This window comes from Legionella steelei (genome assembly GCF_001468005.1).
Taxonomy (GTDB): domain Bacteria; phylum Pseudomonadota; class Gammaproteobacteria; order Legionellales; family Legionellaceae; genus Legionella; species Legionella steelei.
Window position 1 is genome coordinate 839,688 of record NZ_LNYY01000019.1, and the last position, 57,671, is coordinate 897,358.

Here is a 57,671-nt window from a genome sequence, read left to right on the forward strand (position 1 = left end):
CTGCTTGGCCTTGGGCACATCCAGCTGTTTTAATGTTGCCCAATCCGCAGCGGTTAATGCATCCCCAGCAATGAACTTATCCCATACGATTTTAATCGGCTGACGATTGTGCTCCTGAATCGCTGCTTTAAAATAATCACGGATAAAGCCATTGGCCTCTTGGGTTAACAGTTCTTTGGTTAAAAAACCAATAAAGGATGTCCTTGTACCGCTTGAAATAAACGACGCTTAACAAATAGCGAAGTACTTCGAGATGCCCATTTGCTGCAACCAATCTGAAAGCCAAAAAATCATAAGCAGCAACCATTTCTTGTACTTTATCAAGTGACACTTTTGATGCCAAATAACGAAGTACTTCTAGATGACCATTTTCTGCTGCCAATCTAAAATTTCCAAAATTATAAGCAGTAATCATCTCGTGTAATTTCTCAGGCGACGCTTTTGATGCCAAATAAGTGAGCATGCCAAGACAGCCATAACCAGCCGCCAAACCAAAGAAAGCTCTTACCTGCTGCTCAATGACTTCTGCATAACCTGGCAGGTCTATCACATACGCTAAATTATCCTGGCGGTTAAGCATGATGCTCACCTCAAGATACGCCTTGGGCGATAAGTCTATCTGCTTCGCAAGTGCCACCAATTGTTCTTTACTAAGATTGGGATGACTGTACACCACAGCGAGCCATAAACATTGTCGTTCTCTCATTCCTTGGGGCATAACAAAATCACGTAAACAAGCAAATAATTGCTCTGGCGTCTGGGTCTGCATCACTGGAATGAAACCATCCAACAATTCATTCCTAAAGACGCTGAAATCGTTCATGAGCGACTTAGGAATTAATTGGGCTTGAGGATGGGTGAGACGTTGTGCCTCAGTCATAATACGCACAGTTAAGCCTTGCGAAGTTACACTTAGTTCAAATTATGCTCAGAACAACATCCTAGAGCAATAAGGCTCGGCTTATGACAAAAACTAAACAAGATTGATTTTTCTCGTAACCAGTTGATTTAAATAATAATTTATTAAAAAGTAATGACGAAAAATGCAAATACGGCCGTATTTACAAGAGAGGCTACGCTTGCTGGTAGTCAAAAAGTAGCCTGGGTGCAGGCACCGATCCCCGGGTTCCGCCTCGCTGCACCCAGGCTACAATTTAGCAGGTGTAGGTTTGGATATTGGCCAAACTTGTGAAATGCAAACAGGTCCTAGTCAATTTATGGATTATTAGGTTAAAGTAATACGTCCGATTATTTTTCAACTAAGGGAATGGTAATGAATATTTTAGCAAAATCACTTTTTTGTACTCTCTTTCTTTCTAATCTTGCTTTTGCTGATGATCAAGTCTCGCAATTTAATACACAAATCCAAGGTCAGTTAAAACAATTGCAAACCCAACAGCAAGAACAAACGCAACAAATGCAGAACCAAATTAAAAAAATACAAACTGATTTACAAGAACAAATACAATCAGTAAATACGCAACTGCAAAATCAGATAAAAACGGTACAAAGCCAACTACAAACGCAAATACAAACTGTAAATTCACAAGTGCAACAATTAGCAAGCAAACAAGCCGCGCAACCAATACCCGCACCAGCGGCTCCCCCTGCACCAAAATAATTGATGTCATTTCCCGCAGAAGCGGGAAATCCCTATATCTCAAAAACCCTCTTAGTAGGGGCTAAGCAAAAAATACATTAACAGTATATACTTTAAAAGGAACTGACTAAGAGCAGCAAATTGATACATCTGTACGAAGTTGAGGGGAATAGTGAGGGATCATGACCAGACGCCAAATAGATTACCAAAAAGTGGCTAAAGCTGCGGAAAAGGTTAAGAAACAAGGCCGAGAACCATCGCTTACTAATGTATGTGACGAATTAGGAATGATTACGCCAACATCTAATTTATCGACCCTTCTTGAAAAATGGTATCACACACAACCTGAATTTCAGCGCTCGATTAAAGCCCCTTTGTCCGAAAATATTAATGTTAAACCCCATAATATTCTCGAAAAAAATATAGAACTGGAAAAATCCTTATCTCTATTGCGCGCGACACTTGAATCCACTGCTGATGGCATCATGATGGTAAATGGCAAGGGACAAGTGGTGGATTGGAATCAAAAGTTCGTAGAAATGTGGCGAATCCCTTCTCATATGTTGGAGTCGGGGACCGAAAGCATCGGTTTTGAATACATTTTACAACAGCTAAGTAACCCAGAAGCGGTCATTGCTGATGTGAAATATCTTTACGAAAATCCCAAATGGCAGGGAGAGCTACCTGTTTTGCATTTTAAAGATGGACGCATTTTTGAGCGCTTTACGCAGCCACAGCGCATAGGCTCCGAGATTGTTGGCAGGGTATACAGTTTTAGGGATATAACCCAGAAACTCATGGAGGAAGACGAACTGCGCATTCGCGAGCGTGCGATTGAAGCAGGTACTCATGGTGTAGTCATTCTTGATATTTCCAAGCCCAATCTACCTATTATTTATGTAAATAAAGCATTCGAGCGCATCACTGGATTCAGCGAACGACAAATATTAGGACAAAATCTTTCTTTTTTGCATGGCAGCCAAGTGGAGCATGTGAATCAGAAACGCATTAATCTGGCGATTAAGGAATTACGTGAAGAAACCGTAGAATTAGAAAGTTATCGACGCAACGGCGAAGTGTTTTGGGTCGAGTTGAGTGTCGCCCCAGTTAGAGATTCATTTGATAACGTGAAGCATTATGTCTGTATTCTTAACGATGTCAGTCAACGTCGTGAGATGGAACAACAATTAATTCAACAAGCAACTCATGATTCACTCACTGAATTACCTAACCGAGTTTTATTAATTGACCGTGTGGATCAAGCCATTTTACAAGCAAAGAAAAAAGGTTCTCTGTTAGGCTTTTTATTCCTTGATCTGGATCACTTCAAAATGACCAATGACACTTTGGGACATAGCATTGGCGACCGATTATTACAGGCGGTGTCCAACCGCTTGCTTATTGCTACGGATGATTTTGATACCGTTTGTCGCTTAGGCGGCGATGAATTTGTGATTTTACTACAAGATGTTGCAACTGAAATGCAAGCCCAACAAAAGGCAGAAGAAATTCTCACCTCAATCTCCAAACCCATTCAGATTGATCAGCACAATTTAAAAGTGACTGGCAGCATAGGCATCAGCTATTTCCCTAAGGATGGCGATAATTATGAGTCCTTAATGAAGAGTGCCGACTTGTCGATGTATCATGCCAAAGACAGTGGTCGTAATACGTTCCGCACCTATGATAAAGAAATGAACATGCGCATCATTAATCGCATGCAACTTGATAATGCGCTACGTGATTCCCTCAGGAAAAATGAATTTCATCTGGTGTACCAACCCTTTATTAATTTAACGACGAATAAAATTATTGGATTTGAAGCTTTATTACGTTGGCACAGCCATATTTTAGGCAATGTCCCACCCAATGATTTTATAAGCATGGCTGAAGAAAATGGCTTAATTCTTGATATTGGTATGTGGGTTTTACGAGAAGCATGCAGCCAACTCGTGCGCTGGCATGCTCAAGGCTATGACCAGTTAACTGTTGCAGTCAATATTTCTGGCAGACAATTCCGTCAAGTTCATTTATCTGAAGTTATTGAAAAAATCCTTCTTGAAACAGGCTTGCCCGCCAAGTTCCTCGAATTGGAGCTTACTGAAAGTTTGCTTGTTGATAATGTAAAACATGCGGTTGAAACCATGTATGAGTTAAAAGACATGGGCACCAAATTAGTCATTGATGATTTTGGTACTGGCTATTCCAGTCTATCGTATCTCAAGCAATTTCCAGTTGATAAATTAAAGATTGATCGTTCATTTATTAGTGAGCTAGTCAATCGAGAAAATGATGCCGCCATTACACGTGCAATCATCAACTTGGGCCATAGTTTAAATTTGGAAGTGCTCGCTGAAGGAGTAGAAACAGATTTACAACGTGAATTTATTGTGCAACATGGTTGTGATTACGCCCAAGGCTATTATTTTGCAATGCCACAAAAACCTGAAGAATTAAGTAATTTTATTATAGCTCACATTTAAAGTCTCTTTCTTTGAGGTATCCTCACCTTTTTGAATTACAAGAGTTTTTAAAATCACTATTAAAAACAAGAATTAATTCTGCAAGCGCCGACTTAACAGTCTAGCTTATGTTTGCTTGATTCAAACTATCCTAACTTCAGTGCACAGTACCTCTGTCATCCGTTTAAATTAAATTTCCGGCTCTTTCTCAAACCGGTATGATTTTTGCTGGTAAAAATTATGTTGTGATATATTAAGAGTTTTTATGTTGAATTAATTGATTTAAATAAAAAAAACAGTCGTAGCAATTGTGTCTAAGGTGATTTAGGTACCGGTTGCGCTATTGGAAAGCTCAACGCCCACACAAGTGGGAGAGAGGCAGAGGTGAACGAATCCCTCATCCGCCCTCTTCACCCTTATAGGGAGAAGGGATATTTTCCTAAATAGCCATATCATGCGGGTATATCCGGTTGTTTTATACAATCTGGATTTTATCCCTAACCTCACCTATGGCTGCGATCGTTCTAAGGAGATTGGAATGAAAGAAGTAACCATTATTGGTTCGGGTTTGGCAGGGACCTTACTCGCACTCTATTTGGCAAAAAGAGATTACAAACTAGAAGTATTTGATGCACGACCCGATCTAAGGCTCTTGCTTGCAGATGATGGGCGCTCAATTAACCTAGCATTGTCATGCCGTGGTATTACTGGCATGGAGGGTGTGGGCATCATGCCGCAGGTGAAAAAACTCATGGTGCCTATGCGTGCACGTGCGATACATGAGCTTGAAGGAGCTGTTAAATTTCAATCGTTCGGACGACATCATAATGAATACATTAATGCAATTCAACGCAATGAACTCAACATGTTATTGCTTAACGAATTAGAACAATATCCTAAGGTAAAACTCAATTTCAACACGAAACTTATTGATTTGGATGTGGATAAAAAAATTGCCACTTTTGAGCTACAAAATAGCAGCTTCTTAAAACACAGCTATGAGCTATTAATTGGTGCTGATGGTGCGGGTTCATGCGTTCGGGAACAATTACAGGCAAAGCATTTGGTGCATGCATCACGTACGTTTCTACCTTATGGGTATAAAGAGCTTTCCATTGGCGCGCCGTCGCAAAATCGCCTCATTCACGAGCATTTACATCTTTGGCCTAGAGATGCCTTTTTATTATTAGGCAATCCCAATTTGAACCAGTCAATTACAGGTTCCTTATTCTTGCCCTCTGAAGGAAAAAACAGTTTTGCTGAACTGGAAAATGAATTGCAAATCAATACTTTTTTCAAAGAGTCCTTCCCAGATGCTTATGCGCAAATGCCCAACTTACTTACAGAATTTACGCAACATCCTACCGGAAATATGAGTACTATAAAATGTGATCCTTGGTATTACCAAGATCAATGCCTATTAATAGGTGATGCGGCGCATGGCGTAGTTCCATTTTTTGGTCAGGGAATGAATAGTGCGTTTGAAGACTGTCGTATTTTGAATGAGCTGCTGAATCAATATCATGATGACTGGATGCAAGTATTGCCGGCATTTTATCAATCAAGGAAAGTTAATACTGATGCGGTAGCACAAATGTCTATGGATAACTTCCATGAAATTCAAACCGACATCAGAGACAAACAATTTAACTTAAAGAAACAACTGGAACATGAATTAATGCATCGATATCCAGAGGATTATGTTTCAAAACACGTTTTGGTAATGTTTACCAATACCCCATATGCTGAAGCACAAGCGCATGGGGAGTTACAGGCAAAATTTTTAAACAAAATATGCGACAAAGTGGAGCGAATTGACGAGATTGATTGGAATAAAGTAGAGAAAGAACTTAAACAGTATGACAAAAAATTGGCATAATTAAGCTGGATTTTAAAGTAAGCTAAAAAATTCAAGGGATTGCTTTGTCAAAAATTTGACTAACAGGTGATTTTTTTATTCATTTTTATTGACGGACATGCACTTTATTGCTGAAAAAGAAAGTCTAAATACTCATTTTTCAGGTTATTTGCACAAAAAAGAGAAAAAAAGTTGGTATGCGGCATGCATTGTTAAATCTGTCCAACAAATTATTCTCATGGAGATGGCTATGAAAATCATACAAGATTATATTGATTCCAAACAACAAGAATTCATGAATCATCCTTTTTTTGAAATACTTGAACAATTAAACAGTTTACAAGAATTGAGCTACTTTGTTCCTGAACTGACCTTTTGGGCTATGACCTTTCAAGATATATTAAGAATAAACGAAGAACGAGTAAACGACCCTTATTTAAGAAAAGTTGCTCGTCATCACAGACTCGAAGACGCTGGCCATGAAAAATGGTTCCTGCATGATAAAAAATATATGGAAGCAGTGAATATTGATCCAACAAACGATACAAATGATGTAAGTTGGCTTTATAGCAAAGAAACTCAATTAACTCGTGATGCCGCCTATGCTATTTTAGCTGAGGTGTATAAATCAAATGATGAAATTCTCAATATTGTTCTCCTTTTAACAATTGAATCATCAGGACATGTTTTCTTTGAAAAAGTTTCCAAACAAGTAAAACAAACAGGCGAAGATAAAAACCTCAAATATTTCTCTTCATCACACTTGGAAGTAGAAATGGCTCATGCCTTGTTTGAAGAAGAAATGGAACGCTCTTTGTTTGCAAGAACAATACCAATCCAAACTCGACGCGAAGCATTAAAAATGATAGACCGCTGCTATGATGCGTTTAACAAGATGTTTGATGGATTGATTATTGCTTGTAATCGAAGACTCGAATTGGCAAAACAAAGGAATCATCAAGATGCCGCAAATAAAGAACCAGTGGAGCTCATTTCACATAAAGCAGTGTAAAAAAGCGTTTGGACAAGCGGTGCTCAGCGATGAGCACTCGCTTTTTTTATTTCAAGAAGATTTTGGCAAACTAATACACTCTAATCCTGTTGCAGTCTTCGAACCTAAAACCATTGTAGAAGCCCAAGCATTGATACGCTATGCCCATGAGCATCAATTGCCGATTACTGTTCGTGGCAATGGCTTGAGCCAAAGCGGACAAGCGCTTGCAGTTCCTGGTGGACTAATCTTAAGTATGAAACACTTTAACAAGGCCTCAGAAGCTGATGCCGATTCGATCTGGGTCGAAGCCAATACCACCTGGTCTTCTTTATTAGAGCACTCGTTAAAACAGTCCATGGTTCCTTATGTGCTCCCTCATAATTGTAATTTATCCGTTGGTGGGGTGCTTTCTGCTGGGGGGATAGGTGCTGCATCATTCAAATATGGCAGCGTTGTTGCACATGTAAAAGCCTTAGACGTGATGCAAGCCAATGGAGAAATACTACAAACAGAAAACAAATCGCCGCTCACGCAAGCGTGTTTGGGGGGCCAAGGACGTTTTGGCCTTATCACTAAAGCGTGCATTGCATTAAGACCTTGTTTAAAAAATGTTAGAACCTTCTTTTTACTTTATTTAGATAAGCAACAATGGCTTGATGACTTGCTTTTGTGTCAAACAAACGCTGATTATGTGGAATCCTTTTGCACACCCGCAATACAAGGGGCAAAACTATCAGAAAAAGGCCGTTTACCTTTTGCGCAGTGGTTTTATGCACTGCATGTCTCTGTAGAATATGATAGCGAGCTTCCTGATTTTACTCACTGGGGATTAAAGCCTTGGCAACTCCTACATATCCAGGATGAATCTATTCAGTCTTATTTACATCGTCATGATTCACGCTTTAATGCAATGAAAATGACGGGCCAATGGGAGCTGCAACACCCATGGTATGAGTGTTTTATATCCGCTGCACAATTGGAAAATCTGGAAGAGTTATTAGCAACTTTACCATTACACTATGCTACCGTAGTCCATATTGCACGCGTTGCTCCGCTTGGCCCTAATGGATTTTTCCAACTCCCCAAAGACAAAGAGATTTTTGCACTGATGATCCTGAATCCAGGTTTGCCAACAGCATTAATTCCAAGTTGTTTGGAAACTATTAAACGCTTGGATGCACTCTTGCTCTCCCAAGGTGGCAAACGTTATCTGTCTGGATACTTAGGTGATACCCCGGATAAAACATTTTGGCAAAATCATTTCGAGGAACGGTATGATGCGTGGATGCAATTAAAAGAACAGTATGATCCACAACATATTTTTTGTTCGGTGCTACATCCTGAATAATGAATCGGATGCTTTGTAGCCTGGGTGAAGGCAAAGCCGTAACCCGGGATCGCAAGATTCATTCATGTTCGCAAACCCGGACTCCGTTGCACTGCACCCAGACTACATTGACGTCTTAGGTTTAAACTCCATCAAAGTAAATAAGCTATTTGTTGGATAACTGTTTTTAAAGGTAAATCCTGTGGGCTCAATTGATTTTTGCCATTCAGATAAGGTCCGTTGTCTGCCACCTAATAAAACCATCATCACCAGATCCATCGTTTTATTGGGATGAGGTTTATTGTCATCGGGCATGACTTGTTCCACAATAAACAAAGTAGCATGTTGAGGCATTTGTTGTGCGCAATTCTTTAATATTTTATGCATCATTTCATCATTAAAATCATGCAAAACGCCTTTAAATATATAGGCATCTACTTGCGGTATTGTCGCAAAAAAATCCCCCTCTTGTAGGCTAACTTTGTTGGAAAAAGCATGGGGATCCAATTGGCCAATCACTGCCGGGGTGTCAAAAAGAATTGCGGTTAACTCAGGATGTTGGGCAGTGATGGCTTTTAAAAGTCCACCGCGTCCACCACCCATATCGACTATGCTGGAAAAAGTAGAGAAATTGAATGCACTACTGATTGCCTTTTCATCATAAGAAGATAGCTTTGCCATCCCTCTATCAAAATTTTGTTGTTTCTCTGGGTGTTCGCTAAGAAAACTAAAAAAATCATCGCCATGTTGTATTTCAAACGCAGGCGTTCCAGTCTTAAGACTGGTATCTAATTGCGAAAAGGCTTGCCACCAAATATCATCAACCATACATAACACATCACGCATGGAATGAGGATCATCATCCCGAAGCGGATTGGATAATTCAGTCAACGAGTAAAAACCATTATCGAAATTAAATAGATTATAACTCGTTAGAAATTTTAATACTCTATCCAATAATTCGGGCTTGCTTTCGGTGAGTTTGGCCAACTCATCAATTCGTTTAGGTCCAGAGGCAAGATGATTTGCAATACCTAATTTGGCTACAGCTTGTAACGCTCGTGAAACCACATACCAGCGTGACATGATTGCTAATTGAATATGAGGTGTGTCCATTTGAGATTGCATTTTATAATTCCTTTTAACTCAGTTTAAATTCTGTTTATTCGTCATCCCGAACGTCGCGAAGGATGGCATAGGATAGCAAATCGTGAACAGAACTTATTTATTATTTGTTAATTAGATCAGAAAGTTAAGTGTTTTTTTATTTAAATTTATCCCCAAAATAAAACGTACGCATTGATATAGAACTGTTCTCAATTCCTTCATAAATAAACACCAGTTCATCGTCATTGTGTGTTGCGCCTAAGATATAGAACAAAGGATAATAATGATCCGTTGTTGGCACACTCAGTTGTCCTGCAATTGTATCACGATAATGAGTACGCAACGCGACAAAATCCCTGGATATGAGCTTTTCTTTGATCCATTCGTCAAACTCAACTGCCCAATCATAGGGTTTTGATTTACATTCCCAACTAATTTTAGAAAGGTTATGTACTAAATTGCCACTACTGATAATAAGAATGTCTTGTTCTCGTAGCAATTGTAATTGCTGGCCAATTTGATAATGAAACTCTTCGGGTTGTTTTAAGTCGATACTCAGTTGAATAATAGGAATATTCGCACGCGGATACATATGCCGCAGCACAGACCAAGTTCCGTGATCCAATCCCCATTGCGTATCATCAAAATAAATTGGGGTTTTGCTGACAATCCTTTGAATCAATTCCGCCGTTTCAGGAGAACCAGGAGCTGGGTATGAAATATCAACAAGCTTTTTGGGAAATCCATAAAAATCGTGAATCGTTTTGGGATGAGACATATGAGTGACCCACGTACCTGTACCTGTAGTTAGCCAGTGTGCTGAAATGCAGACGATTGCCTTGGGTTGCGGTATTTTGTTACCTACTGCATGTAAACTCAATGTAAATTTATTGGTTTGCACGGCATGCATAGGGCAACCATGGCCGATAAAAACCAATGGCATTCGCGTTTTTCTGTCTAAATTATCCATAACTTCCATGATAAGCACCGCTAATCAGTACTCGCCTAGTATCAATATTAGTTCAAAAAAATTGCAGCGGTTTAATTTTCAACCCTAGATATTGCAAAAAGTGTCAATTCGATTTGGTTGTCTATTGGGAGTTAAAGGACTATCCATCGCAATTTTACTATGTTCAACTAATAATCACTTAATCCGGTTTTCATATAGTTCGCCATGTATTAATTAAAATGATGGTGATCAATTATGTGGTATGTGGAAATAATGAGTAAATTATTACAGGTCCTTCCTACAGAGAACAGAGAGGATGGAAAAATTTTTTTAAATAACCTTTTTTTCCATGCAGGCATGGTAACAGGACCTCAAACGGAAATAGAATTTGTTCTAGGTCTTATTGAGAAATCATTTTTAAAGTTTGAGGAGAACGCACCTGGCTCAGTCGCTTTAAGCGAATTCTGCAAACATATTTTTGGACTCATGCTACTCTACAGTAAATCCAGTACCGATAATGCTATTTGGAATGAGGATTTTATTCCAGCATTAGAACAAGGCCAAATGACGCGCTTTTTAATTGAGGATGCGAAAGAGCGAGCCAAAACACCATTGCTTAGACTTCTTCGTGATATTGAAATGGATGCCATCGCCAGTCTAAATCACAAGGTTGATATTAACTTCGCTCATTTAAGGCTCATTTTCAATAAATATGGCACCGAAAAAACAGCTCAATTTTTCTTTAAAATTTACGCGACAGAATTAGATAATGAAGACTGTAACGAAGGTTTTAAACAACTCGTCCAAGATGCAAAAACATTTGTTGAAAAGCAACCGCCGATTGTCCCCCAACCGTCTCTGGCTAAATCACGACGATTAAGCATATTTCAGTCGATTACAGAGCATCGTGATAAAACAGTTGCTAAGCACGAAGACTTAAAAATACAGCATCAATAAATTCAGGGACATATGAGGTGTTAGGTAATCGTTGACAAAAAAGGTACTTGTAGGCTGGGCTGTTAAGTCCAGCATGTAACAATGCCAATAATAATTCTTTCTTAAGACCAATGGATAAGCACTTGTTCATTGGGGTTCCCGTGAGGTTTCATAATGGAACTTTGGAGAATACGAATTAACTCAGTAGATGCTGGGCTTAACAGCCCAGCCTACAGCTATTGAGCTTTGTCAACGAATTACCTAACACATCCTGGGATGACAACACCCTTCTTTCTTGTAAAAAGTGTGTCTCATACAAAACATGTTATTATGGGGCTCAGCTCAGATAAAGAATAATCATGAATAAAGCTCAATATAAAATTGTGACCCTTACTGCGCTTGGCGGTGCTTTAGAGTTTTATGATTTTACGATTTATGCGCTCTTTGCCTCCTACATTAGTCAGAATTTTTTCACAAACAACAATGCGCTTATTGGATTAATAAATACTTTTGCCGTCTTTGCACTGGGTTATTTGGCTCGGCCTATAGGTGGGGTGGTATTTGGGCACTTAGGTGATAAATTTGGTCGAAAATCTGCTTTTTCGTTAGCTGTTTTTATGATGGCAACAGCAACCCTGCTTATGGGGTGTTTGCCTAATTATCAATCCATTGGCATTGCCGCCCCCATCATCCTCATTGTTTTACGTCTGCTTCAAGGCTTCTCTGTGGGCGGTGAAATTCCGGGAGCTGCAGTGTTTACGATAGAGCACATTCCTCAAAAAAAACATGGATTTGCTATCGGCCTGGTATTCATGTGCATCACCCTTGGCAATAGTCTGGGCGCCTTAGTAGGATTTATTCTTACCTCCGTATTAAACCAAGAGCAAATGATGTCGTGGGGCTGGCGCATTCCGTTTGTGATTGGATTTGGTTTAGGAATTATTAGCTATATTATTCGTAGACAATCGATTGAAACCCCTGTTTTTCTTACTATGGCAAAAGAAAAAAAACTACATCATCAACCATTTCGGGGACTGTGGACTTTATCTTGGGAAAAATTATTGCGTGCATTTTTATTCACCGCGGTCTCTTCTAGTATTATCTCACTGTTTTTGTATTTACCCGCGTATCTTACCTCTATAGTCAAACTCACAATCACACATACCTATTTGATTAATTTAGTAAGCTTTTTAAGTTTTGCGATACTCACTGTCGTCTTTGGTAGCTTATCTGATCACTACAATCGTAAAAAATTACTGATGGCTGGGGCCTTACTTTTGATTTTATCCTGTTATCCACTTTTTTATGGACTCAATCATTTGGGTGAATCCTTTGTTTGGGTTTTCACATTATGTTTTGCTTTGTTTGGAGCCATGATCAATGGCAGCTACGTAGTCCTTATTAGTGAATCATTCCCCGCACATTTACGTTACTCAGGGGTTGGATTCAGTTACAGCCTTGGCATCGCATTATTTGGGGGTATTGCCCCACTTGCCTTTACGCAACTCATCCATATCTTGGGAGCACCTGAAGCGCCGGCACTATACATCTTGGCATGTTCTTGCTTCACCCTCATCGCTATTTTGCGTTCGGGTCATTCAGAGCAAAAACCTGCTCCCCTGCAAGGCAATGAACAGGCCAATCTTTTTTAGTATGCGCATTCACTTCGGTATAGTTCTTTAATTACTACGTTCCGTGGACAAGCCACAGGACATAGTAATTGGGTGGGAAGCATTCTATAGATGTAATGCTGTTGCCAAGGCGTTTTGTTCTTCTACTACAATTTGTTCTTGCTGTGGGCGTTTAAAACCTCGTTGTTCAAGACCAGATGAGTCTACAGGAATGATTTTACCCCAATGACTGATATGAATATTTTGTGCCGGATGGGATTTAGCAAGTAATAGATTCACGACATCATTTTCAAATCCTACTGGACCACAAACAAAGATGGAGGTTTCAGGCTCAATTGCTTTTGTTTTTAAATGTTCTGAAACACGGCCTGATTTAAACCGATGGTCTCGTTCTTCTGTAAATGTAATATAGTGTTGCTCATCCTGATTCAGCTTCAAAACTAACTTTGGAAATGGGAGATCTGCAAGCTGTTTTGCAGAATAAATAACCGCGACCTCTTTTCCTTCGCATATTAAATTTTTATACATGTTTCTCATAACCGATTCTGCAGAGCCTGCACAAATCAATAATACTTTTTGCCCTGTGGGTTTAAATTCATTACCACAGGGAGCATCAATATCAAGATGCGAATCGATTAGGCTTTCAGAAAGACAATTTTTAGCTCCTTTTTTCATCAATTGACTGATCTTAATGTACGAATCACTTTTAGCAGATGCAATCGCTAAATAAATGGGTTTGTTACCCCCATGAACAACCACGTATTGGCCATTTCCACAATCTTTTGGACTAACACCTTGCACTTCTAAACTATAGACTTCGCTTTCTCCGTGCGTTCTCTTTTCTTTGATTGTCGCTTGATGATGTAAGCCCATGGATAACCTCTAATTAAATTGAATTGCAATAAATAACGATATGTCGTAAACGATTTCGCGACCTCCAAGTCATCGAAATGTCCACTGTTTGAGATGTTTAGACCGCAACCGCCTTGTATCCGGCAACACGCCTTTCACAAGGACTCCAGGCTAAAGAAAGATTTTTTATCATCACTTTTTGGGGACTGATCAAAAAATCGCAACCTCAGAGCTCTGTATTTAATCCTCCCTGAGAGCGCATTTATTATACAAATAGTTTCTTAACAAATTATTATGTAACTGAAAAAAAGCCTTGAGGTGCACAAAGATGGATGTGTATCTGAAGTGATAAGTATGGGCATAGAAGCCCATACCATGAAACAGTGATCAAACTACTCGGCTAATGCTACAGGCAGCATAGCCGCATGACTCAAGCTTGCTATTCTTACGCCAAAAGCAACGAGTAATCCGCCCATAATTTTAACAATATAATACTGCAAACGATTCAAGTTGGTTTTGACATACTGATGCGTCAGCATATATGAAAGGCCGGAAAACCAAATCATGTGAATTAACGCGATTTCTACCCCATAACCTAACTCAGTAAAAATAGAATGGCCTGGTTTTACAACTAAAGTGAAGAAAGCCAGTAAAAACATAATCGCTTTGGGATTTAAAAGATTACACAACAAACCTTGGTTAAAAGCCTGCAAGCCAGTAATCGAATGCGTTGCATGATGTGCATCCAGTTTCATCATTTCCCGTTTGGCCAATAAGCTTTTGATACCAATATAAATCAAGTACGCCGCCCCCAAATATTTGATAATACTAAACGCAAGCAATGATTGCGAAATAACAATCGCCAACCCTAAAATACAATAACTTGCATGAATTAAAAGACTTACTGAAACCCCAAGGGCCGTATAGATTCCTACTCGTCTTGAATAAAGTAAGGAATTTTTAGTAACTAGGGCAAAATCAGGACCAGGAGAAATTGCCGCTAACAGAATCAACACGCTTATCGATAAAAACTCTTGCACAATATTCTTCCATAGAATCATAAAAATATAATTATAACATGAAACTCATGACGCGAACGTGAGCGTCAATGAAAGTAATCGTATCAAGATTCTCTTTTCTTTTTTTCAGCAGCAACTAAAGACTCATACCACTGCTGATCCTTATTATCTCGATAATATGTGGTGAAATTTTTATCCGCGCTCAAGGATTGCTGTGCGTAGGCTTCTTGAGTTAAGGAACACTGAGAATCAAAAATGGAGCCAATATGCTCTGCAGTATACCGTGACGCATCTTTCCCACCATGGCCATCATAAATCCCTATCAAAAAGGGAGCAGATGGAGAAAGTGTTTGTACGGCAATTGAAATATTATCTTGTGAACCCGATGCCAGCGCCTCATTAGCGAGCGCTTTTGCTAATAGATGTTCCTGTTGTGTGCTGACAAATGATATTTTATTGAAACAATGAAGAAGCCATTGTTCATGTTCTTTCTGGGTCTGCGAAGCTAAAGGTTCGGTAAAACCATCACACGTAACAATAATTTGCACTTTCGCTACATGTTCTGCAGCAATATCGAGATATGCATAAATTTTATCGAAAGGATTGATGTCGATACTCGCATCAGCACAAACGACTTGGGCATTAAAGTCAAAATCGCCGATTGCACGCGATACTGCCAACTGACCGTTGATGCGATCAAAAAAGACGACACCACCAGCACTTTGTATACGATCTAACTCAAATCGAGGATTATGAATCATACTATTTAAACGCAACACCCCGACCAACTGCTCCTGCGTATCATAAACCACCGCAAAAGAAACTGAATCGGCTAAAGTTGCGGTAATTAACGTGCCTTGCCCATCATATACCGTAGTTGATGCTGTAGTACCTCCATGTATAAAGTGATGACCTGAACGATTAACCAAGTGATAACTGGTCCACAAACGACGACCAATTTCTGGAGGGGCAAGCAAATTAAAATGATCTGGCGTATACCAAGAGGCAAAGGCAGCATCTTCTTGGCTTGGACGCGCGCCCATAGTCTCATATAAACCGAAACCATGCTCTTGCACCCATTCACAAACATCAATCCCATCATGCGGCAGTGATGTAATTTGCTCAATGCGAGTCATACGCTGTCCTTATCTATAACCCCCTGTAGAACTATAGCATAAAGAATCCATGCACCAGGATGCTATCCCAAGCGTAAGCTGAGCTTAACAGCCTACACTTACTTTATCCATCACTATGTTCTGCTTCTGTTATTTGCGTTAAGTACCCGCACTGCAACAAATAATTAAGGTATCTATTGAATAAAACATCATCTATTTTTTCACAATAAATTCCATGTGCAGCTAACTGAGTTTGAGTATAAGTACAATCAATTTTCGCTTTATTATTATGAAGATATAACTCAAATAATGACCGATCTTTTTGTCCTACTTTTTCCGTAAAAAAGGGGCGTAATGGAGAAAATGAATGATCCAGATGGCGACTATTTTGTTGAATCATTTTTTCCCAATCAGGGTAAGCAACCTCTTTTATCTTAAAACCTTTCGCCTGCACATAGCCAAATAATTGCGCTACACTAACCTCTTGGGGATTGATTAAATGATAAGTGTCCACCTGATAGGGTTTTTCCTTGGCAAGATGAGTAATCGCCTTAGCAACGTAATCGACAGGGACAAAATTGAACCCCACATCCAGTGTGGGCCTAGCTCCCAAATCGATACAGCCCTTGAGGATACGACATACTACATCATCATGGTTCCAGTGCCCCGTTTGACTTTCTCCTGTAATCAAGCTGGGCCTGTACACGACCGTTGGAATATTGTAACTGCGTGCATGCAGTACCAGTCGTTCTGCCAACCACTTTGTTTGATTATAGCCACCATAAATTCCGTCCTCAGGTACCAGCTCATTATGTTCATGAATCACTGCCTCATCTGCCAAATCAGCGGACATAAAATAGCCCACTGTTGAAATATAATGCAGCGCTTTCAGACGCTTATATCCGGCCAATTTAATGAGTTGTTGTGTGCCGAGCACATTGCAGACCATCAGTTTTTGATAAGGATAGATAAAGTTAAGTACTGCTGCACCATGGAAAATAAGATCAATAGTGTCGGCCAAATATTCCCAATCTTGTCGGAAAAGACCTAAATTGTTTTTTTCCAAATTACCTAATACGACCTTAACGCGCTCATGAAAAACCACATCCCATAAACCATAATGCTCCATGTTTTTAATCACGCGGCTCATACCTGCAGTGAGTGAACTGGCCTGCACAAGGCAGGTAATGCGCCAATTGGTATGGGTTAGAAGTTCATGCAGTAAATAAGCGCCCAAAAAGCCTGTGGCTCCAGTGAGTAACACGTGTTGTGGTATCGGTTTAGGCTCACACGTGATATGAGGTCTTATATTCTTATATTGATTAAACTCAGCAAGCAAATCGATTGCAGAATGTAGTTCCTCCTGCTTTGTGGTGCCTGTAGCGAATAAATCCATCATGTCGCTCAAGCTGGGATCCCCTAATAAAAACTCAATGGATATGTCTTTATCCACGTGGGTTACAAGAACATCATGTAACTGTCCTAGCTTCACTGAGCTTAAGCCTAATTCACTTAATTTTTTTTCTTTAGCTACTGCGGTAATATCGCAATTGAAGATCGGTTTGAACAACTGGATAATATCTGCAGTATCAGCCTCCTGCTCCCCTATTTCATCCCCAGAGTTCTTATCGATACAGATAATATCTAAACCACCCTCTAAATATTTTTTCTTACATAACAGGCGTTGTGTTTTGCCACTAGTGGTTTTGGGAACCGAATTACGGCCGACAAGCGCTATAACATCGGCATCAATTCCATGTGTTTGCAATAACTTGTTGCGTAAGGTTCTGATAATTTCTTCGAAATTCAGTACCTGAACGTTCTTTTTAATTTCGTGGACAACCACCAATAAGTCACAATCATTTTCTTCTATCGAGAAAATGACACAACAATGCGCACGTAAATGAGGATGGCATGTATGAATGGCATCTTCCAAATCATGTGGGTAATAATTACATCCACGAATAATAATTAAATCTTTTAGGCGCCCTGTTACATAAAGTGCCCCCCGATCAAGATAACCCAAATCTCCCGTGCGTAAAAAAGAATGTTCTTTATTCCCAATGCGCGCATTAAAAGAATGCTTGCTTTCTTTAGGTAATTGCCAATAACCTTGGGCAACACTCTTGCCCGCAACCCATATCTCACCAACCACTTTCTCCGGACACTCCTGTAGCGTGTCGGGATTAACAATCGCAAGATGACAACTATCAATGGGCTGACCACAATTAATCACACTGCGGGCATCAGGATGTGTTTCATCACAAAAAAGTACTTTGCCCTGATTGAGCATGTTTTTATCTACACATTGGCTGCTGACTCCATGCTTACGACACCCTCCAGTAACCATCAATGTTGATTCAGCAAGCCCATAACACGGATAAAAAATCTCAGGCGAAAATCCACAACGAGCAAAGCGTTGAGTAAAGCGCTCGATAGTTGCTTTACGAATAGGCTCAGCACCACTCATTACGAATTGCAAACTGCTTAAATCCAATCGACTGAGTTCTTCTTCAGTGGTTTGACTCGTACATAAGTCATAAGCAAAATTGGGGGCTACCGTTGCCGTAGCGTGATAGTGTGATATGGTTTCCAGCCAAATTGACGGGCGGTGCAAAAAAGCCAATGGTGACAGGAGTTTTGCGGGAATTGTGCTGAAGACAGGTTGTAATATCCCGCCAATAAGTCCCATATCATGAAAATGAGGCAACCAAGACACACTAATATCCTCTGGAGTGATATCAGTTGCTTTTCCGATTACGAATAAATTATGCAGCAAATTGCCATGACTGATCATGACTCCTTTAGGTGTTCCAGTGGAGCCTGACGTATATTGTAACAAGGCGAGGTGATTCTCAGTCAGCTTAGGATAATGCCATGTATTCGTTGCATTAAGCCAATCTTCCGTAGTGATGAAGTGTAGTGCGTCATCATGCGAGAGTTGCTCATTTAATTTTTTGCTTTGCTGCATTAACTCTTTTGTAGTTAAAACAACATGGGCCCCTGAGTTTTTAATAATCTGTTGGAGTTTTTCAGCCCAATCTTTGGTTGTGGGAGAATAAGTAGGCACCGCAATGGTTCCTGCATACAAACAACCAAAAAAGGCCGCAATAAATTCAAGGCCAGCAGGATAAAGAATTAATACACGAGCGCCAGGATGTGTTACTTCATACAGAATACTTGCTATTTTTTTTGCTTGTTCCGCCAATTCACTATAAGTCAGACTGTTGTTTTCCTTTATTTTTCTGTCTATGAACGTATAGAGCGGGAAATCTGGATTGTCCTCTGTTTTTTTTTCCAGTAAATCGACCAAACTTGTGTAATAACTTTCCAATGCCAAACCCCTAGTCACATTTTTTGCAATGGCCTCGAAGTACATAATACTCTTGGACGCAATTTATTATGGAATATCTATTTGAAAAGTACAGCAATCTCAGACAAACTAAAAAGGTTTTAAATGACGTGGTAGGATTAATTGCATGTTTCAGTTCATAGTTAAAGCCATTTTAAAAATAAAAGAAGCCAGTCTTTATTCTTTTGCAGGGTTAAAAGCCGCCTTTCAAGACGAGTTTGCATTCCGTCTTGAATTGTTAGTCAGCATTGTTGCCTTACCTGCTGCGTTTTTTATCGGGAAAACATCCGTTGAACGCGCTTTATTAATTAGCACATTACTCATCGTAATGGTCGCTGAATTATTAAATTCCGCTGTAGAAACCACGCTAAACCGCATTGACCGCGCCTGGAACCCATTAACTAAAAAAGCAAAAGATCTAGGTTCTGCGGCAGTGTTCATCACCATTGTTAATGCACTTGTGGTATGGATCTTGGTGATTATCTCTCGGTTTTAGAATAAGGTCGGGCCTTGGCCCGATAATATATTGCCCTGTACCCAGGCTACGAACTATATTTAAATTAATGCGTAAAAGAATTCGTACCCTGAATAAATTGTGCGATTTCATCCAATTGTTTTTTTGCAAAATACTCTTTTTGATCTTTTTGCGGATCAATTTGCGCCAGTTTTTTATAAAGTTCCTCTATATTTTGATGTCGGCCTTTACCCACAACTTTGGAATGGCTAAAAAAGTAAAATAATCCGGGAGCAATCTTAACTTGACCAATTTTGTGTAATTGTTCAATTTGTTGTAAAGGTGATAAATTAGAACATAAAATACTGGCAATCTTCCTCATCCCGGTGCTGTTTGTATTTGTAAATTTCTTAGCTAACTGTTTGTTGTCCATAAGGCCTTTAACACAATCCTGAAAACTAGTCATTGCTTCTTTAAATTTCAAATTTTCCTTTTGCAACTTGCGAATTACTTTTTCCACGTTGGGATAAGGATTATCTTGATCCTCAAAATCTGCCCTTCGATTTTCCTTGATTAATCTTTTTGCCAAGGCGTAATGAGATTGGGGTAACGCGAATGTGGCAATTTTTTTATAAATTTTTGCTCGTTTATGGAGCATAGTCTGATTAAATGCATGGCTCAGTGGACTCTTTTCATCCAATAGGTTCGCTCTAAATGGAACTAAATCATGTTTTGATTGTAACAAATTCATTTGTTGATGATAGGCTTCAAACTCTTTAAAGAGGCGGACCATTTCCTTCCAATTATCATTAAAATTTTTATAGACATCCATTCTCGTAGGTAGGGTAATTAGAAATTTATTCAGTTCATCAATTGTTGGGCGCTCTTTTGGTTGTTGACTTTGTAGATGCTTGAGTAAAGTTTTTATATCGTCTAAAAGATAAGGGTCGATTTCAGATACATTATAACCTGTAAATAGGCCATCAAAACAATAAGACGCTGCGGCTAAGTCGGGTAAAGTTGCCGCTAATTCTTTATATTTTAAAACATTTGTGGCCCCGAAAATTTCACCCAATATTGCAGCCAAAGCATACATATCAGACTGATAAGTACTGCCTTTGCCAAGAATCACTTCCGGAGACATATAGGCAGGTGTTCCCGAAAAAATTAGATTATTTTTTGAATGAACATCTTCGGCCAAGCCAAAATCAATGAAAATGATAAGAAATTGACCATTTTCCAGCTTTTTATAACATATGTTTGCAGGCTTAAGATCGCGATGTACCACACCTTTTTGTTGTAATAACAGCATTTCACTGGCTATGTGCGCAGCGACTGCCAAGCGAAACTGAAACGAATATTTGTGACTGGGCTGAAAAGGCAACAGCTTATCCAGACTGATCCCACAATCCTCAAGGATTGTAATGACTCTATCTCCGGCCCCAACAACAGCAACAACGTTCACCCCATGCTTTTTTTGCCTAAGCGCTTCTTTTCCTGTTCTCTGCAATAGCACGGAATAGGGGGTTTCTTTAGATGGAATCTGTACCTTGACCACATCGTTTACAGGAATGAGTTCTGCTTGATAATGCTTCTTTTTGGCGTCATGCGTTACCACGATTTTATATTTTGATTCATTAACGGTAGCAAAACCACCTCGACCTTTGCGGGTGTTATCAACGATATGCCATTGATTTTTACCTGAAAGAACCAAGCTGTGACTAAAAGTAAATTTAGGTTCCTTCTTAAAAATACTTACTTTTGATTTTGACAGTTTTACTGGAAATGGGCTATCAAATAGTGTGGGTAGAAAATTTACACTCTCATTTTGCTTAAATAAATATTTAGCAACTTTTTCATCCAGAAAAATTGGCTGCTTCGAACTACTCCATAATGCATCGAAATCAATGTGCTTCATAAGTCCATAATGCTAAAGCCCAAACAGGATACCCATACTAGCAGCTTATTTCCGAATAAGAAAAAAAATTTAAATTCACTTACGAGAATTCTCAATTCGGGTTAATATAAGCGCATATTAAAGTAGCTGCATACCACTAAATCCAAACATGTCCAAACCAATAAATCATACAAAACGCGTCTCCTATGTTGTTCCGGTTTACAATGAAGAAGCAGGCATAGCCGAATTTATTGCGGCATTAACTGATACGCTAAAAAAACTTGGTTACGCTTATGAAATACTACTTGTGGATGATGGCAGCCAGGATAATACACCGACAATCATTCAACAATTAAGGGCACAATTCTCTCTGCGCTGCATTCGTTTTAGCAGGAACTTTGGCAAGGAGAATGCTATAAGTGCAGGCCTTGACCATGCTCAAGGTGATGCGGTGATTATCATGGATGCTGACTTCCAACATCCTCTGGAACTCCTCAGTCAATTTCTTGCCAAATGGGAGGAAGGCTATGATATGGTCTATGCTGTTCGGCAAAACCGTACTAATGAGTCTTGGCTAAAAAGGACCTGCGCTAAAGCATTTTATCAACTGACGTCGCGAATAAATCGGATTAATATCCCTGCAAACGCCGGCGATTTCAGACTGTTGGATCGCAAGATTGTTAAAGCGCTGCAAAAGTTACCCGAACGCAATCGCTTTATGAAGGGTTTATACAGTTGGGTCGGTTTTAAACAAGTTGCCATTCCTTTTGAAGTCCAACCGCGTAAGACAGGCACTTCACAATGGAATTTTTACTCGCTTTTAGATTTAGCAATCACGGGAATTACTTCATTTACTGCCTTTCCATTACGGATGATTGCGATTGGCGGAATTGGTGTTGCAACTTTAGCCATATTGTATGGAATTTGGATTGTAACCAGTACCTTGATATTCGGTATAGAAACCCCTGGTTGGGCAACTATAGTCACAACGATTACTTTTTTTGGTGGCTTACAACTCTTTGCTCTGGGTGTAGTAGGTGAATACATTGGTCGCGTTTTTGATGAAGTCAAACATAGACCCCATTACGTTATTGATGAGGAATCCAGTTTTGATGACAGCTCAACTTAAATTAGGGCATAGGCTAATTTATTTTGCCGGTATAGGTGGCACTGCTGCTTTGATACATCTCTTTACGGTATTCAATTTAGTGAATTTTATGCAGCTACAAGCACTCACTGCCAATGTTTTTGCCTTTTTAATTGCTTTTAATGTCAGTTTCTTGGGGCATAAACACCTTACTTTTTCTCAGTTACATGATGAAAAAATTTTGAGCTTGCCTCATTTCTTTGGCGTAGCAGCCTCGGCTGGAATCATTAATGAAATACTTTACTTCTTACTTTTACGCTACACCAGTTTGAATTACCTGTTTGCTTTATTTCTCGTTTTGGGATTTGTTTCTGTTTATAGCTTTATCATCTCCAGATTTTGGGCCTGTCGGTAGATTCATTAGTGATTAGCCCCCAGCCTACGTTTAGGTATTTTTGAGTCATTGAATAAGGTGAAGTGTATTGCTTTAAATATCCACGTCACCATGTGCAAGCGCAATTTCATTTTCACCACGAATGCATTGAATTTTCTTCTTTTTTACGTCAAAGACATATTGTAAGCGACAATATTCTCTAGGGTTAGACAGTAAGTTCGCATTAAAAACAACGAGATTAACTCCTTGCAACTGCCTTGCTGATGGAACAATCAACAAAGGATGCCCCTCCTGAGCTACCCTTCTACCTATTTCTTGGCATTGCGTGTAATTAGTCGGATCAATTAACCAAGGAAACTCTTCTTTTTTTTCTGTTAGGTCCAGCCCCAATCCCTGGCAGTATACTTTTGCAACTCGCCTATCAATAATGACCGTATCTTGAGTTTGAAAAATGTCCCAGGAATCTTTTATTTCCTGAACAAAATGATATCGGGTTTCATAAATCGTTGTGTTTAATGTTTCTGAACCATACCAGCACGCAATGGAGCCATCGCTGTAACGTGAGCTGGTTATGTTTTCAAATGGGTAATCAATAAAATCATTTTTACTGTAATCAAATCCACGCTGAATTAACGATTGCTGGGTTAACACCGGATGGGTATGGCTTTCTATAGTATTGGCGGCCTCCCAATTGATGGGATCATCGCTGAGATCATCAAATAAATCCTGGGATACTTTTATGCCTCTGATGTTTCTAAAAATATCCTGTGCGTATTCCCTCGCAGTATCAAATAAAGACACGTTTATTGACCTCGCATAAAATCAGTGAGCCGTCTTATTTGCGCAATTCCTATATAGCCTTGCTCAAGCATAACATCCAAAGGACGAAGATTATGGAGCTTTAAATTTCTTCCTTTTATCCATTGATAAACGATTTCGCGATTATATGGATAAAGAATTCTCAGATTTTTATGAATTCCCAAAAGATTACCGACACGTTCAATGGTATCTCTACCCGATATATGAGCCGTCCCTCGCTTAAATTTGGCAAGTTGCGCAGGACTTATACCACCTAACAGTTCGCACTCTTCTTCATTTCTTAATTGCCAATGCTTAAAAAGTGCAATGACATTCTGGGTATTACGTTTTAGAACGTCTTCACTTATGTCTTGAGCTGTATTAAACGGAGCCAAATGTAAATGATTCATGTTTTTAACCCTCTATTTATAGATAATAATAGTATAAAAATAGATTTTTTACAATGAATCACGCAAAAAAGAATAAATATTCACCAAATTGGTTTTTTAAATTTAGAAAAGATGATTGATTTTTAATGCACATCATACATGAGCTGCAAAAAAGCTTAGCTCATTAACCCCCAGGGTAACTGCCATTAACCACTTCTACAGGTTCACGGATGATGAGGCGTATTCCAGCCATTTCTTGCACTTTGGGTAATACAGCATCCACTTTCTCAACTGTATCAACGAATTGGACTACTAAAGGAAGTTTGCTCCCTATATCAACCAATGATGTAGTTACAACAGGACCTCCACGTGTAAATCCAGCAATGGCGCGCAACACGGTACCACCTGCAATTTCATTGGTATCAAGCATGCTTAAGAGTTCGAGATGCAGAGGACGATGTTGCCATTTATCTGCTTCATTAATATAGACAGAAACTTTTACATGATTCATATCAGATTGCCCGAGCGAGCACGACGCCCGCAATAACTGCTGCTATTGAAAAAACATTATTACAAATAATATTTAGTGCAGCAAGTGCGTAATCACTTTGTTCTAACAGCACAAAGGTTTCGTAACTGAAACTTGAAAACGTTGTATAACCACCACAAAATCCGACTGCTACAAATAATCGCCATCGTGGATCAACATCTACTCGCTCTAAAGTCCAGGCCATAAAAAACCCCAGGATGAAGCTTCCTGTAAGATTCACAATAAATGTTCCAAAAGGAATATCTGCTGATAAATATTTGACGGAAAAACGACTTACTAAATAACGTAAATTCGCCCCAAAGATCGCTCCGAAGGAGACCCAAAAAAAGTCACTCAAGGTTTTATTCCTTTTTATTCAAACAGCTCATAAGTCCTAAAAAGGATAATACATAAAAAAAATAGGCGCGTAAATTTACCCTAAATTGCTTGAGGGGCGCTTACGAATTTTCTTGCTGAGCCATATGAACCTGAAACTCATCACAATCTTTTAAAAATTCATCACTTAAAAAATAATTAAACTCATTCAAACGAGCATGGGCGATAGGATCCTCAGGGTTCACTTTTTCCGCGGGATGACACATAATTAATGTGTCTTCTTGAATTAAACTCATCCACGTCCTGAACAACTCCCTATAATTTGCATCAGGGGCAAAATCATAAATGCCTGAGAAATAACGATTATGAGGAATGCCTAATTTGATAAGCTGCTTCAGTAATGCCTTACCTCCCGTAACACTCAATACTTTTGCTTTAAATCGGCTTTGTGGCAAATTTATAGATGGCCAAGTGGAGCGAATCAACGTTCCATAAGGTTTCAATCTTTGTTCATAAAGATCTAAAATAACATTGCGAATCACGGGAAATTGATGTACATGCTGGTGACCATCAATAAAATCAGGTGGTTGTTGCATGATATTTATAAATCCATCTAATTGAGCTAAAAATTCTTTTGCTATAAACGATAGTTTTACCGAGCGCATATGTGACTTAATCAACAATTCATGCAGAGTAAAACCCAACTTTTCTGGGACAGATGCCAGATAACCTTCAGTTAGATTAAAATGCAAACCAATTTTAATGTGTTTACTTTCTTTTAAAGAGAGAAGTTCTTGGGCATGATGAATAAAACCCGGCATATTGACCATGCAGCTTACTGCGGACAAGCGCTCCATGCGTACTAATTTTAAAATCCCTTCAGAAACTCCAGAATCCAAGCCAAAATCATCGGCGCATAATATTATGGTTTTTGAGTGCATCAATCTAAAGCCACTACGTTGCAAGAAAAACATATCATATATCATTTTCTCCATACTATTGTAGCCTGGGGGCAACGTAGCGTGGCTTATCCGCAAGTGAGATAAAATGAAATCCTACCTTAAACAGCTTCTGACTGGGCCTTCACCGGGAAAAAACGAGCGCCCAAGATATTGATGCACAAACCACCAATCACTAATAATCCTGCAGCAAGCTTCCAATGCTGGAATGGTTCGCCTAATACTAAAGCCGAACTAACCATTGCAACAATGGGGACTAATAAGGTAAAGGGGGTAACCATTCCCACAGGATAACGTGCAATGAGCCAATTCCACACACCATAACCTATCCAAGTCGAAGCAAAAACGATATACAACAATGCCAAGATACCTCGCCAACTGATATGTTCGTAGGTATAAACAAAGCTCGCAGTCCCCTCAAACATCAAAGCAAAAAGAAACATAGGGATACACGCAACAAAACTCCCCCACACAATAATTGTCATCATGTTGCCATTATTGCCTTTAATTTTCTTGGTAATCAGATTTCCCAATCCCCATGTCGCAGCTGCTGCAAGAATAAAAATAAAACCCAGCAAAGAGATGTCACTATCAAAATGCATTGCCACGATACCAATCCCCGTAAAAGCGACCAGCGCCCCCATAACCTGGCCTAAATTGGGCTGCTCGCCTAAAAAAATCACCGCAAAAAACATACTAAAAAATACCTGCGTTTGCATGAGTAAAGAGGCCATTCCAGCAGGCATACCAACATTCATACCAATAAATAAGAACGCAAATTGCAAAGCAAACATGACAAAACCGTACAGGACAATTTCTTTGAATGAGGTTTGGGGAATTTTGACAAAAAATATAGCCGGCACACTTGCAAATAAAAAACGTAGTGAGCAGAGTAGCAGAGGCGAAATCTCTTCGAGTCCAATGGAAACAAAAAGAAAATTTACCCCCCAAATCACAACAACTAAAAGAGCCAATAAAAGATGTGTAATCGGCATCATCAAGTGCTCCGACAAAAGCTATATTTTAGCCTAAAGTCTGTAATATAGCTATTTAAACCGTTTATTTTTTAATCAAAATAATGTTTAAAAAATGAAAAAGAATGACTGCACTACAACCAAGGTACAGCTATCATAAACGTCCGTTGTAGCCTGGGTGCAGACAAAGCCGTAACCCGGGATTCACGACGCTGCACCCAGGCTACAATGATCACAAAAAACAGCCTAAATTTTCGTTAAAAGATTGCATTTAAAGACAGTATCTACGATATTCTCCTTTTTTGTGGACTAAATGATGAAAGAAATTATTCTCGCTACCAGCAACTTAGGTAAAATTAAAGAATTACGCGATTTATTAGCACCGATAGAATGTATCCCACAATCCGATTTAGGGGTTACAGATGCCATAGAAGATGGCTTAAGCTTTATCGAAAATGCGCTCATCAAAGCCCGTCATGCCAGTTTACATACAGGAAAACCCGCTTTAGCCGATGACTCGGGCTTAGTAGTACCGGCTTTAAATGGTGAACCGGGTATTTATTCCGCGCGTTATGCGGGTAATGATGCAACCGATGAAAAAAACATCCATTTATTATTGGAAAACATGGCTCATATTCCCGAAAACCAACGAGAAGCCTGGTTTTATTGCGCCATAGCATTAGTGCAACATGCAAACGATCCTACGCCAATCATCGCCACAGGAATATGCAAGGGAGTGATTCACACCCAAGCTGTTGGCGAAGGCGGATTTGGCTATGATCCAATTTTTTATATTCCAGACTTTCAATGCACGGCAGCACAATTACCTGCTAAAATTAAAAATAATATCAGCCACCGCGCACAAGCATTAAAGCAACTGCGTGCTCTAATTAAGAATTGATGATGGACACTGATGCACTCTTTGCTCAAGCATATAAACTCCAATATGAAGGTCACTTACCACAAGCCATTAGTCTTTATGAGCAAATATTGCTACAAGAACCCAAGCATCTGAATACTTTGCACTTTTTAGGACTCACTTATGCGCAATTGGGAGACATGGATAATGCCATTCTCTATCTATTACAGGCACTCTCCTTAAGCCCTGAAAATGCGAGCCTACTTAATAACATAGCAAATGCGTACAAAAAACTGCATCACCTTGATAAGGCGATCGAATATTACCAACAAGCCATAGAACTGAAGCCAGACTATGCTCAGGCGCATAATAACTTGGCCACAGTTTATGCGTTACAAAAAAATTATGCTCAAGCCCTTTTACATTATACTCGCGCAGTTCATGCGGAGCCTGATTTTAGCGCGGCACATTTTAATTTAGGCTTATTATTGCTGCAAAATAATCAATTAGATGCGGCTAAAACTCAATTTAACAATGTAGTATCCTTAAATCCTTTTCATACCGAAGCACTATTTTATCTCGGTGTGTTACATCTAGGAAAAAATGCCCTTGCGGAAGCCGAAGAGGCATTTCAAAATGTTTTAGAGCAAGACAGTAAGCAAATAGAAGCGCTTTCCAACCTGGGGGTCATCGCCTTAAAAAGACAACAAAACCAATTGGCAATCGATTATTTCAGTAAAGCTTTGGCCTTGGACAATGAGAACATTGAAGCACGTAATAACTTAGCGGCAACATTCATGCATCATGATCTTTTTGAGAATGCGCTCATGCATTATGATGTATTACTGCAAAAAGATCCTGATAATATTGAATATTTATACAATTCTGGCGTAGCACAAATGGCTTTAGGTCATTTAAATGAAGCCATTCTTCTTTTTGATCACATCCTTGAGTTAGAGAACACACATACGTCCTCACTCAATAATCTGGCCGCCATTTATCTTAAGCTGGAGCAAAAAGCTAAAGCCAAAGAGTACTTAGAACGTGCACTGATGATTAATCCTCAAGATACCATAAGTGCCCATATGCTCCACGCCCTTAATAAAGACAAACAGGCGGCAACGACTCCGGAGTATGCACATAATTTATTTAATAACTATGCCCTTTATTATGATCAACATATGAAAGGCACACTCAACTACTCCATCCCACAACACATAGCACGTGTCGTCCACCAATTGGAATTACCAACCAACAGCCATACTTTAGATCTAGGCTGCGGAACCGGTTTAACTGGAGTTGTTTTACGTGAACTCAGTAAACATTTAACCGGTGTTGATATTGCTGCAAAAATGCTTGCCCAAGCTAAAGCAAAGGAAATTTATGACAATTTGGTGGAAGCTGAATTAAATCAATTTCTACAGCAAAACAAAGCAACCTATGATCTGATTGTTGCAGCCGATGTCTTGCCCTATTTTGGTGACCTTAACACCCTATTTCATAGCATTCATCAACACCTGAAGTCCAAAGGCTATTTTATATTTACCACTGAAATCAGCATGGAAAACCCGTGGTCGCTTGAAACAAGTGCCCGTTTCAGCCATCATCCGGACTACATCAAAGAATTAGTAGAACAACATCAGTTTCAACTTGTAAAACAGGAAAAAATTCCTGGACGCATTCAAGAACAACGTGTTTTGGAGGTCATGCTTTATATTTTAACAATTTGATTAATTTGAAGCAATTAAACAAAATAGTAATATACTTATATATAGGAAATGGGAAAGTGACTCTGCCACTTCTTAGAAAGCAAGGAGCTTATATGTCGAACCCCATCAAGGCACATAAATTTGTCGAGGCACCGCAACTAACCACCGACGAACAACACGAAATCAATCGAAAAATTGAGTTTGAAACCGCAAAATCATTTCACAGCATGGTTAAGCTAGGTGCCTTTGCTAACATTTTTGGTGCATTTCTTTATGTTCTTGCTATATATAGGACAACCCAGCCTACATTAATTATTTCTTGGTATACTCTTTTAGTGATTGCAAACTTACTCAACGTCTTATGGGCACTCCGCTTTGAATACAAACATATAAACCGCGAAGAAATCCTTAAATGTCGAAAAGGTTTTCTCTATATTGTCATCTTAATCTGTCTGATATGGAGCAGCATTGGCATCTTGTTTATGAATGATGGAATACCACAACAGATGACCACCATTGTCTTTTTATCTGCTGTTTTGATTTGTTTTTGTTTCTCAACTGCAATTGATTTAACCATGGGAATCATCAGCATTGTTTGTTTGCTCACTCCCACGCTGTTATATCATCTCTATTTGAGCATTGATTCATCAGCTCATTCTGCGACCAGTCAAATCAGCATGTCAATTATTGGCTCATTTGTAGTACTTGGAATATTTATGCTCTTTGCCTGCTTTGTAGGAAATAGAATCATTTTAAAATTATTTCGTTTAGGTTATGAAAATGCTTTACTGAGTCGTAAATTGGAACACATGAATGCATCCTTAGAACGACGAGTCAAAGAGCGTACTATGGAATTGGAGCAATCATTGAAATTGGTGACCTATCAAGCAACGCATGATCTCTTGACCGATTTGCCTAATGAACGTTTTCTTTATGAGCACATTAACAATGTAGCGGAAAAAGCGGTTAAGGATCATCACAAATTTGCCATTGCCTGCTTTTCGCTAAACAATATGATGAAAATTAATGACAGTATCGGTCATCAAGCATCCGCCACTATTATCCATCGTGTTGCCCAACGTTTTGCGCGACTTGCAGAAAAAAATACAAAATATTTCTTTTCCCTATTACGTAAAGATGTATTTGTTATTTTAATTGATCCAATCATCGACATGCTGGAAATAGAAGAGTGTACTCAGGATTTATTTTTTGTCTTAGAGAATCCTGTCTATGTGGCACAACAAGAATTGAATTTAACCGCAAGTATTGGTATCAGTGTATTTCCAACTGATGGTCGAGATGTCGATACGCTGATTACCCATGCAGAAGCAGCGCGTACCCTTGCAACCGAGCGCGGAGGCAACAGTGTTCGTGTGTTCAATACAGTAATTACCGCAGATGCGTCCAGACAACTGAACATTGAAAACCAACTCTATCGGGCAATTGAAAATAATGAATTAATTCTGAATTACCAACCCTTCATCGATTTAAGAACCGGAACTGTTTGTGGTGCCGAAGCCTTAGTACGCTGGAATAATCCCGTGTTGGGAATGCTTTCGCCAATGGAGTTTATCCCTTTGGCAGAAACAAATGGCATGATCCTCCCTATTGGCGAATGGGTATTAAGCACTGCATGTCGGCAATTGAAAAAATGGCATCATAGCGGATTTAAATTAAATATTTCCGTTAACTTGTCTGCAAAACAATTGGTACAACATGATCTCGTCGAGCGGATCGGACAAGTTTTAAATAGTCTGAAACTCTCGCCTAAATATCTTGAGCTGGAACTCACGGAATCTAACGCATTTCAAAATGAAGCCATTCCCATTATTAATAAGTTTACCGAGATGGGTATCGCACTGGCCATTGATGACTTTGGTACGGGTTACTCAGAATTTGGTAATCTTAAGCTCTTTAAAGTCAATAAAATAAAAATTGATAAAACATTTATTCAAGATATTGAAGTCAGCATCGACAGTAGAAATATCGTGAGCAACACCATTGCCCTGGCGCATCGAATGAATATTGATTGTTTGGCAGAAGGTGTGGAAACACTAGAGCAAATTAAATTTCTAAAAGAAAATGGGTGCTACATCATGCAAGGTTTTTACTTTAGTAAACCACTGGATGTCAAATCATTTTCCGCGTTTTTAAAAGCACACGCCAAAAATACCTACGAAGCGCTAACCAATTGGTGACCATAGTGCATCCATTCAGCCTGGTTGCTTACAGCCAGGATCATGGGATAAATCCTGGTTACAAGCAACCAGTCTACAAACCATCCCTATTATACAGATGACATTACCCAAGAGTATTGATAGCATGATGCAAGTTCAAATGATCGATTTAGCAAATGGAAGTTGCATATGCAAAATATTGTTAATGTAGTACAGAACCGCGCCCAAAAGCATCCTCAAGCCAAAGCAGCACTTTATTTAGAAGACGGACAACATCCGACAGCAAGCCTCACTTTTGGTGAACTGGATCAGCAAGCCAAAATGATTGCCGCCAATTTACAATCCCAGCACATGCTAGGCCAGCGTGCACTCCTTATTTATCCTACGGGAATTGAGTTTATAACCAGTTTGCTCGGATGCTGGTATGCCGGGGTAATTGCTGTGCCAGTACCATGCCCTAAAATCGATGAGTTTGCAAAACACGAAGCATTTCTGAACACCATAGCCGATGATGCGGACATTGCTGCAGTCTTAAGCTTGGAGCAGTATCGCTCTAGTATTGAAGCGACGCTAACACACAAAGTACCTATATTGGCTACAGATACGCTAAAAACCCACGCTACTGGAGAGTATCAACCCATTGAGATTATCGCGGATACTATTGCCTATTTACAATACACATCAGGATCCACCTCTACGCCCAAAGCAGCCATCATCACGCATGGTAATTTGCAACACAGTTTGCAAGAAACCATTAAAGTTTGGCATTACACCAAGAAAAGTGTCACCTTAACTTGGGCTCCTCATACCCATGTATACGGATTGGTATGCGGTATCCTGGTACCTTTATATCATGGCACCCTGGCCATTATTATGTCGCCCGCAGCCTTCATTAATAGACCCATTACCTGGTTATCAGCAATTACAAAGTATCGTGTCACCCATAGTGGGTGCCCTAATTTTGGTTATGATGTTTGCGTACGTAACATTCCAGATGAGGCGCTTGCTGCGCTTAATTTAAAGCATTGGAAGGTAGCAATTAATGGTGGGGATATTGTTCAATATCAAACACTTACCCAATTTATTAGCAAATTTAAAATATGCGGCTTTGAGCTTAAGCAATTTTGTTCTGCATACGGGATGTCCGAATTATCGGGAGCAATTGCAGTAACGTCTTATGGCCGTGAACCATACTCATTGCCTCTGCAAGATACACCGCGACAAATAGTCAGTAGTGGCAAATTATTAGCAGGGCTACACGCCCTTGTTGTAGATCCTGAAAGCAAACAGCCAGTTGCTCCCGGAGAAACTGGTGAAATCTGGTTATCAGGGGCATCACTCGCCCAAGGTTATTGGCGACGCCCTGATGAAACCCAAGAGGTATTTCAGGCAACAGTACCTGGCAGTACGCTGCACTATTTTAAAACCGGAGATCTTGGATTTATCTCGGATAACGAAATTTATTTAACTGGCAGATTAAAAGAAGTCATTGTCATTTATGGCAAAAAATATTACCCGCTTGATCTAGAAATCACTGTCGCCAATACACTGTCTGCATTTCCAATCAAACTACCCCAAGTAGCCTTTTCAACTGAAATTGCAGGCAAAGAAAAAATTATCATTGTCCAGGAGTTATCCGAAGAAACGCATCCATCACTCTATCCTGAGATCAAAAATGCAATTAGTCATGCGATCACCAAACATCATGGTGTGGATATTTACGACGTCGTTTTAAGCCCTAGGGGGGCAATTCCTAAAACTGGGAGTGGCAAATTACAACGAAAAAAAGCACAATTGCTATTTAACGAGCAAAAGCTCACCCGGTTAACCAATGACTCGCCCATAACAACAGCACATGAGAATTCGCACACTGGCTCGACGAAGCAATTCGCCAATCTAGTCGCGCAAGTATTGAACATAGATGAGCAAGAAATTGATCTACATGCCCCGTTAAGTCGTTATTCTTTTGACTCAATTAATATCATTCATCTCACCAGTGTACTGAATGAAACTTATGAGCTCGCCTTATCCCCTGCGACTTTGTATGAATACGCTACCTTAGCAGCGTTTTATAACGATTTATTAGCGACACAAAACGTTGCCGTGGTACATCATGAAAAAAGACAACATACACATGAGTCCAATGACATTGCAATCATAGGGATGAGCGGTATTTTCCCGCAGGCTCCCGATGTGGATACCTTTTGGGATAATTTATCTCAGGGAAAAGATTGCATCAGTGAAGTACCTTTATCGCGCTGGAACTGGCGTGATTTAACCGTGAGATGGGGTGGGTTTATTGATCATGTGGATCAATTTGATGCTGCGTTTTTTAATATCTCGCCTCACGAAGCAGAACTTATTGATCCACAACAACGATTATTTCTGCAAACCGCGTGGAAAACCATTGAAGACGCGGGATACACCGCAGCAACTCTTGCCACAATGAAAACCGGTTTGTTTGTGGGAGTATTTAATCATGATTATGCCGAATTATTGCAAAAAAATGAGGTCATGGATGCCTACCTGACTACAGGCACAATGCACAGCATGATTGCCAATCGTATTTCGTACATTTTAAACTTGCGGGGGCCAAGTGAAGCAATAGATACCGCTTGCTCCAGCTCCCTGGTTGCCATTCACCAAGCTGTGCAGGCAATTTTACATAACGATTGTGAGTTGGCGCTTGCAGGTGGAGTGAATACGTTAATTACTCCTACTTCATTTATTGCCGCTCGACAAGCAGGCATGTTAAGTGAAGACGGACGCTGCAAGACTTTTGATACACATGCCAATGGTTATGTGCGTGGCGAAGGCGCAGGCGCTATTTTATTAAAAAAATTATCCCAGGCATTACAAGATGGTGACCACATCTATGGGGTAATCAAAGGCACTGCGGTGAATCATGGAGGACATGTTAATACGCTAACAGCTCCCAACCCCAATGCCCAAGCAGAAGTCATTATTGCAGCGTGCCAACGCGCTCAAATTCCCATCGACAGCATTCAATACATCGAAACCCACGGAACGGGGACACCATTAGGGGATCCCATTGAAATCAACGGCTTAAAAAAAGCATTTCAACAGTTAGCCGTAGTGCAGAACATTGAATCCTTACCAACACACTATTGTGGCTTGGGGGCAGTGAAAACACATATTGGCCATTTGGAATCTGCAGCTGGAATCGCGGGCATTATAAAAACTTTATTAGCCATGCATCACGAAATGATACCGGCTAATTTACATTTAAATGAATTAAATCCTTATATTGAGATTGAGAACAGCCCATTTTATGTTGTTGATAAACCCAGGCAATGGCTCAAAGCTCCAGGTAAGCAGAGAAGAGCGGGGATAAGTTCTTTTGGTTTCGGTGGTGCAAACGCGCACATTATCCTCGAGGAACGCCCTGAACACCCACCCGTTCCCTCTCCTGCTCACCCCGCTTATCTGATTAGCGTATCGGCAATGACACTATCTGCATTGCAACAACGTCTTGCAGATCTGCTTACGTGGTTGGATAAACAAAAGGATTTACCAAGCCTGGCAGCGCTCAGTTACACTTTAAATGCAGGAAGACAACATTTTAGTAAACGTTTTTGCGTGATTGTGGCAACAATTGCTGAGTTACAGGAACAATTGCAGTCCATTTTATCCAGCAAAGATATTGAGTCTCATTTGCTAAACGACGAATTATCCCCTAATCGTTACCCGGCTAATTTAAATCAACTACGCACTAATTATCTGCACGGAAAATCCATTGATTGGCGCACAGTGTATGGGGATTATCAGGAAAAAATATCGCTTCCGACCTATCCTTTCGCCAAAGAGTCCCATTGGCTGGAAATCAAAAACCATGAGCAGCAAAGTGCGCATACATTGATTGATGAGAATATTTCTACATTCTCTACGTCTGCTTTTAGTAAACGCTTTTCTGGAAATGAATTCTATTTACGGGATCATCAAATCAACAAGGAGCGCGTCTTACCCGGGGCGGTGTGTTTGGAAATGGCCCGCGTTGCTGCCAATATGGCATCAAGTCACCAACAAGTGACCACTCTAAGCCAGATCACCTGGAACAGACCAATAAAAAATCAAGATCTGTCCACCCCGCTACATATCCTTTTATTTCCTGAAAGCGATTGTGTCTCCTTTTCAATAACAGACCAAGAAGAGGCGGTTTCTTATGTGCATGGCATGCTGCATTATATGGATAATTCTGCCTATGCCCCACTCCCCCGATTAAACCTACACGAATTAAAAACAACATTGCCCTATACCCAAGAGCCCAATGTCATTTACAACCATTTTAATCATGTAGGCATAAGTTATGGGCCCAGTTTTCAACTCATTCAAAGCATACACTTCGATGAGCATAATCTTTTAGCAGAGGTTGCCCTGCCTGTAGATCTACCTACCTCTGCTCATGAGTTTGTATTACATCCGTGTTTATTCGATGGCATTTTACAGACAACCCAGGTTTTACTGAAAAATCGTGAAGTGCTGTATCTACCTTTTTCTATCGAGCAAGTCGATATTTATAAAGCATTAACAAATACCTGTTATGTCCATGCGCAGCTGACTGCCAACGAAGACACCCTACATATGCCCGTATTTAATCTGCACGTTACTGATACGGAAGGAACGCTCTTATTAGTCATTACAGGATTTACCTTATGCGCAGTGCATGAGCCGGTACGCCCTGAAGCACATGTTGTTTATTACACTCCTCAATGGATGATGCAAACAGCACGTACAACAAGCAGAACACATCCAGACTCCATTCTGATTCTAGGAAGCAATGAACGGTCAATACAGGCAATAAAAAAACAGTTCCCAGAGCGCACCGTTTCATCTCAACTTCTACACACATCCTCGCTTACCGATATACCTATCAACACACTCAGCGAGTGTATTATTATTGCGCTGGAAGAGTTAGATGATGAGCGGCGGACAACAACAGAAATTCAAAAAAACCTCGAACAGACTTATTATCTGGTGCACACCATAGTAGCCCAAATCAGTAAATTAAGCCTCAAACAGCCAATACAATTAATTATTACCAGTAAAAAACGCTCCATTTTTTCGCGCGCATTGGATGGTTTTGCAAAATGCGTGCACCAAGAGCAATCGAAAATTTCCTGTCGCTTTATAGAATTAGATGATTTAAGCCAACTGACACATGAATTAACGCAAAATGAAATTTATGTACGCTATGAAGGGAAGCAGCGCTATATCAAACACTATACGCCGCTACCGCCACTCGATGTAACAACTCCAATCCTCAAAAAATCCGGTGTTTATTTAATTACTGGCGGCATGGGTGGACTGGGATATTTGTTTGCAACCTATTTGGCAAAACATTATCAAGCCCAAATAGTATTAACAGGTCGTACAACACTGTCTGCGCTGCAGCAAAAAAAAATCGCCACACTGGAGCAACACGGCGCCTCAGTCGTTTATATCTCTGCCGATGTATCGTCCTTGCCCCAAGTGCAAACACTAATTCAAAAAACTAAAGAGCATTTTGGTGTACTCAATGGCATTATTCATGCTGCAGGAGTGACTCACGACGGCTTGATTGTCAATAAAACAATCCCCGAAATAGAGGATGTTATAGCACCAAAAATTTATGGTGCCAGTAATTTACATACAGCAACGTGTCAAGAACCTTTAGATTTTTTCATTCTCTTTTCCTCGGTTGCCGCAGTGTTTGGCAACCTTGGGCAAAGTGACTATGCCTACGCGAATTGTTTTCTGGATGAATTTGCCTACGAACGGGAGCAACAAAGAGCACGCGGGAATTGCCACGGACAGACACTATCAATGAACTGGCCGCTTTGGGAAGAAGGGGGATTGCATATCGCTCCTGAATATCAGCAAGAGCTAGAGCAAACCTTAGGCATCTTAAGTTTAGCTACTGAGCAAGGATTGAACGCATTCTTGCAAGCATTACAGCATAAAGTTGCGCAGTGCATTGTTCTCCCAGGCTATCAGCAAAAGCTCAGGCATGCATTACAAAAAAATTCGCTGCGGCAACAACCAGTGACCGCCCATGTATCCAATCCCAATGTAGGTGAATTCGCCGAAGACTTTTTGAAAAAGATACTCGCTGAGACATTGAAGTGCTCGCCAGAGCGAATTGAGCGGAACCTGCCTTTCGAAAATTATGGCATTGACTCGTTGATGATCATTCAACTCAATCAACGCTTGGCCAAAGAGTTCACCGCATTACCCAAAACCATATTTTTTGAATGCCACAACTTGGCGGATTTAACCGAATATTTCATAGCGCATTACAGCAATGAATTGAGTCTGCACCTACCGCATGCGGAATTGTCGTCCCTACATAAGCAAGACTCCATCCTGAGTCATACACCAGTGCTAACTCAAGAAGGGATTGCCGCCTACGCGGGAATGACAAAATTCCTTACCGCGCCCAGAAACATAATAGCAGCCCCCAGACGTCTTGGTTTCACCAAAAACACCTCGAAATCATCTGATATCGCCATTATTGGCCTCAGTGGACGCTATCCTGAAGCGAGGAATATAACAGAGTTTTGGCACAATCTGTGTGCAGGCAAAGACTGTATTACAGAAATCCCCAAGGAACGCTGGACCTTGATAGATTATTTTGATACCAATCAAGAGCGTCAAGGCACAATGTACAGTAAATGGGGCGGTTTTTTAAAAGACGTAGATCACTTTGATCCTCTGTTTTTTAATATTTCGCCGCGTGAAGCGACATTAATGGATCCACAAGAACGATTATTTTTAGAAACTGCTTGGCACACCATAGAAGATGCCGGATATGCCCGTGAAACATTAGCCGGCAGCAAAATTGGGGTTTATGTAGGCGTTATGTATGGCCAGTACCAGCTGTTTGCTCATGAAGCAGCACAACCCAATAAGTTTGTCCCCACGAACTCGGTGTTTGCATCAATTGCCAATAGGGTTTCCTATTTTTTTGATTTTCGTGGTCCAAGTATCGCGCTGGATACCATGTGTTCCTCTTCACTCACAGCAATTCATTTAGCCTGTCAAAGCATCCATGAGGGCGAATGTGACATGGCGCTTGCGGGTGGCGTCAATCTGTCACTGCACCCCAATAAATACCTCTTGCTCAGCCACGGAAAGTTTTTAGCAAGTGATGGGCATTGCCGCAGTTTTGGTGATGGCGGCGATGGCTATGTACCTGGCGAAGCCGTCGGTGCCGTATTGCTCAAACCCTTAGATAAAGCGCTGGAAGATGGCGACCTCATTTATGCAGTAATTAAGGGCAGCCATCTCAATCATGGCGGCAAAACAAACGGTTACACTGTACCAAACCCGAATGCACAAGCTGAATTACTTGCAGAAACCTACCAAAAAGCTCAGGTTGATCCTGCGCAAGTCAGTTACCTTGAAGCACACGGCACTGGAACGTCACTGGGTGATCCAATTGAAATGGCCAGCCTAAATAAAGTATTTGCGCAATCCATGCAACAGCACTGTGCTCTTGGCTCCGTAAAATCCAATATTGGCCATTGTGAGTCTGCCGCAGGAATTGCTGCCGTTACCAAAGTGGTATTGCAATTACAACATCAAACCTTAGTGCCTTCGCTTTTCTCTGAAACCTTAAATACCAACATAGACTGGTCGCGCACGCCATTTCGTGTGCAGCAAACCGTCAGTGAATGGAAACAACCCCTAGCTAATGTGCCACGAATTGCAGGAATCAGCTCTTTTGGCGCCGGAGGCTCTAATGCCCATTTGATTTTATCTGCGGCACCGGAAGTATTGTCCTCTTCGACACAGAACAAGTCACATTATTTGTTCACCGTATCTGCCAAAACCGAACTCGCCTTAAATCAACGCTTGGACGATTTACTGATTTGGCTGGAAAATAATCCCTCGGCGCAGCTCGAACAGGTTAGTTACACCTTAAATGCGTGCAGAAGTCATTTTGAATGCCGTTGTGCCATGGTTGCAAGCTCGCTTGCTGAAGTGGGCGATTTAATACAACAATTTAAAGCGCAGCAACACCCTGCTCACTTGTTCATGCAGCACAATGCAGACAATAAACCTGAAAACAGCTTGCTCAATACGACGCTTTTACCAATAATGATGCAACAATTGTCCCAACCCACTCACTATAAAGAAGCTTTGCTGACATTAGCAAAATTTTATGTAGAAGGTCAGACTTTGGATTGGCAGCAAATACATGCCGATGAATCCAGGAAAAAAATATCCTTACCGACTTATCCTTTTGCCAAAGAACGTTATTGGTACTCTGATATAGCACAACATAAAAGCCTGGAAGCGCAACAAGGCAATGGGGTATTAACGTCAAACGGACTTACTGACAAGGTACATTCTTTTCTGGTTCGACAAGTCATTCACATTTTACAAATGACACAACACCGAATTGCGCTAGAAAAAAATCTTGGCGAATATGGGATGGATTCGGTCCATTTTATTGAATTAGCCAAAAAGATTACGGAGCAATATGCAATAGAATTTACCCCGGCCCTTTTCTTTACCCACAGTAGCGTCTTATCAATCAGTCAATATCTTATCAATCAGTTTCCTGAGGCAGTAGCGCAAGCACACCATGAAATAGCCCAACTGCACGACCATACTCGTCCAGTGCAATCCAGACCTGTTGCAACCGATACAGTAGATACAATTGCGATTATCGGGATGCAGGGGCTTTTCCCCCAAGCCGATGATCTTGCCACATTCTGGCAACATATGCTTGATGGGCATGATTTAGTAACTGAAATCCCTATAGAACGTTGGAATTGGCGTGATCATTTTGGCAATGAAACACATCAAAGTAATTCCAAATGGGGTGCTTTTATTAATGCCTTCGATCAATTCGACGCAGGCTTCTTTAATATTTCAGCCCGCGAAGCGAATCTTATGGATCCGCAACAACGGCTCTTTTTGGAAATTGCATGGAAAGTCATTGAAGATGCCGGCTACGATCCTTTTTCGCTACCCTCACGCAACATTGGGGTTTTTGCAGGAGTTGAGTTTAGCGAATATCAGACCTTAATTGCCAAACAACAAAAAGAACATCACGGATTTATTGCGACAGGGAACTCGCATAGCATGATTGCCAATCGCGTTTCCTACTTTTTCAATTTCCAAGGCCCGAGTGAAGCCATAGATACCGCTTGCTCAAGCTCCTTGGTGGCGATCCATCGTGCAGTACAGGCTATTCGCCATGGTGAATGTGAGTTGGCAATCGCAGGTGGCGTAAGCCTTCTATTAAGCCCTGATACGCTGATCGTCACGAGCCAATTGGGTGCCTTATCCGCTGATGGTCGTTGCAAAACGTTTGACAAGACGGCAAATGGCTACGTTAAAGGAGAAGGCGTGGCTGGCCTTTTATTAAAAGCATTAAAACAAGCGCAAGCAGATGGTGATCATATTTATGGAGTCATTAAAGCCTCCGCAGTAAATCATGGCGGCAAGGCACAATCGCTAACCGCACCGAATGCAGTCGCACAAAGCGAGCTATTAATTCGAGCTTACACACAAGCTGATTTTAATCCTGAAACAGTGACCTACATTGAAACGCATGGTACAGGAACCGCTTTAGGCGATCCCGTTGAAATCGAAGGATTGAAACGTGCATTTTCAACGCTACTTACATCAGAAATCACACAAAACTCCATTGCTTTAGGTTCGGTCAAAACCAATATCGGTCATTTAGAACCTGCATCAGGAATTGCGGGAGTCATCAAGTTGATTATGGCCATGAGCCATGAAACCATACCCGGTATTTTGCATTTCAATGAATTAAACCCGTACATCAATTTAACCAACACACCTTTTTACATTGCCAAAGAAACACAACCCTGGCAACGCAATAAAAACGAACGCGGAGAGGATATTCCATTGCGTGCGGGCGTGAGCTCTTTTGGATTTGGTGGCACTAATGCGCATATTGTTCTAGAGGAAGGTCTCCCCCATCAGACGACCGTGACGAACCAACACACGAAACCCTATTATTTAATTGTACTGTCGGCTAAACACCAAGAAAGTTTGCAACAAAAAATAGCAGATTTGCAGCAATGGCTTAACTCAAATAAAGAAACAGTCTCCTTAGCTGCACTCAGCTTTACGCTTAATGCCGGTCGTGCGCATTTTATTTACCGTTGCGCTCTAGTAGTAGACTCTATTGACGCCTTATTGCATGCATTAACCTTGTTAAGTCAACATGAAGTCCCTGAGTATTGCATGTTAAACGAAGGCCAAACCTTGACTATCCAAGGCCCCGTATTTGATGAAGTATACCAGGCAGCGATTAACGCATTACAGCAGCCAGAACACCCAGAGCAATATCGCCACAAGTTATTTATCCTGGCTGATCTCTATACAAAACATTACTTAATTGATTGGCATGACGTATATGCTGGAGAAAACCTACAACGCATCGCGTCGTTACCGGCATATCCCTTTAGCAAGCAACGTTATTGGTATGATCTGGAAGCAAACGCCATACCACCCAAAGTTATCATACCAGCGACTAATCCGAGTATCCCAGTAACAATGGACCGCTCCAGCCAAGTATTAAGCTATTTACAGCAAGTCTTTGCGGAAAAACTACGGACGACCCCCGAACGTATTCAACTGGATGAAACCTATGAAGTCTATGGCGTTGACTCATTGATTGGTTTGGAAATTACCAATCGCCTGGAGAAAGATTTCGGCACCCTACCTAAAACCCTACTCTATGAGCGCAATCGATTAAATGATTTAGCCAAATATTTTATCAAACATCATCAAGAGAAATTGTCTGTGCTGATGCCTACCATCGATGCTAAGCCGTCAGTTGCACCACTTGAGATAGAAGCGGTTAAACCCATAACCACCGCCTATGAACAGATGAGCCATACATCGCGCGACATTGCCATAATTGGCTTAAACGGCACCTTCCCAATGGCCAATTCCATGGATGAATTTTGGCATAACTTAAGCTCGGGGCTTGACTGTGTGGGCGAAGTACCGGTCGAGCGCTGGAATTATAAAGACTATCCTGTAGTGCTCGGCGGCGAGGAACACTATTTCCCCCATGGAGGCTTTATTCCTGATGTCGATAAATTTGATCCGCTGTTTTTTAACATCTCCCCACGCGATGCAGGACTTATGGATCCACAGGAGCGTTTATTCATGCAATCCGTATGGTCTACGCTGGAAGATGCGGGTTACACACGAGATAAATTAAAACACAAAGCACAAAACTCAGTTGGCGTATTTGCTGGTGTCACGTATAACTTTTATCCATTATTTATTGCGGAAGAGTGGCAAAAAGGCAATCGTGTGCCACTGGATATCCAATCGTTCTCAGTAGCAAACCGCATTTCTTACTTTCTTGATGTACATGGTCCAAGCTTTGTTGTCGATACAGCCTGCTCATCCTCTTTGGCAGCAATCCATTTAGCCTGTGAGAGCCTGTTACGAGGTGATTGCAAAATGGCAATTGCTGGCGGGGTTAATTTGTCCTTACATCCTAGTAAATATCACTTCCTGGGCAGTTTTAATTTTATGTCCGAACAAGGGCGTTGCGCCAGTTTTGCTGAAGGGGGAACTGGTTATGTGCCTGCTGAAGGCGTTGGTTCTGTATTATTGAAGCCTTTGGCTGAGGCAATAGCCGATAATGATATGATTTATGGGGTAATTAAAGGAAGCAGTATGAATCATGGGGGTAAAACCAGTGGCTATACGGTCCCCAATCCCAATGCGCAAGCCGCGGTGATTCTCCAAGCCTTAAAGAATGCGAATATGGATGCGCGAACAGTATCGTATATTGAAGCGCATGGCACAGGAACATCTCTAGGCGACCCCATAGAAATTCGTGGTTTGCAAGATGCCTTTGAACACTATACGGAAGACAAACAATTTTGTGCAATTGGTTCTGTCAAATCCAATATTGGACATCTGGAGTCTGCAGCAGGAGTATCGCAATTGGCCAAGGTGCTCTTACAGATGCGCCACCAAAAATTAGTCCCGACATTACATAGCGCCCAATTGAACCCCTTTATTGATTTCAAAAACTCACCTTTTTATGTACAACAAGAACTCACTGATTGGCAGCCTGGGTATAATGTACCTCGTCGTGCTGGCGTCAGCTCTTTTGGTGCGGGTGGCGCAAACGTACATATGATTATCGAGGAATACCTTCCACCAATAAAACAGCAGAACATGAGCAATGGCCCATATATCTTCTTATTATCTGCATTAAATGAAGAGCGATTAGCGGCACAAGTACAACAAATGCATCGCTATGTGCTGCAACATCCTCATACAGCAAACAAAGAATGGCTCAGAGATGCATGCTTTACTTTGCAAACAGGCCGAGAGCATATGAGCGCGCGACTGGCAGTGATTGTTAGCAACCCGGACGAATTGCTTGCAGTCTTGGCGAATTATCCTCAGAGTCATCATTCTCAACTCTGGATAAATCATCAAACACAAAACACACCGCAACCCGCGCATGCAGCAGAATTAATCGACAATGCACGCTATGAAGAATTAGCCCAACATTGGATTAATGGAGGAAAAATAGACTGGGAACAATTATACAAACAAACCCTTCCTAATATTATTTCGTTACCTACCTATTCTTTTACAAAACGACGCTGTTGGATACCAACTAAGGACATCGAACCCACGGTGCAGCCAACGCCGCCATCTGTAGTGTACACCCCTGACGTAGTTGACGCCCAAGATTGGCTTTACCTCACCCAATGGGAGAGAAATCCGCAGCTAACGCAGTCTGGATTGTTAAAAAATGAAGGAACATGGCTTATTTTTTGTGAGCAAGAGTCAGTACCCTCATTAAAACAAGAATTTGGTGACAGTATTTATTGTGTTACAGGCAAGCAATTTGCATCAATTCGTGCAGATGAATACACCATCAATGGTTCTCAAAAAACAGATTATGAGCAATTATTTGCTACTATTCATACACGACATAAAGAAGATTTAAGAGGAGTTATCTATTTCGGCTCGGCCCAGAACTCAAATACAGGAAACCAAGCAGATCCTGCACAGGAATTATTGTATCTGTTCCAAGCCCTGATCCAACATTCGTGGTCACAGCAATTAATCGTTTGTCTTGCCTCACAATCTGCTCAGTATGTAAATCCCAGTGATTCCGTGAATATCTGGCAACACCATCTTTGGTCTATGACCCGTATTTTTGCAGCCGAACAAGCAAAATATCAAGCCCTACTCCTTGATCTGGAGATAAATGCAGGTATGGAGCAAAATGCGAAGATCCTAGCTCAAGAATTAGCTCAGTACCAAGCCCAACAAAATCACGTTGCCTATCGTGCTGCGGAACGTTATACCATTCGCTTCATGCCTTATGAAATGCCGCACAATCAGGAGATACCCTCCAGGAAGACTCCTGTTGCGGCATTAATTACTGGCGGTTTAGGTGCTTTAGGTTATGAAATAGCAGAATTTATTGTCGCCCAAGGCACGCGTTTTATTTTGCTTACGGGAACTACAGAACTGTCCTCACAAACTCATGAGAAAAATACTTGGCTCAAACAATTAGAAGCTAAAGGAGCACAAGTCCGTTATGCAGCAGTCGATGTCGCTGACAAAAACCAAATGCATCAGGTAATCAAGGATGCTGAAAACACATGGCAACAGCCGATTGATGGCGTTTTTCATTTGGCGGGAATCACTACGGATAACGTCACGATTGCCGAGATGGATGAGGCATTATGGCAGAACGTGTTGCGCGTAAAAATACAAGGCTCACTGGTATTGCACGAACTCTTTTTACACGCCCCCCTGTCTTGTTTCGTTTTGTTTTCTTCTATTGCCGCAGTACCTCATTTTGGCATGGCTGGACTCAGTGCTTATGCCGTAGCAAATGAATTTATGAATGGTCTTGCTTTATATCGCCGCAGTATGCAATTACCTGCAGCAAGTATTAACTGGGTGGCCTGGTCGGAAAAAGGGATGAGCCACCGACATAATCATGATGCATTTTTAGATGCCGTAGGTATGGCTTCCTTGAGTATTAAAGAAGGAGTTGCTTTGTTTCATACTTTACTCCGCCTCGATCATGCTGAAATGACCGTATGTAAGATTCAATGGAAGAAATTTTTACAAGTGAATCCCACGGCCAAGCAGCTTGATTTCTTTAGCTATTTTGTTGCTGAATATGCTGCAAACACACAAACAGCAGTCGTTTCCTCATTAAGCCCCGAGGAAATTACGGCATTAGTTCTGAATCTTTTTGCAAGCGTATTAGGATTAGACGAGGCAGAAATAGAACGAGATACCCCCTTCCAGCAATACGGTTTGGACTCCATATCCGGAATCGATTATACCGAAGAATTAGGTAAACACTTCCCTGATGTGGTCGCACCTATGGATTTATACCGCTACCCCACTCTCAAACAATTGACTGAATACATCATGCAACGTGTACAGATGCCCAGCGAATCAAGTCCTACCCCCTTTTTTAGCGTAGAAGAAACGCATGATCTGGATCAATTAAACGCCGCACAACTTAATGAACTACTTGAATTGGAATTAAAAGAGCTAGAGCTTGCCTATGAATGACACAACTACTTTAAAAAAATCATTGTTAATGATTCAAAAGCTAAAAAAGCTTTTGCAGGAACAAAATAAGCACTTATTTGAACCGATGGCGATTATCGGGATGAGCTGTCGTTTACCCACAGCAAATACTCCGCAAGAGTTTTGGGAATTACTCTGCCAAGGTAAAAATGTCATTTCCTCAATACCTAATACACGTTGGGAACTCCTTAAAGGTACTCGCGAACCAGAGCAACGTGACGCCAATTTATCGTATTGGGGAGGCTATTTGCAGCATATTGAGGCATTTGATGCGTATTTTTTTGGCATTAGTCCCCGCGAAGCAATGCGCATGGATCCACAACAACGCATCTTATTGGAAGTTGCTTATGAGTCGCTTGAAGATGCCGGCTTAACGATTGAGGCTTTAGCTGGATCCAATATGGGGGTTTTTTCCAGCCTCTATGCAAGTCAGTTTAGCCATCTGCAAAAACTGGATTCGGATATGGATGCTTTGTTTATTCCTACCGGAAGTGCCATCAGTATGGCAGCAAATCGCTTATCGTATTTATTCGATTTACGTGGACCCAGTCTGGTGTTAGATACTGCGTGCTCCTCATCGCTGATTGCCATTCAATTAGCTTGTCTTAACTTGCAGGCAAAATTATGTGATACCGCACTGGTTAGCGCTGTAAATATCAATTTATTACCGTCTATTCATTCTGTTTTGGCCAAAGCAACGATGCTTTCGCCTACTGGACAGTGCCACACTTTTGATGCCAATGCCGATGGCTATGTGCAAGGAGAAGGAGCTGGATCCATTGTGTTGAAGCCACTTTCGCAAGCATTAAAGGATCAAGACAAAATCTATGCCGTGATTATGGGGGGGGCAATAAACCAAGATGGCAAAACAAATGGCTTAACTGCACCGAATGGCTTACAACAAGAACACTTATTACGCTCGGCATATAAGGCAGCGCAAACCGATCCGGCAGATGTTGCCTATATCGAATGTCATGGAACAGGTACCTTTCTCGGAGATCCCATTGAAATTCAAGCCTTGGGCGAAATTGTCGGCAAAAATCGCGCGCCTGAAAAACCCTGCTGGATAAGTTCAGTCAAAACCAATGTAGGGCATCTGGAACCCGCAGCAGGTATTGTGAGCATCATTAAAGTGGCGTTAGCTTTAAAACATGGTTTCATTCCACCCCACCTTAACTTCTCGCAGGCCAACCCACATATTCCATTTGAGCGTTACGCCTTGCGTATTCCACAACAAACGGAGCAATTACCTCGATATGGTGATAGCTGTATTGCGGGAGTCAGTGGCTTTGGTTTTGGTGGTGCCAATGCACATCTTGTGTTGCGGGAACTCTCTTTACATGAGCAACCCGATTCGGCACCTGTTGCCCGGGATAACGAGTTATTCACTATTTCGGCAAAAGAGCCTGCTGCATTATCGGCTTTGATTGAGCGTTGGTGTGCTTTTTTAAACAATAAACCAGAAACAAACCTGGCACAGCTCTGCTATAACCTCCATGTCAGACGTTCGCATTATGTGCATCGTTTAGCAATAATTACTGATTCAGTTGCAGATCTGTATCAAAAACTAGAGGCTTTGCGTGTAGACCCTCACAGGCAACAGGAACATGTATTTATCAATCATGACCTAAAAAAATCCAACAACCCCTTGAGCATATCCGAATTTGTGAACATGGATTTGTCTCTCTTAGCAAAAAACTATATAAACCAAGCTCAGGTCGATTGGAAAAAATTTGAAGAAGAACGCATTTACATGCCTTTGGATATGCCGTTTTATCCATGGCAACACAAAGTCTATTGGCCAAGCTTTGGGCACACATCCAATGCGCGTGTTAATCCAAGCTACCCAATGCGCGGAAAGACCCTAGCCTCACCTTTAGCAGCGCGCCAATTTGAGTTTGTCTTTGATACACAAACAATGCCTGAAATCCAGGATACATTTTATGTATTGCATGCAGGTTATTATCTGGAAATGTTGGCGTATGCCACACAGCAACTACAATCTACAGTTTCCTTTAATGTGCAACAACTTAATTTTTTATCGCCTATATTAGTTCTGGATGGAAAAACCGTTTTGGTCCACTTAATCATCGAAAAAGAAGAGCACAATGGCTTAATATTTCGTTTTTTCAGCAATGATGGCAAAGACAATTGGATAGAACATGCCACAGGCGCTTTAGCGTTGAATACCTCACCTCTCAGTCAACTTGCAAGCAAGAACGAGTTGCTCAAACGACTTCCGGCATCCGGAACTCAGGAATCATTCTACAAACGCATCACCGGTATGGGTATGCCCGCAGGCGATACCATTCGCTGGGCACATCAATATTGGACAAATGACAATGAATTATTTTGTGAATTACGCGAACCTAAGGCTTCAGAGCGTGGGACACAATTTATAACGCAAATGCATCCAGGGATCTTTGATGCCTGTATTCAAACACTCTTCTTACTGCTTCCAGAACAATTTACTAAACCCTATATTGCATCGCATATGGGTACTATTGAATTTTATGGCGCAGCAGAAGAGCAAAAGTATATATACACCGTATTAAAAAAACTGCATCCCGAAGGAAAGCATATAATTGCCGATTGGTATTTATTGGATAAAAATTATCGTTTGCTCGCTCAATGCCATGGTCTACAGATGACCATACTCAACGATACCCTGCAAATCGATAAAATAATGGAAATTCAATCTCAGTTTCAACTTGATTTATCTTTGCCTTATACAACATGTAAACAGCAATTGATCCATTATTTGACTGAGCAATTTGCGATGATTTTTGCGATGCCCCAAAATGATATTAGCCCCTTCCAGTCCTTGCATGAACTGGGGATGGATTCTCTCATGGCATTAGCAGTAATCCGCATCATAGAAACCAATTTGAACGTGACATATTCTTTACCTTTGATGATGCAAGGCCCGTCAATTAATGAGATTGCAGAGTATGTGTTATCAAGCCAATGGATAGGAGCAAAAGAGGAACCCACACCAGCAACCCATTTCGATAATATATGGATCGCCAATCGAAAAATACAAGAGCATGCTCAAATACGCTTATTTTGCTTTCCGTATGGTGGTGGAGGCGCCTCTATTTATCGCGAATGGCAGCAGGAATTTCCTGATTTTATTGAAGTATGCCCAGTACAATTGCCAGGTAGAGAAAATCGGATGGAAGAACAGCCTCTTGATAACTTGGATACTTTAGTGTCTTTGTTGGCCTATCAACTAAAACCTCAATTTGATTTACCTTTTGCGTTTTTTGGTCATAGTTTTGGTTCACTAATTGGCTTTGAACTGACTCGCTATTTACGTACACATCACCTACCAACGCCTGCGCATCTTTTTGCATCAGCATATCCTGATCCTCGTGTACCCTCCAAAAGTTTGCATAATCTGCTGGCTAAACTACAACAAATGAACATCAATTTATTTGATTTAAACTCAGAGCACATTGGTGAGTTAGATGAGGCACAATTAACTGCTTTATCCAGTGTATTTCAAGAAAACGGCATTGTTGATTACAGCGATGAACGCATGAACAAAAGTATTATCAAAGTTTTATTACCTATTTTTATTGGCGATATGAATATAGTAAAAAGTTATACTTACCGCGATGAATTACCTTTAAACCTAAGCACTACGGTATTTTTAGGAAAACAGGATGCGTGGGTCTCTCCAGAAGATCATTTTGGATGGGCTGAACACTCCTTAGAACCGTGTGAATTCCAACAATTTGATAGCGGGCATCTGTTTATAAGAGAAAAAGAAATAAGATCGAAAGTAATTCAAAAAATTACCGAAAAGTTACAGCGCTTTTGTAAAGAAGAATGTGATGCCTAATGTAGCCTGGGTGAAGGCAAAGCCATAACCCGGGTTACACTATGCAAAACTCCAGGTAATTTGTCCACCGATTGCTGTCGTTTGTGTGTTGGTATGTCCTGAAAGGGATGTCACAGGAGTAACGAGATTCACCGGCATTTGGTTGAAGAAAGAATGACCAATCCCCACATCATAACCTAAATTCTCTGTGGGTTGAAAATGTGCTCCCACAGCCAGAATCGTTGCACTTCCAACAGGATCTGCGATGCCACGATCCTGATCGTTAGAAGGAGTACTCATAAATTGAATACCACCTCGTAATAACATTTTTGGGGTTGCCTTAAACGTAGCACCAACTGCGTAATCAAAACAGTTGTGGTAATTGAAAGGAATCGTTACTGGAATGGTTACTCCCATAGGCGTTTCGGTATGATCCATTGTTATTTGATTAAACGTTCGCCAATTGGTGTAAAACACCGTGGCCATTCCCGTCCATCGCTGTGTGAAATCATGTTGTAAGCTCAATTGAGCGCGAGCAGGTAAAGCAGCTTTAGTTTGTTGTTGATTGGTTCTGAAGACGCCTTCCCATGGTACATGCACCGTACTATGCCCATTGGTCGTAATCGAGATTTTAGAGTTATAACTCAGCCCTATCCGCGTTTCTGGTGAAAAATCAAATAATAACCCACCATGCCAACCGTATCCCCAACCGCTCAAATGATTTTCGAGTCTTGAATCCAAAGGAAAAGAAATGGGTGGGCCATACATATTATTCAGGGTAAATGCCAAATGTAGTGCATCAAATCCTGCACCTACAGAAAAACGGTCTGTTATTTTCACGCCTACGCTTGGACCAACATCAATCCCCACAACTTGTGAACGCGTGGATGCATAGCGAGCAATCGATGAAGATGAAGAACCATAATTCGTACCCAGCCCAAATGGGGTTGTAAAATTAAAACCAACAGTAATGCGCTTGTTAATTGGCTTAGAATAATAAAACGATGGCATGAACGCCTTAATTTGACTACGTGCTACCCCTGATTGTACGACCGGAAAAGGAAATGGAAATGACGGTGTTACTGCAGTGCCTGTAAAACGTGCCGTACCGAAAATACCTAGTGCATTACCCACAATTTGTTGATGGGCTAGCTTCACCAAACCCGCGGGATTCGTATAACTCGTACTTGCATCACTAGCAGCAGTTGCCCAATCGGCATATGCCACCCCCAAGCTTGCGGTGTTTACAAAAGGCAAACTAAAATCGGAGCTTGCCCAATTGGGTGAAGAAAGACTGAGTACAGAAATCGCAAGGTATAGATGAGACAATTGGCGCACGTTTCACTCCCTTAAATTTTGTCATCCTTTAATAAAGCAATAATCAGTTCAATTTCTTCCGACATAGGTCTGCAATGTTCTATTTTTGGAGAATATTGACGAACAGTGTGATAAATAGATTGAGCCTTTTTACTTGCCTTTTCAATACCACGTAATTCAAGCGCTTGGGTTGCTGCGAGCAGTAAAATAGCGGTAAGGCGCTGCAAATTAGCAACTGACTCTTGTAAATCAAAAGCTGCGTGCGTGCCCAAACTGTTCACGTCTTGATTATCACCCTCAGTCGGTAACGTAAAAGCCTGATGTGTCTGCGCTAATTTGCGATTTTGTACTGCAAGGGCTGCCGACAGAAGCTGCATGGAACGAAATCCATTGTGCTTTTCTGGATTAGGTACTAAATTCACCGGTAAATTCTGATTCTTACGCGGGTGCACTAAATTGGCGAGCAATGCATGTATCCAAGTCGACGCTTGAGCGATATCCATTTTTAACATATCACAAGCATCAGTCACATAATAACCCATAAAATTCGCACTGTGATGAATATTATTCGCAGCGGCATCAATAACAGGATTATCGTTAACGGAATTCATTTCATTTTCTATCCAATGAATAGCGCGTGCCAAATTTTCTTGGAACGGACCAAATCCTTGTGGCACAGAGCGAATAGAATAATAATCTTGCACGGGTTTATAGGCATAATCCTTTGTCCGTAACTCATCTAAATCAGTCAACAATTGGCTTCCTTCCCAGAAATCAATGAAAAATTGATTGATTTCCATTTCACCCTGTTGTTTTTTCAGTTGATGAACCATTGGATGATAAGCACTATTAATCACCAGTAGGGATTCTAATGTCATCGCAATCGCTGCCAACATACGTTTAAATAAATGATGCAAATCATAAATGGCCAGGCTGGCAATCGCGGTCATAAATGACGTGCCATTAATCAAAGCAAGCCCATCGCGCATCACTGGTTTATACGCTTTAAGACCCGCTAATTGAATTGCTTCAGGAGCCAGCATCACTTGATCCTGATAGGTGACTGCGACCCGCTCACCAATAAGTGCTGCTGCAATCATAGACAGAGGAATCAGATCGCCGCTCGCACCAATAGAACCATAACAACGGACAACCGGGGTAATTCCCGCATTGAGAAAGTCTAATAGGGCATTGATTAATTCGGGATGCACACCTGAATACCCTTGCGCCAAGCAATGAGCACGCAACATCATTGTCACACGTACAATATGCGGTGAAACAATGTTGCCTAAGCCGCAAGAAAGAGAACGAATAATGTTTTCTTGTCGCTCATTAATCGAATCATAGTAATCCTGTGTGTCAGTATCTTTGAGTGCTGTATCGATATAACGCACCTGATCACCAAAGTTTGTATTCACGCCATAAATAGGGACTCTTGAATCAACATGAATTTTCAAAAATTGATAGGACGCTTCAATTGCCTCCATCGCCTGTGGTGGTAAAGCCACTGGTGATAAGTAATGCGCCAGTGTTTGAGACGAGGCAATCGTCAATTGACAACCATAGCCGATCGTTACAATAGGTATACCTTTTCTATTCACATCTACAGCATGAGACGTTTGGGAGGTATTGAAAGACTTTAGATGTTCCAACCGTAAACTCCATTTATCATAATAAAAAAATCATCATAGCCTAACTTTTTAAATGTGTCCCTTTTTATAAGAGTTTTCAATAAAATGTTTTATTTCAGAGAAATGATTTAAGGCCTTTAACCTGGGTTACAGCTACGCCTTCACCCAGGCTACAGCCTACCTTAAAATGGCAACTCTAATTTATCATCTAATAAATGCATTTGTTTCTTAAATAATTGTTGGATTTTTTCCAAATAATCTTCATCTTCTGCTTCAAAACGAGCAACCAGACAAGGTGTTGTGTTTGAGGCACGTAATAAGCCCCAACCTTTAGCAAACTCAACGCGCAAACCATCGATGGCAATAACTCGTGCCTGAGGAAACTCTGCCACTTCATTAAAGCGCTTCATAAACTGAAACTTCTCATCATCTGCAATAGCAATTTTCAATTCAGGAGTGTTAATGCTATTAGGAATCGCTGCAAATTGTTCACTAACCGTTAGATTCGCTTCGCTAATAATTTCGAGCAAACGACATGCACTATATAGGGCATCATCAAATCCATACCAGCGATCTTTGAAGAACAAATGTCCGCTCATTTCACCGGCCAGAGCAGCTCCCTCTTCTTTCATCACATGCTTCACGATAGAGTGACCTGTGGGACACATTTTAGGTAACCCACCAGCCTCTTTAATCACAGATTCTAAATGGCTGGAGCATTTCACATCAAAGACTATAGTCGCACCGGGAAGACGAGCCAATAATTCACGAACATAGAGCATCATCAAACGATCAGGCCAAATCATCTCACCATTATTTGTAATTAAACCCAATCGATCTGCATCTCCATCAAAAGCTAGACCTAAGTCTGCTTGATGTTCTGCCACTGCAACTTTTAAATCAGCTAAATTAGCCTCTATGGTTGGATCAGGATGATGATTAGGAAAGTGGCCATCGACATCACAATAAAGCGCTATCACCTCACAACCTAATTCAGTCAGCACTTCAGGGATAATAGGACCTGCAATACCATTCCCGCAGTCAACCACAACTTTCAATGGGCGTTTGATTTCTATATCGCTTAGAATGCGTTGCTTGTATGTAGGTAACACATCAAAAGCGACTTCTTTGCCTTGACCAACAACTCGCTTCCGTTCAGAAACCAACTGATACAAGATATCAATATCTGCTTGCATCAACGTTTTACCCAACAATACCATTTTAATCCCATTGTAATTTGCTGGGTTGTGACTTCCCGTTACCATCAAACCACAGTCAAGACCTTGGGTATGAATTGCAAAATACATCACTGGAGTGGGCACTTCACCTAAATCAGATACATCAATCCCACTATCAAGTAGTCCTTGCTTTAAAGCCGAAGCCATCGCCAAACTAGTAAGACGACCATCACGTGCCAAAAAAATTTGTTGTCGTTTTAAATCACGCAAATGACATGCTAGAGCAAGTCCAATACTATAAAAAGCATGTTCATCTAATTCTTGTCCGATTATGCCGCGAATATCGTAAGCACGAAACACAGAACGGGAAACTTGTTTTTGCTGATATTTCATTTAATGCCTCCCTGAACTGCCAAATCCACCTTCACCTCTGGAGGTTTCGGTAAATGAATCAACCACTTCAAAAGCAGCCTGCACAACGGGAATAAAAACTAATTGAGCGATGCGCTCTCCTGGATTTACGGTGAAATGCTCAATACCTCTATTCCAACAAGAAATCTTCAGTTCGCCTTGATAATCAGAGTCAATTAACCCCACCAAATTACCCAAAACGATGCCATTTTTATGCCCTAAACCAGAACGGGGTAAAATCACTGCCGCCAATTTAGGATCAGCGATATAAATTGATAAGCCTGTAGGGAGTAATACGGTTTCTTGTGGCGCAATTTGCATAGGTTCATTGATACAAACTCGCAAGTCTAATCCTGCCGCACCATGGGTCGCATAAGTAGGTAATGGAATTGTATCGCCGATTCGTGCATCAAGAATTTTTAACTGAATTGCCTGGGTCATAATTTTTCCTATTAATCTCAATGCGCATCATTTTGCAGAGTTGCAGCAATGATTGCAATAATTTGTCCTGCTAAGCGTGTTTTATGGGTTAAGGGCAATTCGATTTGCTTGTTTTTTGTAATGACAATGACTTGATTCTCTTCACTATCAAACCCAAGTCCTTTTCCTACTGAATTCGCGACAATCATATCTAATTTTTTACGTTGTAACTTTTCAGTAGCATAATGCACAACATCCGTGGTTTCAGCAGCAAATCCAACCACGCAAGAAGCCCGAGTTGAATCAGCAACACGACTTAAAATATCGGGATTTTTTATCAGTTTAAGCGTCATTTCTTCATGATTTTTTTTCTTCATTTTCTCTGACGCAGGCGACTCAACCCGATAATCTGCAACAGCAGCTGTTCCTATAAATATACCACCTGTAGGCATTTCCTGCATTACGGCATCAAGCATTTCTTGTGCAGACTCAACCTGAGTGCGTTTAATTCCAATTGAAGCCTGTAACGAAGTTGGCCCACTAATTAAAGTAACTTGCGCCCCGGCCATCGCCGCAGCTTCAGCCATGGCGTATCCCATCTTGCCAGAACTGTAATTACTGATATAGCGCACTGGGTCCATGGGTTCACGAGTAGGTCCCGCAGTGACGAGCACTTTTTTGCCCACTAATAACTGATGTACATCATATAAACGTAATGCACTCATGATTTGTTGCACATCACTCACACGCCCCAAACCATACTCACCACAGGCTTGCGATCCTTCTTCAGGACCTACAAAAATTACCCCTCTTTCTCGCAAAATCGTACAATTGGCTTGGGTTGCAGGATGATGCCACATGCTATGATTCATAGCAGGGCAAACAAGTACTGGCACTTCTGCAACGAGATATAATGTAGACAGTAAATCATCTGCAATACCTTGAGCCATTTTCGCAATCATGTTTGCAGAAGCAGGAGCAATCACTAAATAATCAGCCCAACGCGCCAGCTCAATGTGTCCCATAGCACGCTCTGCCTGAGCATCAAATAAATCAGTTCGGGTACTGTTGCCTGATAGCGCTTGCATTTGCAAAGGACTCACAAACTCCTGAGCTGATTGTGTCATCACTACGTTGACCTCAGCACCAGCACGAGTTAACTCGCGAATCAAGTATGCTGATTTATACGCAGCAACCCCTCCACACACCCCAAGAAGTACTTTTTTCCCAATAAAATCTTGCATGACTGGTCTTTTTTGATAAGAATAGCTTCGATCAAAGCATAAACTTCGCAATAAAGGAATAGAAAAATGACGGTTGTCCAATCAACACGGCAGTTGAACTTGCGTGAAAAACTGCTCACTTATGGTGCACAAAGCCTCTCAGATACTGAATTACTCGCAATTTTTATCAGCTCTGGTACTCGTAAAAAGTCCTGTGTCCACATAGCATTTGACCTCCTCAAACATTTAGGGGATTTACGAGCGGTTCTTAATGCCGATAAACAACGTTTTAAACAAGTACCTGGTTTAGGCGAAGTTCGCTATGCACAGTTACAAGCAGTTAAAGAAATGTGTCGACGCAGTGATTTCATTCAATTACAAAAAGACACCCAAATCACAAACAGCAAACAAACCTATGCTTATTTAAAAAAGCGTTTGCGCGATTATAAAAATGAAACCTTTGCTGCATTGTTTCTCGATAATCAGCATCGCATCATTGCCTATGAAGAGCTCTTTTCCGGCACAATCAATACAGCAACTATTCACCCTAGACCCATCATAGAGCGGGTCTTACAACTTAATGCAGCAGCCCTCATTCTTGCCCATAATCACCCCTCAGGAATATCCGATGCCAGTCATCAGGATATTGTCGTTACCGAACGTATCCGTGAGGCCTTGGAATTAGTTGATGTTCGTTTACTTGATCATCTCATTATTGGCGATAACGAAGTCTATTCTATTATTGCCGAAAACAAATCGATATGTGCGGAATGAGATTGGGTAAATTCAATCCCCTCACTCGTATATGGGAGAGGTCATCGCAAAGCGACGGGTGAGGGTGCGAAAATTAATAATCGTTCTAACCAAAAAATCAAATGTTCCAATATAATTAAAGTATCCTCACTTACTTCATTTTCCCATGACAAAATTCATCTTAGCGGTACTTTTTTCTCTTAGCATGGGCACTGCTTTCGCCGAAACAGACTATTGCCAACTGGCACGAGACAATTTATACGCTGAAAAAAGTGATTTAATTTCAGTAATCAAAATCAATACCAATAAAACATCACTTTATTCATCTACCGTCGCAACAAGTAAAGATTGCGCCAATTATTCTCCCTTGTTTTCAGTCAAAAACCCTGATGTGATTAAAACACAAGGGGGGTTATGTGCAGTATTGCCTGCTGGCGAAATAAAACCGGGGTTATGTGCCCTGCACTTAACGCTATGTATCTCAGAGAAAGATTGCCAAAATTTGATTATAAAATTAACTACAGAGAATAATCATTATACAAAAGCAGATCCT

At 40.8% G+C, this 57,671-nt stretch carries 36 protein-coding genes (1 of these 36 only partly in view); 17 read left to right on the plus strand and 19 right to left on the minus strand.

Annotated features, from left to right (window positions below; genetic code table 11):
* Window positions 1–136 precede the first annotated feature (136 nt).
* Entirely contained in the window at window positions 137–880 is a 744-nt protein-coding gene (locus Lste_RS07880) for an ankyrin repeat domain-containing protein (RefSeq protein ID WP_337589289.1), read from the minus strand.
* Between the two features lie 393 nt (window positions 881–1,273).
* Between Lste_RS07880 and Lste_RS07885 the strand changes: the two genes are divergently transcribed.
* The 5 genes from Lste_RS07885 (at window position 1,274) to Lste_RS07905 (ending at window position 8,262) form a co-directional block, all read left to right on the plus strand.
* Complete coding sequence (locus tag Lste_RS07885) at window positions 1,274–1,621, plus strand: hypothetical protein (RefSeq protein WP_058510493.1); 348 nt, start codon at window positions 1,274–1,276, stop codon at window positions 1,619–1,621.
* Between the two features lie 161 nt (window positions 1,622–1,782).
* Window positions 1,783–4,083, plus strand: a complete 2,301-nt coding sequence (locus Lste_RS07890; RefSeq protein WP_058510494.1) for a bifunctional diguanylate cyclase/phosphodiesterase — start codon at window positions 1,783–1,785, stop codon at window positions 4,081–4,083.
* 517 nt (window positions 4,084–4,600) lie between these two features.
* A complete protein-coding gene (locus Lste_RS07895) occupies window positions 4,601–5,941 on the plus strand; it encodes an FAD-dependent oxidoreductase (protein WP_058510495.1) in 1,341 nt (446 codons plus the stop codon).
* 229 nt (window positions 5,942–6,170) lie between these two features.
* On the plus strand, window positions 6,171–6,932 hold the full coding sequence (locus Lste_RS07900) for a hypothetical protein (RefSeq protein ID WP_058511685.1): 762 nt from the start codon (window positions 6,171–6,173) through the stop codon (window positions 6,930–6,932).
* The gene (locus Lste_RS07905) at window positions 6,883–8,262 is read left to right on the plus strand and encodes an FAD-binding oxidoreductase (RefSeq protein WP_058510496.1); all 1,380 of its coding nucleotides are present in this window, start codon (window positions 6,883–6,885) and stop codon (window positions 8,260–8,262) included. The genes Lste_RS07900 and Lste_RS07905 overlap by 50 nt, the downstream gene beginning before the upstream one ends.
* 102 nt (window positions 8,263–8,364) lie before the next feature.
* On the opposite strand, the gene Lste_RS07910 is transcribed toward Lste_RS07905, so the two are convergent.
* A complete protein-coding gene (locus tag Lste_RS07910; protein WP_058510497.1) occupies window positions 8,365–9,369 on the minus strand; it encodes a methyltransferase in 1,005 nt (334 codons plus the stop codon).
* Between the two features lie 136 nt (window positions 9,370–9,505).
* Window positions 9,506–10,318 (minus strand): 4,5-DOPA-extradiol-dioxygenase, encoded by an 813-nt coding sequence (gene ygiD, locus Lste_RS07915; protein WP_058511686.1) that lies wholly within the window; start codon window positions 10,316–10,318, stop codon window positions 9,506–9,508.
* 252 nt (window positions 10,319–10,570) lie between these two features.
* On the opposite strand from ygiD, the gene Lste_RS07920 reads away from it, so the two are divergent.
* Together Lste_RS07920 and Lste_RS07925 are read left to right on the plus strand one after the other, a co-directional pair.
* Window positions 10,571–11,254 carry a hypothetical protein gene (locus Lste_RS07920; RefSeq protein ID WP_157070717.1) on the plus strand — a complete coding sequence of 228 codons (684 nt, stop codon included), beginning with the start codon at window positions 10,571–10,573 and terminating at the stop codon, window positions 11,252–11,254.
* Between the two features lie 338 nt (window positions 11,255–11,592).
* The gene (locus tag Lste_RS07925) at window positions 11,593–12,885 is read left to right on the plus strand and encodes an MFS transporter (protein ID WP_058510499.1); all 1,293 of its coding nucleotides are present in this window, start codon (window positions 11,593–11,595) and stop codon (window positions 12,883–12,885) included.
* 84 nt (window positions 12,886–12,969) lie between these two features.
* On the opposite strand, the gene Lste_RS07930 is transcribed toward Lste_RS07925, so the two are convergent.
* From Lste_RS07930 to Lste_RS07945, 4 genes are all read right to left on the minus strand, one after another.
* On the minus strand, window positions 12,970–13,737 hold the full coding sequence (locus Lste_RS07930) for a ferredoxin reductase domain-containing protein (RefSeq protein ID WP_058510500.1): 768 nt from the start codon (window positions 13,735–13,737) through the stop codon (window positions 12,970–12,972).
* Window positions 13,738–14,108: 371 nt separating this feature from the next.
* Window positions 14,109–14,756 carry a LysE family transporter gene (locus Lste_RS07935; protein WP_058510501.1) on the minus strand — a complete coding sequence of 216 codons (648 nt, stop codon included), beginning with the start codon at window positions 14,754–14,756 and terminating at the stop codon, window positions 14,109–14,111.
* 83 nt (window positions 14,757–14,839) lie between these two features.
* Window positions 14,840–15,871: a PP2C family serine/threonine-protein phosphatase gene (locus Lste_RS07940; RefSeq protein ID WP_058510502.1), complete on the minus strand. Its 1,032-nt coding sequence runs from the start codon at window positions 15,869–15,871 to the stop codon at window positions 14,840–14,842.
* Between the two features lie 103 nt (window positions 15,872–15,974).
* A complete protein-coding gene (locus Lste_RS07945) occupies window positions 15,975–19,229 on the minus strand; it encodes a thioester reductase domain-containing protein (protein WP_058510503.1) in 3,255 nt (1,084 codons plus the stop codon).
* A gap of 100 nt (window positions 19,230–19,329) precedes the next feature.
* Here Lste_RS07945 and Lste_RS07950 point away from each other — a divergent pair, with 100 nt between their 5' ends.
* A complete protein-coding gene (locus Lste_RS07950; RefSeq protein WP_058510504.1) occupies window positions 19,330–19,698 on the plus strand; it encodes a diacylglycerol kinase in 369 nt (122 codons plus the stop codon).
* 64 nt (window positions 19,699–19,762) lie between these two features.
* On the opposite strand, the gene Lste_RS07955 is transcribed toward Lste_RS07950, so the two are convergent.
* Entirely contained in the window at window positions 19,763–21,574 is a 1,812-nt protein-coding gene (locus Lste_RS07955) for a protein kinase domain-containing protein (RefSeq protein ID WP_058510505.1), read from the minus strand.
* Window positions 21,575–21,722: 148 nt separating this feature from the next.
* Between Lste_RS07955 and Lste_RS07960 the strand changes: the two genes are divergently transcribed.
* Together Lste_RS07960 and Lste_RS07965 are read left to right on the plus strand one after the other, a co-directional pair.
* Window positions 21,723–22,682, plus strand: coding sequence for a glycosyltransferase family 2 protein (locus Lste_RS07960; RefSeq protein ID WP_058510506.1), 960 nt, complete (start codon window positions 21,723–21,725; stop codon window positions 22,680–22,682).
* Window positions 22,666–23,055 (plus strand): GtrA family protein, encoded by a 390-nt coding sequence (locus Lste_RS07965; RefSeq protein WP_058510507.1) that lies wholly within the window; start codon window positions 22,666–22,668, stop codon window positions 23,053–23,055. Before Lste_RS07960 ends, Lste_RS07965 begins: the two co-directional genes overlap by 17 nt.
* A 72-nt stretch (window positions 23,056–23,127) precedes the next feature.
* Here the strand turns inward: Lste_RS07965 and Lste_RS07970 are convergent, their stop codons facing one another.
* From Lste_RS07970 to Lste_RS07995, 6 genes are all read right to left on the minus strand, one after another.
* Window positions 23,128–23,835 (minus strand): RES family NAD+ phosphorylase, encoded by a 708-nt coding sequence (locus Lste_RS07970; RefSeq protein ID WP_058510508.1) that lies wholly within the window; start codon window positions 23,833–23,835, stop codon window positions 23,128–23,130.
* Between the two features lie 2 nt (window positions 23,836–23,837).
* Entirely contained in the window at window positions 23,838–24,242 is a 405-nt protein-coding gene (locus Lste_RS07975; protein WP_058510509.1) for a hypothetical protein, read from the minus strand.
* Between the two features lie 163 nt (window positions 24,243–24,405).
* Entirely contained in the window at window positions 24,406–24,732 is a 327-nt protein-coding gene (locus Lste_RS07980) for a DUF190 domain-containing protein (RefSeq protein ID WP_058510510.1), read from the minus strand.
* Window position 24,733: 1 nt separating this feature from the next.
* Complete coding sequence (gene crcB, locus Lste_RS07985; protein ID WP_058510511.1) at window positions 24,734–25,108, minus strand: fluoride efflux transporter CrcB; 375 nt, start codon at window positions 25,106–25,108, stop codon at window positions 24,734–24,736.
* Window positions 25,109–25,208: 100 nt separating this feature from the next.
* Window positions 25,209–26,030, minus strand: a complete 822-nt coding sequence (locus tag Lste_RS07990; RefSeq protein WP_058511687.1) for a ChbG/HpnK family deacetylase — start codon at window positions 26,028–26,030, stop codon at window positions 25,209–25,211.
* Window positions 26,031–26,146: 116 nt separating this feature from the next.
* Window positions 26,147–27,040 (minus strand): EamA family transporter, encoded by an 894-nt coding sequence (locus Lste_RS07995; protein WP_058511688.1) that lies wholly within the window; start codon window positions 27,038–27,040, stop codon window positions 26,147–26,149.
* Between the two features lie 295 nt (window positions 27,041–27,335).
* On the opposite strand from Lste_RS07995, the gene rdgB reads away from it, so the two are divergent.
* From rdgB to Lste_RS08020, 5 genes are all read left to right on the plus strand, one after another.
* Window positions 27,336–27,920, plus strand: coding sequence for an RdgB/HAM1 family non-canonical purine NTP pyrophosphatase (gene rdgB / locus Lste_RS08000; protein ID WP_058510512.1), 585 nt, complete (start codon window positions 27,336–27,338; stop codon window positions 27,918–27,920).
* A gap of 2 nt (window positions 27,921–27,922) precedes the next feature.
* Window positions 27,923–29,608 (plus strand): tetratricopeptide repeat protein, encoded by a 1,686-nt coding sequence (locus tag Lste_RS08005; RefSeq protein WP_058510513.1) that lies wholly within the window; start codon window positions 27,923–27,925, stop codon window positions 29,606–29,608.
* A gap of 92 nt (window positions 29,609–29,700) precedes the next feature.
* Window positions 29,701–31,785 carry a putative bifunctional diguanylate cyclase/phosphodiesterase gene (locus Lste_RS08010; protein ID WP_058510514.1) on the plus strand — a complete coding sequence of 695 codons (2,085 nt, stop codon included), beginning with the start codon at window positions 29,701–29,703 and terminating at the stop codon, window positions 31,783–31,785.
* A gap of 168 nt (window positions 31,786–31,953) precedes the next feature.
* The gene (locus Lste_RS08015; RefSeq protein ID WP_058510515.1) at window positions 31,954–46,341 is read left to right on the plus strand and encodes an SDR family NAD(P)-dependent oxidoreductase; all 14,388 of its coding nucleotides are present in this window, start codon (window positions 31,954–31,956) and stop codon (window positions 46,339–46,341) included.
* Window positions 46,334–50,206, plus strand: coding sequence for a beta-ketoacyl synthase N-terminal-like domain-containing protein (locus Lste_RS08020; RefSeq protein ID WP_058510516.1), 3,873 nt, complete (start codon window positions 46,334–46,336; stop codon window positions 50,204–50,206). The genes Lste_RS08015 and Lste_RS08020 overlap by 8 nt, the downstream gene beginning before the upstream one ends.
* A gap of 39 nt (window positions 50,207–50,245) precedes the next feature.
* Here the strand turns inward: Lste_RS08020 and Lste_RS08025 are convergent, their stop codons facing one another.
* From Lste_RS08025 to coaBC, 5 genes are all read right to left on the minus strand, one after another.
* Window positions 50,246–51,523 (minus strand): OmpP1/FadL family transporter, encoded by a 1,278-nt coding sequence (locus Lste_RS08025; RefSeq protein ID WP_058510517.1) that lies wholly within the window; start codon window positions 51,521–51,523, stop codon window positions 50,246–50,248.
* 11 nt (window positions 51,524–51,534) lie between these two features.
* Window positions 51,535–53,154 carry an HAL/PAL/TAL family ammonia-lyase gene (locus Lste_RS08030; protein ID WP_058510518.1) on the minus strand — a complete coding sequence of 540 codons (1,620 nt, stop codon included), beginning with the start codon at window positions 53,152–53,154 and terminating at the stop codon, window positions 51,535–51,537.
* Between the two features lie 161 nt (window positions 53,155–53,315).
* Window positions 53,316–54,704 (minus strand): phosphomannomutase/phosphoglucomutase, encoded by a 1,389-nt coding sequence (locus tag Lste_RS08035; RefSeq protein WP_058510519.1) that lies wholly within the window; start codon window positions 54,702–54,704, stop codon window positions 53,316–53,318.
* Window positions 54,705–55,163: a dUTP diphosphatase gene (gene dut / locus Lste_RS08040; protein ID WP_058510520.1), complete on the minus strand. Its 459-nt coding sequence runs from the start codon at window positions 55,161–55,163 to the stop codon at window positions 54,705–54,707.
* A 17-nt stretch (window positions 55,164–55,180) separates the two neighbouring features.
* Window positions 55,181–56,386 carry a bifunctional phosphopantothenoylcysteine decarboxylase/phosphopantothenate--cysteine ligase CoaBC gene (gene coaBC, locus Lste_RS08045; RefSeq protein ID WP_058510521.1) on the minus strand — a complete coding sequence of 402 codons (1,206 nt, stop codon included), beginning with the start codon at window positions 56,384–56,386 and terminating at the stop codon, window positions 55,181–55,183.
* A gap of 66 nt (window positions 56,387–56,452) precedes the next feature.
* Between coaBC and radC the strand changes: the two genes are divergently transcribed.
* Window positions 56,453–57,139 (plus strand): RadC family protein, encoded by a 687-nt coding sequence (gene radC, locus Lste_RS08050; protein WP_058510522.1) that lies wholly within the window; start codon window positions 56,453–56,455, stop codon window positions 57,137–57,139.
* 145 nt (window positions 57,140–57,284) lie between these two features.
* Window positions 57,285–57,671, plus strand: partial view of a hypothetical protein gene (locus Lste_RS08055; protein WP_058510523.1) — the 5' portion only. 27 nt of this gene lie beyond the right edge of the window; only the first 387 of its 414 coding nucleotides appear in the window; it begins with the start codon at window positions 57,285–57,287; the stop codon falls past the right edge of the window.

Coding starts and splice junctions, on each gene's coding strand:
- Lste_RS07920 (WP_157070717.1), top strand. CDS start 10,571: ATGAGTAAATTATTACAGGTCCTTCCTACAGAGAACAGAGAGGATGGA.
- Lste_RS07945 (WP_058510503.1), bottom strand. CDS start 19,229: ATGTACTTCGAGGCCATTGCAAAAAATGTGACTAGGGGTTTGGCATTG.
- Lste_RS07910 (WP_058510497.1), bottom strand. CDS start 9,369: ATGCAATCTCAAATGGACACACCTCATATTCAATTAGCAATCATGTCA.
- radC (WP_058510522.1), top strand. CDS start 56,453: ATGACGGTTGTCCAATCAACACGGCAGTTGAACTTGCGTGAAAAACTG.
- Lste_RS07975 (WP_058510509.1), bottom strand. CDS start 24,242: ATGAATCATTTACATTTGGCTCCGTTTAATACAGCTCAAGACATAAGT.
- Lste_RS07880 (WP_337589289.1), bottom strand. CDS start 880: ATGACTGAGGCACAACGTCTCACCCATCCTCAAGCCCAATTAATTCCT.
- ygiD (WP_058511686.1), bottom strand. CDS start 10,318: ATGGATAATTTAGACAGAAAAACGCGAATGCCATTGGTTTTTATCGGC.
- Lste_RS07925 (WP_058510499.1), top strand. CDS start 11,593: ATGAATAAAGCTCAATATAAAATTGTGACCCTTACTGCGCTTGGCGGT.
- Lste_RS07905 (WP_058510496.1), top strand. CDS start 6,883: ATGCCGCAAATAAAGAACCAGTGGAGCTCATTTCACATAAAGCAGTGT.
- Lste_RS07965 (WP_058510507.1), top strand. CDS start 22,666: ATGACAGCTCAACTTAAATTAGGGCATAGGCTAATTTATTTTGCCGGT.
- Lste_RS07960 (WP_058510506.1), top strand. CDS start 21,723: ATGTCCAAACCAATAAATCATACAAAACGCGTCTCCTATGTTGTTCCG.
- Lste_RS08020 (WP_058510516.1), top strand. CDS start 46,334: ATGAATGACACAACTACTTTAAAAAAATCATTGTTAATGATTCAAAAG.
- Lste_RS07890 (WP_058510494.1), top strand. CDS start 1,783: ATGACCAGACGCCAAATAGATTACCAAAAAGTGGCTAAAGCTGCGGAA.
- dut (WP_058510520.1), bottom strand. CDS start 55,163: ATGACCCAGGCAATTCAGTTAAAAATTCTTGATGCACGAATCGGCGAT.
- Lste_RS07900 (WP_058511685.1), top strand. CDS start 6,171: ATGAAAATCATACAAGATTATATTGATTCCAAACAACAAGAATTCATG.
- Lste_RS08015 (WP_058510515.1), top strand. CDS start 31,954: ATGCAAAATATTGTTAATGTAGTACAGAACCGCGCCCAAAAGCATCCT.
- Lste_RS07955 (WP_058510505.1), bottom strand. CDS start 21,574: ATGAAGCACATTGATTTCGATGCATTATGGAGTAGTTCGAAGCAGCCA.
- Lste_RS07940 (WP_058510502.1), bottom strand. CDS start 15,871: ATGACTCGCATTGAGCAAATTACATCACTGCCGCATGATGGGATTGAT.
- Lste_RS07895 (WP_058510495.1), top strand. CDS start 4,601: ATGAAAGAAGTAACCATTATTGGTTCGGGTTTGGCAGGGACCTTACTC.
- Lste_RS07980 (WP_058510510.1), bottom strand. CDS start 24,732: ATGAATCATGTAAAAGTTTCTGTCTATATTAATGAAGCAGATAAATGG.
- Lste_RS07885 (WP_058510493.1), top strand. CDS start 1,274: ATGAATATTTTAGCAAAATCACTTTTTTGTACTCTCTTTCTTTCTAAT.
- Lste_RS07995 (WP_058511688.1), bottom strand. CDS start 27,040: ATGCCGATTACACATCTTTTATTGGCTCTTTTAGTTGTTGTGATTTGG.
- Lste_RS08035 (WP_058510519.1), bottom strand. CDS start 54,704: ATGAAATATCAGCAAAAACAAGTTTCCCGTTCTGTGTTTCGTGCTTAC.
- Lste_RS07930 (WP_058510500.1), bottom strand. CDS start 13,737: ATGGGCTTACATCATCAAGCGACAATCAAAGAAAAGAGAACGCACGGA.
- coaBC (WP_058510521.1), bottom strand. CDS start 56,386: ATGCAAGATTTTATTGGGAAAAAAGTACTTCTTGGGGTGTGTGGAGGG.
- rdgB (WP_058510512.1), top strand. CDS start 27,336: ATGAAAGAAATTATTCTCGCTACCAGCAACTTAGGTAAAATTAAAGAA.
- Lste_RS08010 (WP_058510514.1), top strand. CDS start 29,701: ATGTCGAACCCCATCAAGGCACATAAATTTGTCGAGGCACCGCAACTA.
- Lste_RS08005 (WP_058510513.1), top strand. CDS start 27,923: ATGGACACTGATGCACTCTTTGCTCAAGCATATAAACTCCAATATGAA.
- Lste_RS07950 (WP_058510504.1), top strand. CDS start 19,330: ATGTTTCAGTTCATAGTTAAAGCCATTTTAAAAATAAAAGAAGCCAGT.